Origin of the sequence: Noviherbaspirillum soli, from assembly GCF_015352955.1 — a bacterium.
In the GTDB taxonomy this organism is placed as follows: domain Bacteria; phylum Pseudomonadota; class Gammaproteobacteria; order Burkholderiales; family Burkholderiaceae_D; genus Noviherbaspirillum_A; species Noviherbaspirillum_A soli.
In genome coordinates, this window is record NZ_JACYOX010000033.1 from 1 (window position 1) to 55,860 (window position 55,860).

Here is a 55,860-nt window from a genome sequence, read left to right on the forward strand (position 1 = left end):
CAATGAGCATGCCTTCGAGGAAGCGGTGCGGATCGGTTTCGAGGTAGACCCGGTCCTTGAAGGTGCCGGGCTCGCCCTCGTCGATGTTGACCGCCATCAGGCGCGGGCCGGCCTCGGCCCGCACGATACGCCACTTGCGCCCGGCCGGAAAGCCGGCGCCGCCCAGGCCGCGCAGGCCGGACGATTCCATCGCGGCCAGCACGCTGTCGAGATCGCGCTCGCCGGAGAGGCACTGGCGCAGCAGCTGGTAGCCGCCCTGCTGCAGATAGCCGGCATGGTCGAGATAGCCGGGCGCGGGCGTGTCGGCGACTTCGCCTGCCTGCACGGCGGCCTGCACGGTCTCGCATCGGGCCTGGGGAATCGGCTTCTGGCCGACCACGGCCACCGGCGCCTGTTCGCAGCGGCCGACGCAGGGCGCGGCCAGCACGCGCACGTCGGCGCCGAGGATGGCGGGCAGGCGCTCGATGAGTTCGCCGGCGCCGGCCAGTTCGCAGGCGATGCCGTCGCACACGCGCACGGTCAGCGCGGCCGGGCTGTCCTCGCCTTCGCGCACGATGTCGAAATGATGGTAGAAGCTGGCGACCTCGTAGACCTCGGTCTGGGCCATGCGCAGTTCCTGGGCCAGCGCGGCCAGATGCTGGGTCGACAGGCAGCGGTAGCGGTCCTGGATCAGGTGCAGGCACTCGATCAGCAGGTCGCGCCGGCGCGGCATGTCGCCCAATAGCGCCTGCACTTCGGACAGGGCCTGCGGATCGACCCGCCGGCCCTTGGGCGCCTGGCGCTTGCGTTCACGGGTGGCGCCGACGGCCAGGATGGGAATGACGATCTGGTTCAAGATGCTCCTCGCATGGAATGGGTGGCGACAGCTTCTGGGGCTGCCTTGGCATCGCCTTTATGTTTTCATGAACATAAAGACTTATGTATTTTTCATCCTATGTGTGCAAAATAGCACTGGCTCGCCGACATCGCAATAAGCTATATTAAGCCGAATGTACAAGGTCACCATCAGTCCCCAGTGGGAAATCAGCAGCGGCGCGGAAACGCCTTTGGACACCGGCGCCCTGCTGCGGCTGCTGCGCGCCATCGATGAAACCGGCTCGATTGCCGAAGCCACCCGCTCGGTCGGGCTGTCCTACCGTTATGCCTGGGGCCTGTTGCGCGATGCTGAACGCATCTTCGGGCACGGCCTGATGCAGAGCGGCCGCGGCCGCGGCACCCGCCTGACGCCATTGGCGGAGAAACTGATCTGGGCCGACCGCCGCATTGCCGCCCGGCTTTCTCCCACGCTGGAAAGCCTGGCTTCGGAACTGGAAGCCGAACTGGCCAGGCTGGTCGGCGCGGACACGCAGGCGATCCGGCTCGATGCCAGCCACGGCTTTGCGGTGGCGGCTTTCCTGAACCACATCAACGCCGCCGGCCTGCCGATCGAACTGCGCTACCGCAACAGCAGCGACGCAGTGGCCGCGCTGGCGCGGCGCGAATGCGACCTGGCCGGCTTCCATGTGCCGCTGGGGGAGCATGAGCCGCAGGCCGCCGGGCGCTACCGGCAATGGCTGTCGCCGCGTTCCCATTGCCTGGTGCACCTGGCCACCCGGACCCAGGGCCTGATCGTGGCCGCCGGCAATCCGCTGGGCATTGCCGGCCTGGCCGACCTGGCCCGGTCCGGCGTGCGCTTCGTCAATCGCCAGGCCGGCTCCGGCACCCGCATGCTGCTGGAACTGATGCTGGCCAGCGCCGGCCTGAAGCCGGAAGCCATCAACGGCTATGAGAACGCCGAGTTCACCCATTCGGCGGTGGCCGCCTACATTGCCAGCGGCATGGCCGATGTCGGCTTTGGCGTGCAGACCGCGGCCCAGCGCTTCGGCCTGGGCTTCGTGCCCCTGCTGGCCGAACGCTATTTCCTGGCGGCGCGCAGCGCCTCGCTGGAAGAGCCATTGATGAAGCAGGCGCTGGATATCCTGCGCTCGGCGCCGTTTCGCGCCGCAGTGGATGCGCTGGCCGGCTATGAAGCCAGCGACAGCGGCGCCATCCTGTCGCTGGGCGAGGCCTTCGGACCGGCATTACAATAGCGCCCGCCCGGCACGGGCCAGCGGCTTGAACACCATGCAGCAAAAGGACGAAAGAAGAATGGACACTGAACAGATAACCGGGCTGATCCTGGCCGGCGGACGCGGCAGCAGGATGGGCCATGTCGACAAGGGACTGCAGACCTTCCGCGGCGCGCCGATGGCGCTGCATGTGATGATGCGGCTGCAGCCGCAGGTCGGCGAGCTGATGATCAATGCCAACCAGAACCTGGGGCCGTACGAGTCATTCGGCCTGCCGGTCTGGCCGGATGAAATCCAGGGTTTCGAAGGGCCGCTGGCAGGCATGCACACCGGTCTGGTTCACTGCATGACCGAATACATGGTGACCGCGCCCTGCGACTCGCCCTTCCTGCCTACCGACCTGGTGGCGCGCCTGGCCGAAGGCCTGGCCGATGCCGATGCGGATCTTGCGGTCGCCGTGACCGAAGGCAATGGCAAACGCCAGGCGCACCCGGTGTTCTGCCTGATGAAAGCGTCGCTGCTGCAGCATCTGACCGAGTATCTGCGCGGCGGCGGCCGCAAGATCGACGCCTGGTATGCATCGCTCAAGACCGCCGAAGTGCTGTTCGAGGACGAGGCTGCCTTCCGCAACATCAACACGCTGGCGGAACTGAAGCAGTACGAATGAGGCGAGCCGGGAAAAGGCTTTAACAGACGCCCTTGGCTGCCAGCACCGGCGGGCAGAATTCGCCGACGATGCCTCTTGGTTCGGCAACCACCGGCAGGTTCTGCAGGGCGCCAACCTGCGGCGTCTCCGACAGCGGCTGCGAGGCGTGCAGCCCGCTCTGGGTGCAGGCGCAGAGCAAGCTCGTCAATAGCAATGGATAAGCCAGGCGATGCATGCCGGCGCTCAGGAAACCTGCTGCAGGCCGCAGTCGCTGGCCGTGAAGCGTGCGGTACCCAGGGGGCGTCCGTCCTTGCTGCGGTATTGATAGGAAATGGTGACGCCATGCTTGAGGAAGCCGCGCATTTCATTGCTTTCGCACAGGCGCGCCTGCAGCGGCGGACGAACCAGTTTCAGGAACTCGGTGCGCTTGATGTCCTTAGACTCGACCGAAGTCAGCGTGTAGTGATAGGTCAGCTTGTGCCCCGGCTCGGAAGTGACCTGGTCGAGTCGGGTATCCGCGTCGAGCGTGATGGGCACATCGCGGTTCAGATGGGCGCTGACGTTGGCCAGCGTCTGGTCGAGATTACGGCTCTGCCCGCCGTTATTCCATCCGCCGCCCAGGCCATCCATGAAGTTGTTGAATGGCCCGGCGTGGGCCATGCTGCTTGCTGCGCATGCCAGGAAAATGGCCAGAACGCGGAATTTCATCTCCATCCCCCTTGTTAAAAGATGGCGAAATCTTACCCCGGCCTTCCAAAAAAAGTTTCAAGATTGTCCAGATTACTGAAGGAAACTTGATTTAACTTAAAAGTTGGCCCGACCCTGCCGCCAGCGCGTGCAACCGTCTTCCCTCATTGCCAGCAAGTTCAGGCGGGATGGCTGCGCGCCGGCAAACGGGCGCGCAGCCGCTCGATTTCCTGCTCCAGGGTATCGATGCGCTGCATCAGCCGCAGCGCCAGCGCCAGGCCCGCGCGGTCGAGTTCGAAGTCATCGCGCAGTCGCCGCGCCAGCATCGCCACCGGCAACGCAGCGGCAGGAAAACTGAGGCTCTCCTGCGGCTGCGGCTGCGATTCTGCCTGCGCCGCCGGCAGCGGCATCAGGGCGCCGCTTTCCATCAGCCATTGCACTTCCTCGCCAGTCAGACCCGATGCTTCGATCAGGGCGAGGAAGCTGCAGGTCTGGCCTTCATTGAGCCATACGGCTTCCATCGTCATGCCATCCATGCTCAGCCTTTCCGGGAAAAGTGACCGCGCGGATTGAATGCCGACGCCTTGGCCAGCGCCTCATACAGTTCACGCTCGCGCGCAGTCGGCGATGCTGGCACCTCGATGCGCACCACCGCATACAGGTCGCCATGGCCGCCGTCGGCGGTTGGCAGGCCGCGCCGCGACAGCCGCAACTGGCGGCCGCTGGCGGTGCCGGGCGCCACCTTCAGTTCCACCCGGCCACGCAGGGTCGGCACCTCGACGCTGGCGCCCAGCACGGCTTCGGCTGGCGTCAGCGGCAGGTCGATATACAGGTCGCGGCCACTGACCCGGTACAGCGGGTGCGGCTGCAGCCGGATCGCGATGTAGAGGTCGCCGGGCGGACCGCCGTTGCGGCCCGGCCCGCCCTTGCCGGCCAGGCGCAGCCGCTGGCCGTCGCCCGCGCCCTTGGGAATGCGCACGCGGAAAGTGCGGGGAACATGGTGCAGCAGGCCGCGCGCATCGTATTCCGGCAAATTAAAGCGCAGGTCGACCTCGGCGCCCTCGCTGACCTGCTCAAGCGTCACCGGCGCGGTCGCCTCGGCATCCTGCCCGCGCTGCGCCCGCCGCCCGCCGCGGCCGCCACGCGCGGAAGCGAAGGCAGCCAGCAGGTCGGCCAGGTCGACATCGGAAAAATTTTCGCCGGAGCCGAAACCCTGGCCCCAGTCGGGCGGCGGCTCGAAGCTTTCACCGGCGGGACGGCGGCCCAGATCATCATAGGCGGCGCGCTTCTCCGGATCCTTCAGGGTGGCATACGCTTCCTGCACTTCCTTGAACTTGGCCTCGCCTTCCGGGTCCTTGGAAATGTCCGGATGGTACTGATGCGCCAGTTTCCGGTAAGCCTTCTTGATCTGCTCGGGTGCGGCATCACGCTCTACGCCCAGGGTGTCGTAATAGTCCTTGTATTTCATCCGCAGTACTTTCCTCTGCCCGGTGGAATCCATCGCCGGGCTGCGGATCGCCCGCTTTCCGGCCGGTTAGCACAGGTTCGGCGATACGTCGCGAACAAGCCTTGATCAAGCACAAATTTTAATTGGCGAGGAGAAAGCGGCGTGGAGGAAGGTGTGGAAATGGGCTCGGAATGCCTGGCAGACGACTCCGGCCATTACATGCCCGGTTGCCGTTCGAGATCAGGCAAGCGATGCTCAGGGCCGGGGTGCAGGGCTGTCCGGCAAGTGATAGGCGTCGGCCACATAGGCATGGCCTTTCATCACCATCACGATGGCGCACAGGATGGCTGCCTGCATCACGACCATCCAGTTGAACAGAATGGCGCCGGTGGCGAGGTAGCGCGACATTTCCACCTTGCGCGCCATGCCCTCGCCGCTGTCGAGCGTCAGCAGATGCAGCATGAGGATGTAGATAGCCGGCAGCATCGTGCCCAGGGCCAGCACGCCGGGCAGCGCGCGCCAGATGCGACGCTCTAGGCCCGGCGGCGCGGTCCTGGAATTTGGTAGACGGTTGAACAGATTCATGGCCTGGCCCCGACGACACGATTAGATCGTCGCAGCATAGCCCTATTGCCATCGGCCATGCAGTCGGACAGCCGGCCAAGCTGGTGTAGGACACCACGAACCGGCGTTGCCTGCCCGGCTGGCCGGACAAGCCGCCTTTGCCGCTTACTGCATGCGGATCACGCCACAGGCAACGCGTTTGCCGGAATTGCCGGCCGGCTGGCTGGCCAGGTCGTCCGGATCGGCATGAATCACCACCGCCTTGCCGGCGATGGTATTGCTCGCAAGCTTGCTCATGCCGAAGCGGGCGGTATCCAGTGTCACGTTGAGGGTGGCGTCACCATTGGCGTCGGCGGTGATGTTGCCGAGGTCGCCGCCATGATGTGTTCCACTGCCAGGCGCGCCATGCTGCTCTCCGGTCGGGTTGTAATGGCCGCCGGCGCTCATTGCATCGGGCGCGCTGCAGTCGCCTTTCTCATGGATATGGATGCCGTGCTGGCCGGGCGTCAGGCCCTTGAAACGACCATCCACCAGGATCTTGCCGCTGCGCTCGACAAAGGTTGCGGTGCCGTTGGCGGTATTGCCCTGGGTCGGGCTCAAGTCGGCCACGGCAATCGGCACGGGCGGCAGGAAGGCGCACCCGGACAGCGCCGCAAGCGAAAGGGAAGCGGCAAGCATGGCGGTTCGTTTCATCGGGATTCCTTTGGGTTATTGTCAGATGCAGCACATTAACCGATCTGGAAAGCATCTGTCGATTCCGCGACCCGCGGCGCATGAATTGACTGCGCCTGCGCAGCCCGCTCGCGGTCTGCGCAGCGCAGGCAGGCCGGCAGCTGGTTATGCACATCGGTGGCGGCAACCGCTGCCTGTCCGGTCGACACGCTGATCTGGTTGATGCCCACCACCACATCGCCGATCGCATACAGGCCATCGACCGTGGTGCGCTGGTGGATGTCGACGACCAGGTCACCGCAGTCGCCCAGTTCCGCCCCCAATTCAGCCGCCAGCCGCGACCGCGCGTTTTCACCGAGCATTGGGTACAGCACATCGAAGGCATGCTGCTGGCCATCGGCGGTATGCACCAGCGGCGTGCGGCTGTCCCGGGTCGACACATCCAGCGCCGGCGCCTCCAGCCAGGCTACCCCGGCCTCGTGCAGCTGCGTCTTTTCCTCCTCGTCCAGCGGCGGCGCGTCCTGCGGCAGCAGCAGCGTGATATCGGCGCTGAAGGTGCGCATGAAGCGGGCATGCGCCACCCGGTTGTCCTGGCCGCAGACGATGGCGATGCGGCGGTCGGTGACATCGTAGCCATCGCAGATCGGGCAAAGCCGGATCGCGCCATGCCTGACCGCCGCGCGCCAGTTCTCGGTGGGCAGGCCGATGTCGACGATGCCGGTGGCCATGATCACCTTGTGCGCCCGCACCCGGCCGCCATTCCAGTCGGCGTGGAAGCTCTTCTCATCGCGCCCGATGCTGGTGACCTCGCCCTGCGTGACCTCGCCTCCCGCAGCACCGAGCTGGTCGCGCAGGCTCTGCAGCAGGGCCGTGCCCTGCACGCCTTCCGGGAAGCCGGGGTAGTTGTGGCTTACAGGAATCAGAGACAGCCGGCTCTCGCCCTTGTCGATCAGCATGATGTTGCGGTGAAAGCGCCGCAGATAAATGGCCGCAGTCAGGCCGCCGGGACCGCCGCCGATGATCAAACAGTCCAGCACCGGTATCTCGTCCGGCGGATTCAGTGCGCTGCCCGTATCGTTTCCGACATTCATTCATTCTCCCTAGTCCTGCGTGGCGCACCTGCGCGATCCGGCATGATGCAGGCTCGCCGAAGGACGTCCCGGACCAGCACAGGCGCATGTCAAAACGTTTTAGGCAAAGTGGTGCAGACGCAAGTTCCATCAAAAGCGCGCGGTCATGGGCATTATCAATGACGCATGAAACAGGCCCGTGCCCCACGCCTTGCGCTTGCACAAGCCGGAGGTATAGTAGCGGCTTGATACGGTGCGCCTCCCGCACCGCGCTCCTTCATGTCAACGCGCCTGGCTGCGCCATTACCCGGAACTCATCATGGACCAATCAATAAGCAAGGAAGACCAACTGCGCGACGCAGCCCTCGAATATCACCGCAGCCCGACCCGCGGCAAGATCTCGGTCACGCCAACCAAGGCCCTTTCCAACCAGCGCGACCTGTCGCTCGCCTACTCGCCCGGCGTCGCCTATGCCTGCGAAGCCATTGCCGCCACGCCAGCCATGGCCGCCGAATACACCTCGCGCGCCAATCTGGTGGCAGTGATCACCAACGGCACCGCGGTGCTCGGGCTGGGCAATATCGGCCCGCTGGCCTCCAAGCCGGTCATGGAAGGCAAGGGTTGCCTGTTCAAGAAATTCGCCGGCGTCGACGTGTTCGATATCGAACTGGCCGAGCATGACCCGGACAAGCTGGTGGACGCCATCGCGATGCTGGAGCCGACCGTCGGCGGCATCAACCTGGAAGACATCAAGGCGCCGGAATGCTTCTACATCGAGAAGAAGCTGCGCGAGCGCCTGAATATCCCGGTCTTCCATGACGACCAGCACGGCACCGCCATCATCTCCGCCGCCGCCCTGCTGAACTGGCTGAAGGTGGTGGGCAGGCAGATCGGCGATGTGAAGATGGCCGTGTCGGGCGCCGGCGCCGCCGCGATCGCCTGCCTGGACATCATGGTCAGCCTGGGCGTCGAGCGCAAGAACATCTTCGTGGCCGATTCCAAGGGCGTGATCTACGAAGGCCGCGAAGCCAACATGGAAGCCAACAAGGCCCGCTATGCGCAGGACACCAGCGCCCGGGTGCTGGCAGACATCGTCAAGGGCGCCGATGTCTTCCTCGGCTGCTCCACCGCCGGCGTGCTGACCGGCGAGATGGTCAAGACCATGGGCGAGCGTCCCCTGATCCTGGCGCTGGCCAACCCGGAGCCGGAAATCCGCCCGGAAGTCGCCAAGGCCGCCCGGCCCGACTGCATCATCGCCACCGGCCGCTCGGACTATCCGAACCAGGTCAACAACGTGCTGTGCTTCCCCTACATCTTCCGCGGCGCGCTCGACTGCGGCGCCACCAAGATCACCGAGGAGATGAAGCTGGCCTGCGTGCGCGCCATCGCTGACCTCGCCGAAGCCGAGACCAACGACGCGGTGGCGGCCGCCTATGCAGGCCAGGACCTGACCTTCGGCCCCGACTACCTGATCCCCACGCCTTTCGACCAGCGCCTGATCGAGCGGATCGCGCCGGCGGTGGCCAAGGCCGCCGCCGAGTCCGGCGTGGCGACCCGCCCGATCGCCGACATGGAGGCCTACCGCCAGCAGCTGAGCCAGCTGGTCTATCACACCGGCCTGATCATGAAGCCGGTATTCTCGGCCGCCAGGAGTGCGCCGCGGCGCGTGGTCTACACCGAAGGCGAGCAGGAGAATGTGCTGCGCGCGGTGCAGACCGTGGTCGACGAGGGACTGGCGCGGCCCATCCTGATCGGCCGTCCGCATGTGATCCAGATGCGCATCGAGAAGGCCGGCCTGCGCCTGAAGCCGGATGCCGACTTCGAGCTGATCAACCCGGAAGACGACCCGCGCTACCGCGCCTACCACGAGGCCTACCACGGCCTGCGCGGCCGCGACGGCGTCACGCCCGACATGGCCAAGTCCGCGCTGCGCCGTTCCAATACCCTGATCGGCGCGATGCTGATGCACATGGGCGATGCCGACGCCATGCTGTGCGGCACGGTGGGCCGCTTCGAGCATCACCTGGAGCATGTGCAGGAGGTGATCGGCCTGGCGCCGGGCGCCAGCACCTTCGCCGCGATGAACGCGCTGATGCTGGACAAGTTCACGCTCTTCATTACCGATACCTATGTCAACGACGACCCGAGCGCCGAGCAGCTGGCCGAGATCACCCAGCTGGCCGCGGAGGAAGTGCGCCGCTTCGGCCTGCAGCCCAAGGTGGCGATGCTGTCTCACTCGATGTTCGGCTCATCGAACCGCCCCTCGGCAAGGAAGATGCGGGCCGCGCATGACCTGGTTGCGAAGGCCGCGCCCGACCTGGAACTGGAAGGCGAAATGCAGGGCGACGCGGCGCTGTCGGAAGACGTGCGGCGTCACTACCTGCCCGGCACCGGCCTGTCGGGCGGCGCCAACCTGCTGGTGATGCCCAGCCTGGACGCGGCCAACATCGCCTTCAACCTGCTGAAGATCACCGGCGGCCAGGGCGTGACGGTCGGCCCCATCCTGCTGGGCGCGGCCAAGCCGGTGCATATCCTGACGCCCAACGCCACGTCGCGGCGGATCGTGAACATGACCGCGGTTGCAGTGGCGGGGGCGAATGCCGGGGCGGAGCAGCCCAGGCAAGGTTGAGTCAAGCGAAGAAGCGAGCGCATAAAGACGTAGCCTGGGTTGAGCAAAGCGAAACCCGGGCAACCCAAGCCAACAATCAGGAATGCGATTGGCAAAGCCGCGGCGGCTATGCCTGACATCGCCCTCCCGCCGCCGCTGTCTTCTTCACACCGCCTTGCCGAACCTGGCAGTGTCCTCGCTGGCTGATCCAATCAGTTGGATCAAATCAGGATCGTACCCAATGCGTTCCGCGCCTTGCATGCCGACAGGCATGCCCCGGGTTTCGCTGCACTCAACCCAGGCTACGCTGGCTGCCTATCGATCCGCACAAGCCCCCCATTCGTCAGCTGGCCTCCAGGGCTTGCCGCCCTTTACGCGCAGCACCACTCGCTCTCGCCGGCCTGCTCGCCCGGCATGATGTCGATGTCGACGTCCTGGCTGGGAAGGCGTTTCATCTGCTCCAGGCCCTGCTCGACGTCGCGCAGGTTCAGCAGGTCGCCCGGTGCGGCGGGAAAGGCGCTGCGCCATTGGAACTGCCGGACAGTGTCGGCAAACCGGATGGCGCGGATGATGCCGGGCAGCAGGGTCAGCGTGCCGGCCGACAAGTCCTGCTCGGGTACCGTGATGCGGGTCGTGGTGTGGCCTTGTGCCAGCAGTCGCCGACCGGATCGGCGTCACCCGGCTTCGGAAGCACCCTGACTGCCGGCGTTTGCGCCGATGCATGCCGCGCCGGCATCAGCAAGGCTGCCAGCACGAAATATGGCGGCGTGACCAGGCTGACAAGGCGAACGAGGTAATGACATAACAGGGATGTAGGCGTCATGGAGACCATGCCTGGAGCCGGGAACGGCGTGCGCCATGCGCTGCGTATGAGGCTGCGCGCTTCAGTCGTGCTTGATGCGGCACAGATAGCAGGACGCCATATGGCGCGCCTTGGCAGGCGACATGGCTGTGCGCTCACGGCAAATACTGCGAGAGACCCGCCTGGCGATCCGCCGGCGGGAAGGGATCATGGCTGGTGGCTGGTGGCAGGCAGGCAGGCAGGCAGGCAGGCAGGCAGACGGTATCTCAACAGGGGTTCAGCCATCAATACCGATGACGCCATCCCCGCCCTGCGCCAGCGCGCTCACCATCTGCGCGCGCCGCGCCAGCACGGCGGACTGGTTGATATAACCCTTGTCGGTGATCTCGCCGGCATCCACCGAAGCGGGCTCGCTCATCAGCAGCGCTCGGGTGGCATAGGTGGAACTGCCGCCGCCCAGGCCACGCATCGCACGCAGTCCCTGCCGCACCCTGTCGCGCACCGCCGGATGCGCCAGCGCCTCCGCCGCCGGCGCACCGGCCGGCAGGCCTGCCAGCGCGCGGCAGGCCGGCAGACTGGCGAACACCAGGAAGCCGATCTGCTCGCCATCATGGCCGGTCACCACGATGTCCTGCGCCACCGGCGCCAGCAGCTCGATGCCCTTGATGCGCACCGCGCCGACATTGACCCAGGTGCCGCTGGAGAGCTTGAAGTCTTCCGCCACGCGGCCGTCGAACACCAGTCCCGCTTCCGGTTTGCTCTCGTCGGCAAAGCGCACCGCGTCGCCGATGCGGTAATAGCCTTCCTCGTCGAAGGCCCTTGCAGTCAGCTCCGGCTGGTCGAGGTAGCCGGGCGTGACGTTCGGGCCGCGCACCCTAATTTCCAGCTTGCCGCCGGCAGGCAGCAGCTTCAGTTCCACGCCGGGCGCCGGCAAGCCGATCACGCCGGAGCGCGGCGCCTGGAAATGGCAATCGGTGGCCAGCGGCGCGGTCTCGGTCGAACCCCAGGCAGTGACCATGGGCACCGGCTGGCCGGTTTCCTGGACCGACAGCGCGATCAGATCTTCCCACAGGTTCTGCGGCAGGGCCGAGCCGGCGTAGAACATCAGCTGCAGCCTTGAGAAGAAATTGCGGCGCAGCGCGGCGTCGGTACGCAAGGCCGACACCAGCATGTCGAAGCCGCGCGGCACATTGAAGTACAGCGTCGGCGCGATCTCGCGCAGATTGGCGATGCTGGCGTCGAACAGGCCGGGCGCCGGCTTGCCGCCATCGATATGCAGCGTGCCGCCATGGCGCAGCACGAGGTTGAAGTTATGGTTGCCGCCGAAAGTGTGGTTCCAGGGCAGCCAGTCGACGATCACCGGCGGCGTGTCGGCCAGGAAGGGCCAGAGCTGGGCCTTGGCCTGCTGCGAGGCGCAGAGCATGCGCTGGGTATTGATCACGCCCTTGGGCTCGGCGATGGAGCCGGAGGTGAACAGGATCTTGGCCATCGTATCCGGGCCAACCAGCGCATGCCGCGCATCGACCGCGGCCTCGTCCTCGTGCGCCAGCAGGCTGGAAAACGGCTGCGCGCCGGCGGGCACATCGCCATCGTCCGACACCACCAGCGCCGCCTGGTGCAGGCCCTCGATGGCGGCCAGCGCGGCGCCGTAGCGCTGCGCCGACGCCGCATACAGCAGGCCGGGCCGCAGGCGCGCCACCAGCGCGCGCAGCTTGGCATGGTCGCGCGACATCAGTGAATAGGCCGGCGACAGCGCGGCATACGGTATGCCCACATGCAGGCAGGCCAGCATCAGCAGCGCATGCTCGATGCTGTTGTCCGACAGCACCGCCACTGGTCGCCCTTCCGGCAGGCCCATCTGCAACAGGCTTGCGGCAATGCGCCTGACCTGTTGCCGCGCCTGGCCATAGCGCAGTTCGCGCCATGCGCCATCGGCGGCGCGCTCGGCCAGGAAAAGCCGCTGCGGCGCCTCGTCCGCCCAGTGTTCCAGGTCCGCGCCGACGCAGCGCGGATAGGCCTGCAGCGGCTGCGGCGAAGACAGCAGGATCGCGCCGTCGTCGCGCCGTGACAGCCGCACCCGCGGCGCGGCGAACAGCCGCGCCGGGTCGCGCTCGATATCCGCGGATCCCATGCGAGCCTCCTATTTGGCGTCGCCCAGCAGCTTCCATTCGCCCTTGTCGATGCGCACCAGCACCCGGGCCCGGTCGTCATGGCCGTAATGGTTGGTCGGGCTCATGTTGAACACGCCATGCGCGCCCACCACTTCCCGGCCCGACTCGATCGCGTCGCGCAGCGCCTGGCGGAAGGCCGGCGTGCCCGGCTGGCCGCCCTTGAGCGCGGTCGGCACTGCGGCCTCGAACAGCTTGTAGGCATCGAGCATGTGCGCGCCAAAGGACGACACCGAGCCGGCGCCGTATTTCTCCTCGTACTGGCGGGTGTACTCGACGCCGACCTTCTTCGAAGGATGGCTGTCGGGCAGCTGCGCCGCCACCACCACCGGACCCACCGGCAGCACCGCGCCTTCCACGGCCTTGCCGCCCACGCGCATGAATTCCTTGTTGGCCGCGCCATGGCTCTGGTAGATCTTGCCCTTGTAGTTGCGCTCGGCCAGCGCGGTCTGCGGCAGCGCCGCCGGGGTGCCCGAACCGGCGATCATGATGGCGTCCGGGTTGGCCGCGACCAGCTTGACGACCTGGCCGGTGACGCTGGTGTCGGTCCGGTTGTAGCGCTCGCTGGCCACCACCTTGATGCCGGCCGCTTCCGCCGCCTTGGTCATCTCGCGCGCCCAGCCTTCGCCGTAGCCGTCGGCAAAGCCGATGAAGCCCAGCGTCTTGACGCCGGCCGCCTTCATGTGGCTGGCCAGCGCCTGCGCCATCAGCGCATTGTGCTGCGGCACGACGAAAACCCAGTTCTTTTTCGCATCGGCCAGCTCCACCGGCGCCAGCGCAATCTGCGGCGTCTTGGTTTCGCTGGCGACCTCGGCGATGGCCAGCGCGGTGGGCACGGCCGACGAGCCGAAGATGATGTCGGCATTGTTCTCGGTGACGAACTTGCGCGCGTTCTTGTTGGCTTCGGTCGGATTGGTGGCGTCGTCGAGAATCACGTAGTTGATCTTCTGCCCCGCCACGCTGGTGGGCAGCAGCGCCGCCGTGTTCTTCTCGGGTATGCCCAGCGAGGCCGCCGGACCGGTGGTCGATACGGAAATGCCCACCGTGATGTCGGCCCAGGCCGGCAGCGCGGCGAAGGCAAGGGCGATGGCGGCGGCGATGCGGTTTGCTGATGTCATGCTGGTCTCCTCTGTCGTTGTTTTATTGGTTGATGACTGCGCGGATGATGATTCGGACGAAGCTAGCCCGGCGCTTCTGGTGCCGGCCGGCGCAGCACCGACATCGTCAGGCGCGATACGCATACCAGCGCACCGGCCTCGTTGGTGATATGGATCTGCCACACGTGGGTGGACTTGCCGATGTGCAGCGGACGGGCGGTGCCGGTGACCCAGCCGCTGCTGGCGCCGCGCACATGGTTGGCATTGATGTCCAGGCCCACGCAATAGAATTTCTCCTGGTCCACGCACAGGTTGGCGGCGCAGCTGCCCACCGACTCGGCCAGCAATGCCGAAGCGCCGCCGTGCAGGATGCGAAACGGCTGCACGGTGCGGGCGTCGACCGGCATGCGCGCGGCCAGCCAGTCCTCGCCGATGGCGCAGAATTCGATGCCGAGATGGCCTTCGGCGGTATCCACATGCCGCTCTTTCAGGTCTTCCAGCGTGAATGATTTCTTCCAGATCGCCATGCGGCTCCCTTGATTGGGTTGAGAGGTTCAGCGCTTGGGCGCGGCGGCCAGCGACTGCTTGTCGAAGCCGGCAAGGCGCTTGTAGCGCTGGGATATGGCTTCCCGCTCGGCATAGGGAATCACTTCGTCGATACTGTAAAAACCGTTGGGCGCCCTTTCCTCGGCCATCTGCATCACCTGCTCCGGTCCGTTCATGCGGTTGCGCAGCACGATGCCGGCGGTGCGCGGCAGCCGCTCGGCCTCGTACTCCTTCAACGCATACAGCAGGCTGCTGCGGCCTTCGCCGCACTCGGCAAGGCAGTCGGCCAGGTAGCGGGCATCGAGGATCGCCTGCGCGCTGCCATTGGAGCCGATCGGGTACATCGGATGGGCGGCGTCGCCCAGCAGCGTGACCCGGCCCACGGTCCAGCGCGGCAGCGGGTCGCGGTCCACCAGCGGGAATTCGTAGATGGTGGCTGCGCCCTCGATGATGGCCGGGATGTCGATCCAGTCCCATTTCCAGTCGGCGAATGCGGGCGCGAACACCGAGCGGTCGACCCGCTTGTTCCAGTCGGTCGTCGGCGGCGCGCCGTCCGGCACGCGCAGTTCCGCGATCCAGTTGATCAGCGAGCGGCCCTGTCGCCGCAGCGGCTCGGAAATCGGGTAGGCGACGAACTTCTGGTCCTGGTGCCCTGCCATGAACATCGAGCGGCCATCCATGAACGGCTGGGTCTCGGTGATGGCGCGCCACAGCATGCGCCCGGAAAAGCGCGGCTCGTCGCCGACCGGATGCAGGAGGCGCCGCAGCGCCGAGTGGATGCCGTCGGCGCCCACCAGCACGTCGGCCCGGGTTTCCACCAGCGCATTGTCGGTGCGGCGCCGCAAGCGCGCCACCACGCCGGCATCGTCCTGTTCGAAGGATTCAAGCGCATGGCCCTGGTGCACCTTGTCCGCGCCGATGCGCTGCGTGGCGGCCCGCAGCAATGCCATCTGCAGCGCGCCGCGATGGATGGAAAACTGCGGCCAGTCATAGCCGGCGGCGCGGCCGCGCGGCTCGGCCCAGATCTGCTGTCCATGCCGGTTGTAATAGGCCAGCTGGGAGGTCTTGATGCCGATCTCCGCCAGCGTGTCTTCCAGCCCGAGTTCGGATAGCTCCTTCACCGCATGGGGCAGCAGGTTGATCCCCACGCCCAGCGGCTTCAATTCCTCAACGGCTTCCCATACTTCAGCCTCGATGCCGCGCTTGTGCAGCATGAGCGCCAATGCCAGCCCGCCGATGCCGGCGCCGGCTATTGCGATCTTCATAATCATCCCCTGATCTGGCGCGCCAGGTGTCCCGGTCGCGTTGCCGCCATGGCGGCAGTGTGGAAGATTCTATAACACAAGCGTGCGCCATTCGCCCTAAACAGACTAAAGCGGAGGGTCATCAGGCTTTTCTCAAGACTGTTAAAATGTTGCAGTACATCACTATTAACATCAACGACCGCGAATGGACTCCTCCCTGACTTATCTGACCGGCAGCTATCATCTAGGTCTCGTGTCCCTTTCGGTTGCGGTTGCCATGATGGCTTCCTATACCGCCCTCAACCTGACCGGCCGCGTGACCGAGACGGAGGGACGCACCAGCCTGCTGTGGCTGGCCGGCGGCGCGCTGGCGATGGGCAGCGGCATCTGGGCCATGCACTTCATCGGCATGCTGGCCTTTTCCCTGCCGATCCGCGTGAGCTATGAAATCAGGACCACCCTGCTGTCGCTGCTGGTGGCGATCGGCGTATCCGCCTTCGCGCTGCGCATCGTCACCCGGCCCACCGTGCGCACGCCGCATTTCCTGATCGGCGGACTGCTGATGGGACTGGGCATCTGCGGCATGCATTACATGGGCATGCATGCAATGCGGATGGACCCGGCAATTCACTACGACCCCGCCGGCTTCCTGGCATCGGTGGCGATTGCCGTGGTCGCCTCGATCGCGGCGCTGTGGCTGGCCTTCACGCTGCGCGCCGGCCATAACCTGGCCGCCCATGCGAAGAAGGCCGGCGCCGCGGTGATCATGGGCCTGGCCGTGATCGCGATGCACTATACCGGCATGGAAGCGGCGCGCTTCGACATGGCAAGCATCTGCATGGTCGAAGGCGGCGTCGACGGCAACTGGCTGGCCGCGCTGGTCGGCCTGGCGTCGCTGTCGCTGTTGAGCATTACGCTGCTGCTGTCGGTGGTGGATTCGCGGCTGGCTTCGCGCACCGCGGGCCTGGTGAATTCCCTGAGCCATGCCAACCGGCAGCTGCACCATATGGCGCTGCATGACAGCCTGACCCGGCTGCCCAACCGCAGCCTGCTGGAAGACCGGATCTGCCAGGCCATCGCCTCCGGCCAACGCTCGGGCAAGGGCTTTGCGCTGATGTTCCTCGATCTCGACCGCTTCAAGACCATCAATGACTCGCTGGGCCATCACTACGGCGACAAGCTGCTGCAGGGCGTGGCCGAGCGCCTGGGCCAGGCGCTGCGGGCGCAGGACACCGTGGCGCGTCTGGGCGGCGATGAATTCGTGGTGCTGCTGGCCGAAGTGGCCGCGCCCGAGGTTGCGGCCAATGTCGCCCAGAAGCTGCTGGAGCGCCTGGCCCTGCCGATCGAGGTGGAAGGCCAGGAGCAGAATGTGTCGGTCAGCATTGGCATCAGCCTCTATCCGGAAGACGGCAGCCAGCTGCGCGACCTGATGAGCAATGCCGACAGCGCGATGTACCACGCCAAGAAGATGGGCCGCGCCAACTTCCAGTTCTTCACGCCGCAGATGAATGCCGCCGCCGGCGCCCGCCTGGCATTGGAACGCGACCTGCGCCGCGCACTCGACCTGGGCGAGTTCGAACTGCATTACCAGCCCAAGGTCGATGTCGCCAGCGGCGCGGTGCATGCGATGGAAGCGCTGGTGCGCTGGCGCAGCCCGGAACGCGGCCTGGTGCCGCCCAACGACTTCATCCCGGTGGCCGAGGACATTGGCCTCATCATCCCGCTGGGCGCCTGGGTGCTGCGCGAGGCCTGCCGCCAGAACCGCGCATGGCAGCTGGCCGGCCTGGCGCCGCTGCGGGTGGCGGTGAACCTGTCGGCCTACCAGTTTGCCCAGAACAATCTGCCCGACTTCGTCGCTGGCGTGCTGACGGAAACCGGCATGGCGGCGAGCTGCCTGGAACTGGAAGTGACGGAGAGCGTGGTGATGCACAACCCGGCCGAAGCGGCGCAGATCCTGGAGCGGCTGCATGCGCAGGGCATCCATATTTCCGTGGACGACTTCGGCACCGGCTATTCCAGCCTCAGCTATCTCAAGCAGTTCCGCCTCGACACACTGAAGATCGACCGCTCCTTCGTGCGCGACATCAGCTCGGATGCCGACGACGCCGCCATCGTGCGCTCGGTGATCGCGCTGGCCCATAGCCTGCGGCTGCGGGTGATCGCGGAAGGCGTGGAAACCGACGAGCAGCTGGCCTACCTGCGCCAACTGGGCTGCGACCACTACCAGGGCTACCTGAGCAGCAAGCCGCTGCCCGCTGCGGAATTCGAGGTGCTGCTGCGCGCGGCGCAGGCGGCGGAAGCGAACGCGGCCTGACGCGGCACACCGGATGAAGCGGGCGCCGGGCCGGCCGGGCGCCGCCGCCCGCGTTTTTCCAGTCGCCCTTAGAATGACGCCCAGACCAGCATCCCGTCATCAAAAGGAGAACCATGGAGACCAGTCAGCCAGCAGCGCATGTACTCGACGCCGCCATCGCCCTTGCCCCGGATAACGCAGGCGGCCCCGGCCACTATCTCGGCCATACCAGCCCGGCCTATGCCAACATGGTCGGTCCGTTCGGCGGCACCATTGCCGCCACGCTGCAGAATGCAATCATGCTGCATCCGGAAAAGCTGGGCGACCCGCTGTCGCTGACCGTGCATTACGCTGCGCCCATTGCCGATGGCCAGTTCGAGGTGCAGGCCCGCGCGTTGCGGACCAACCGCACCACCCAGCATTGGGTGGTGGAACTGCGCCAGCAGGGCCAGGTGGCCGCTTTCGCCACCGCCGTCACCGCGATCCGGCGCGACACCTGGGGCGCCACCGATGCCAGCTTCCCGCTGGCGCCGCCGCCCTCCAGCGTGGCGCAGGCGCCGGCCCATCCGCGCGCCGCCTGGACCGGCCGTTACGATATGCGCTTCATCGCCGGCGGCATGGGCCCGGACCAGAGCGATGCCAGCGGCCATCCGTCCGAAACCCGGCTCTGGATACGCGACCAGCCGCCACGGCCGCTCGACTTCCCGGCGCTGGCGTCGATCTGCGACGCGTTTTTCCCGCGCATCTTCCTGCGCCGCGCCAGCTGGACCCCGGCCAGCACGGTGGCCCTGACCACCTACTTCCATGCCGACGCGGCGCAACTGGCGGCGCAGGGCGACGCGCCGCTGCTGGCGGTGGCCCGCGGCCAGCACTACGGCAAGGGATTCTTCGATCAGAACGCGGAGATATGGAGCGCCGGCGGCGTGATGCTGGCGGCCAGCCACCAGGTGGTGTACTTCAAGGAATAAAGGCAAAGAGTTCGCGGCCGCATGACTTCGCGGCCGCCGCAACAGCGCATCAGAGCTGCGCGACCAATGTTTTGGAACGGCGTGACGACTTGGCATGACGGGCGGCCTTGCGCTTGGGCGCGGGCGTCGCCGCGGCTTCCATCATGGGTTCGCCGCGCACCAGGCGATGCAGATTCATCGCGTCGGCGGTGCGTATCACCGACTCGCGGGCATTGAGCAGCACCATCACGGTGGAGCGGCCGGCTGCCTTGACACGCATCACCAGGCAGCGGCCCGCCTCGCGGGTGAAGCCGGTCTTGGACAGGCGGATATCCCAGGCGCTGTTGCCGACCAGCCGGTTGGTATTGCGGTAATGGGTGGCGGCGCCCTCGACGTCGATCAGGTCGGCCGACGAAGTGGTCAGGCGCTCGATCTCGGGATACCGCCCGGCCGCCGTCACCATCTTCGCCAGGTCGGTGGCGGTGGAGGTGTTATGCGGCGACAGCCCGGTGGGCTCCTCGATATTGGTGCGGCGCAGGCCGAGTTCCATGGACTTGTTGCGTACCGCCTGGCGGAAGCCGTCCAGGCCGCCGGGATAGGTGCGCGCCAGCGCAAAGGCGGCACGGTTGTCCGAGGACATCAGCGCCAGTTCCAGCAGCGTGCCCCTGGGGAAGGTGGCGCCCACCGGCACCCGGGACGAGCTGTGTTTCAGGGTGTCGACATCCTGCTCGCTGATCGTGACCGGCTCCTGCAGGTCGAGCCCGGCATCGAGCACCACCATCGCGGTCATCAGCTTGGTGAGTGACGCAATCGGAACGATGTCATTCGCATTCTTTTCGAGAAGCACAGCGCCGCTGTCCTCGTCGATCAGAAGCGCATGCCGCGAACCCAGCGATACTGCGCCGGCCGATACCGTGAAGCTCAACAAGGCCGTCACCAATGCTGTCTTGATCATTGCCGCACCATAATTGTCCAAAAGAAAGAATGATATCGAGAAATTAGGTGCGATTATGAAATAAATAGTTTGATAGCAATAAAAATTTTCAACCAGGTGTCGGGCATCAATCGGATTCGGCGCAGTCGAACGGGGCCGCCCAGAACATGGCGGTACGTACCGGATCAAACATTGCCCTGCTGCGCGCTGACACTGGCAGCTTGCTTTGCCTAGAATCGCGCTATCGGCATTTTTCTTTTTGCAACGATCATCTTCATGCCGTCCAACGACATCGCTCCCCCACTGCTCCTGCATTCCAAGGCCCCGGCGGTTACCCAGCGCATTGCCAATCCCGTCAACTTCATCCTGCTCGGCGTGGTGTACGCCAGCTGGGCCGCCCGGGTGCCGGCGGTGCGGGACGCCCTGGAACTGAATGCGGCCGAACTGAGCTTTGCCCTGCTCGGCGGCGGCGCCGGCGCGGTGCTGTCCTTTCCGGTGGCAGCCGGCCTGGTGCGCTGGCTGGGCGCGCGGCTGGCTTCCTGCGCTGCCGGCCTGACGATGATGCTGTCACTGCTGTGCATTGCGCTGTCGCCGTCGCTGCCCTGGCTGGCCGCCTCGGTGTTCCTGTTCGGCGCGTCGACCAGCTGCTTCGACGTCTCCATCAATGCGCTCGGCGCCGTCAGTGAAAAGGCGGCCGGCCGCTCCATCATGTCCATGCTGCATGCCTGGTTCTGCGCCGGCGCGCTGGCCGGCGCCCTGCTCGGCAGCGCGGCGGCCAGCGCCGGCTTGCCGGTGCTGCAGCATTTCACACTGATCGCCCTGCCGATGGCGGCACTGCAGCTGGTCAACAGCCGCTGGCTGCCGCGCGACGAGGCCGGGCCGTCATCGCACGCGCCGCTGTATGCGCTGCCGCATGGCCCGCTGGCGGTGCTGGGCGCCATCGGCTTTTTCGGCGCCATGGCCGAAGGATCGGTGGGAGACTGGAGCGGGGTTTATCTGAAGGACATCCTGCATGCCGCCGATGGCACGGCGCCGCTTGCCTTTGCCGGATTCACCGGCATGATGCTGTTCGCCAGGCTCTTCTGCGACCGCCTGAAAGACCGGTTTGGCGCGCGCCGCGTGGTCGCCTGCAGCGCGCTGTGCGCGTCCGGCGGCCTGGGCCTGGCGACGGCGGCGCTGAACCTGCCGCTGACGCTGGCCGGCTTTGCGCTGACCGGCGCCGGCCTGGCCGCGGTTTTCCCCTTTGTATTCAGCGCCGGCGGCCGCCATGGGCCAACCGCGCTGGCAGGCGTTGCGACGCTGAGCTACAGCGGCAGCCTGCTCGGTCCGCCCGTGATCGGGATGATCGCCCACAGCCAGGGCATGCAGGCCGCGATCGGCTTCCTGGCCCTGGTCTGCGTCGCCATTTCGCTGGCATCGCTGAAGGCGTCGGCGCTGGACTAGCCAGACGACACGAATCCCATTGATAAATGCACCGGAGTCATTTTCATGCTTACCCAAGACCTGCCCGACAGGGCCCTCTCCGACATCCCCTCCACCACCTACGGCGCCACGCTGCTGGCGCCCGGCCTGACCAGCTTCCGGTTCTGGGCGCCCAACGCCGGCCGGGTCGACATCGTGCTCGACCATGGCGAACGCAGCATTGCGATGCAGGCGCTGGCCGACGGCTGGTTCGAGGCCATCGTCGATTGCGGCGCCGGCACCCGCTACATGTTCTGCCTGGACGGCGAGCTGCAGGTGCCGGACCCGGCCTCGCGCGCCCAGGAAAACGATGCGCATGGCCCCAGCGTCGTGATGGACCCCGGCAGCTACCAGTGGCGCGACCGCGACTGGCGCGGCCGGCGCTGGGAGCAGACCGTTCTGTACGAACTGCATGTGGGCGCCTGCGGCGGCTTTGCCGGCGTGACGGAGATGCTGCCGGCGCTGGCGCGGCTGGGCATCACGGCGGTCGAGCTGATGCCGATCGCCGCCTTTCCCGGCAACCGGAACTGGGGCTACGACGGCGTGCTGCAATACGCGCCCGAAACAAGCTATGGCACGCCCGACCAGTTGAAGGCGCTGGTCGACACCGCCCATGCGCTCGGCGTGCAGGTGTTCCTGGACGTGGTCTATAACCACTTCGGACCGGACGGCAACTACCTCAATGCCTATGCCCGCTCCTTCTTCCGCCATGACGTCGATACGCCCTGGGGCGCGGCGATCGATTTCAGGCGCGCCGAGGTCAAGGAGTTCTTTGTCCAGAATGCGCTGTACTGGCTCAATGAATTCCATATCGATGGCCTGCGCATGGATGCGCTGCATGCGATCAACGAGCAGGAATGGCTGCCCGAACTGGCCAGCGACATCCGCGCGCGGGTAGCATCCGACCGCTGCGTCCACCTCGTGATGGAGCACGAGGACAATGCGGCCCACCTGATGCCATCGGCATTCAATGCGCAGTGGAACGACGACGGCCATCATGCGCTGCATGTGCTGCTGACCGGCGAGACCGAAGGCTATTACGCCGACTATGCGGAAGATGCCGCGGCCAAGCTGTGCCGCTGCCTGGAACAGGGCTTCATCTACCAGGGCGAGCCTTCGCCGCACCGCAACGGCGTGCCGCGCGGCCAGCCCAGCGGCCACTTGCCGCCGTCAGCCTTCGTACTGTTCCTCCAGAATCACGACCAGATCGGCAACCGCGCCTTCGGCGAGCGCCTGACCACGTTGACCCGTCCGGCCGCGCTGCGCGCCGCGATGGCCCTGCTGCTGCTGTCGCCGCAGATACCGCTGCTGTTCATGGGCGAGCCGGTGGGCGCCACCGAGCCGTTCCGCTATTTCACCGACTACAGCGATGAACAGCTGGCTGAGGCCGTGCGGGAAGGCCGGCGCAGCGAGTTCGCCGCATTCGACGCCTTCGAGGACCCGGAAACCCGGGCCGCGATTCCCGACCCGAACGACGCTAGCACCTTCGAAGCGTCGATACCCGCCACCATCACCGACACCGACCTCAGCGCCAACCGCCGTCGCTGGCTGAAATGGACGCGCTCGCTGCTGGCCGCCCGGCATGCCCACATCATCCCGCGCCTGGCCGGCTGCAGCGCCGACCGCGCCCGGGTGCTCGGCAGCCATGCGGTGGAAGCGCGCTGGAAGCTGGGCGACGGCACGCTGCTGCAGATCGCGGTGAACCTGTGCGACAGCCCCATCCCTTATCAGATGGATGCGCTGCCCCACGAACTGGAGAACATGCTGCTGTTCGAAACCCCGGGCGCGCTGCTGGGCATGCGGAATGGGGTGCTGCCCGGCGACGGCCTGGTTGCCCTGCTGATACCCTCTGCGTCTGCGCAAGCCGTCGCGGGGCAAATCGATGTAGCCTGACTTCAACAGGAACTTGCCTAAGACACAAGGGTCACAAGGCCAATCACGGACTTACTTCAACCAGACTGCTCGATGCCGAACTTAAAATACAACGACACCGTCAGGCAGGTAGGCGGCGCCCTCCTCGCCACCGGCGCGGTGCTGGCGGCTTCTGCCCTCTACGCGCAGCTGCGCACCCGCCAGGCCGAACGCAACAATCCGCCGCAGGGCGAATTCATCGATATCGACCGCGTGCGGCTGCATTACATCGACCGCGGCACCGGCCCGGCCGTCGTGCTGGTGCATGGCAATGGCAGCATGATCCGGGATTTCGAGCTCAGCGGCATCGTCGACCGGCTCGCCCAGACCAACCGGGTGATCGTCTTCGACCGCCCCGGCTATGGCCACAGCGACCGTCCCGACTTCCGCAACTTCGACCCGCGCTCGCAGGCCGCCCTGCTGCGCCGTGCGCTGCTGCGGCTACACGTCGAAGACCCGGTGATCGTGGGCCATTCCTGGGGCACCCTTGTAGCCTTGTGGATGGGCATCATGCATCCGAATGCGATCCGCGGCCTGGTGCTGATGTCAGGCTATTACTATCCATCGCTGCGGCTGGATGTGCCCATCCTGTCGCTGCCGGCGGTGCCTTACCTGGGCACCTTCCTGCGCTACTCGATCTCGCCGGTGATGAGCCGCCTGATGTGGCCGCTGATCAAGCGTCGCATCTTCGGCCCGCCCGCCACGCCGGAGCCGTTCGCCTCCCAATATCCGGTATGGATGGCCTTGCGGCCCGGGCAGCTGTATGCAAGCGCCAGCGAAACCGCGATGATGCAGGGCGCCGCCAGCGAACTGGCGCCGCAGTTCGAGCGCCTGAAGGTGCCCGTGACCCTGGTGGCCGGCGGCGCCGACCGCCTGGTATCGACCAAGGCGCAGACGCAGCGGCTGCACAAGGCGATCCGCACCAGCAAGCTGCACCTGGTCAAGGGCGCCGGCCACATGGTGCATCATGAAGCGCCCGATGAAGTCGTCATGGCCATCCGCGAGGCGCTGAAGGAACCCGCGCCCAGCCAGCCACGCTTGTCCGGCGCGGCCAACACAACCGCCCATGACCTGTACGGCACCCACAAGGGCGTCTCACATGGCTGATCCGATTCTCAAGGTCGCGCTGCGCGCGCTGGCTTCCGGGACCGTGGCCGGCATCACCACCGCGGCCACTGCGGCCGCCGCCGGCAAGCGCGAGGACAATTCCTATGCCGCGCCGATCAATGCCACCAGCCATATCGTCTGGGGCGACAAGGCCGCGGCGCAGGATGCCCCATCATTGAAATACACGCTGACCGGCTTCCTGCTCAATCATGCGTCGGCCGTGTTCTGGGCGATGTTCTATGAAAAGCTGTTCGGCCGCCGCCGCCGCGTGCCGGGGGCAAGCGACAGCCTCGTCAGGCCCTTGCTGGGCGCGGCTGCCGTCAGCGCCGGCGCCTACCTGACCGACTACTATCTGGTGCCCAAGCGATTCACGCCGGGCTATGAGAAGAGGCTCTCCGGCCAGTCCATGACCGCAATCTATGGAATGCTGGCGCTGGGCCTGGTGGCCTATGACCTGTTCGACGCCGCCCACCCGCGGCGCAAGGCGACCTAACCGCGCCGCAGCTAGGGACGCGTGCGGGCCAACTGGCCCGGGGGCGCTGTAGAGACTGTCATGGCGGCTTCCAGCCCTGTCCTGAGGCTCATCACAGGCTCTATGACTGCCGGGCCTCGCCTTCGGCAAGCGACTGCGCCAGCGTTGCCCGCAGCTTCCGATAAGGGTTTTCGGGCTGTTCGTCGGTCTGCATCTGGGACAGGTTGAACAGGCCGTTTGCGCCCAGTGTTTTCATCGCTGTGCGGATACCGCGGGTGATCGCGCTCGACAGCATCCCTTCGTCCCTCAGCACGCCCCAGAACGGGATGGCGCGCAGCGCCTCCTCTGCCTTGACGTACTTGAGAAGGTCGAACATGCGGCCATCGTCGAAATGTACGCCACAGGCGATCATATCGACATCGCGCGTCAGCGCCGCCTGCGCTTCCTGAAGCGATGTGCACATGACCAGGTCGAATTCGTCGCCCATCACCTCGCGCATCAGCCCGGCGTCCTCCGGGCGAATGGCAACAACGATCCTGTATTTCATGCCAGCTCCTCATCGGTGTTCGTGACGTCGACCGCGCCTCTTTCGACAGCCATGCAGGCGCGAGTGTAAAGTCCTGGCGGACCGATGTAAATCCGGATGGTTGTTCAGGCTGGCCGCAACGGCCGGCTGCAGGCATGACCGCCGCTTTTCGCGATGCAGGCCCGCGGCGCATGCATATCATTCGCCAAAGGAAAAAGGCCGGCTGACAATGTCAGCCGGCCTTTCAAATTGTGGTGCCCACGGAGGGACTCGAACCCCCACACCTCGCGGCACATGGACCTGAACCATGCGCGTCTACCAATTCCGCCACGTGGGCTTCGCTTCGCGCTGCTGCCTGTTTCTGCTTCAGCGCTTGCGGAGAGCCAGAACTATATAGAACATACGGTAACCGGTCAATGCTTTGGCAACATAATTTTTCCAGTTGCCCTGCCCTGTCCAGCATGCGTTGCGCCACAGGCCATCAATAAAAAAACGCCGGACTTGATCCGGCGTTTCGAGGCTACGGGCGCAGGGCTTATTTGCTCTCGCCCTTCTTCATCCAGGCCGACAGCTGGTGCGGACGCAGGCCGTCATATTCTTCAAACGGCTGGTGAATCCAGGGATTGGTGTCCAGGTACTGCAGGTAGAAGTCCGGACGCACCGAGGAGCAGGCCTTGCACCAGATCACCGCCGACTTCACTTCCGTTACCGCCGGGAAGTTGCTCTTCAGATGCGACTGCACCTGCTCCAGCGTGACGCCGGAATCGACCAGGTCATCCACCAGCAGCACACGGCCCGACAGGGCGCCGCGGGTCATCGTGATGTGCTTGGCGATATCCAGGTTGCCGCGCACCGTGCCCTCTTCCTCGCGGTAGGAGCTGGTCGACAGGATCGCCAGCGGCACGTCGAAGATGCGCGAAAAGATATCGCCGGGACGCATGCCGCCGCGCGCCAGGCACAGCACGTGGTCGAAGCGCCAGCCCGACTCATGCACCATCAGCGCGAGCGCCTCGATGGCGCGGTGATAATCATCCCAGGAAACCCAGAGGTCCTTGTCCGTAGAAACCGGCATTATTCTCTTCCTTCTTTGCAGACTTATTGAAACGGGTGGCGCAGCACGATGGTCTCTTCCCGGTCAGGACCGGTGGATACCATGTCGATCGGCACGCCGACCAGCTCCTGGATGCGCATGATGTAGGCGCGGGCATTGGCCGGCAGCGCGTCCATGGACTTGGCGCCAACGGTCGACTCGCTCCAGCCAGGCATCTCTTCATAGATCGGCTCGCAGCGGGCGGCATCCTCGGCGCCCGACGGGAAGATGTCGACCGTCTTGCCGTCGATGCGGTAGCCGGTGCACAGCTTCAGCGACTCCAGGCCATCCAGCACGTCCAGCTTGGTCAGGCACATGCCCGACACGCCATTGATCTGCACCGAACGCTTGAGCAGCGCGGCGTCGAACCATCCGCAGCGGCGGGCGCGGCCGGTCACGGTGCCGAACTCATGGCCGACGCTGGCCAGATGCTTGCCCACGCCCTGGTCGGTCGGCAGCTCGGACGGGAACGGTCCGGAACCGACACGGGTGGTGTAGGCCTTGGTGATGCCCAGGATGTAATGCAGCATGTTCGGACCAACGCCCGAGCCGGCGGCGGCATTGCCGGCCACGCAGTTGCTGGACGTAACGAAGGGATAGGTACCGTGGTCCACGTCCAGCAGGCTGCCCTGCGCGCCTTCGAACAGCAGGCTGGCGCCACCCTTGTAGGAGGCATGCAGCGCGCTCGACACGTCGGTCACCATGGGCGCCAGGCGCGGCACGTCGGCCAGCGCGCGATCCAGCGTTTCCTGGTAATCGACAGGCTGGGCCTTGAGATAATTGACCAGCACGTGGTTGTGGTAGTCGAGGTTCTCGCGCAGCTTCTCGGCGAAGCGCTCGGCGTTGAGCAGGTCGGCCACGCGGATCGCGCGACGCGCCACCTTGTCTTCATAGGCCGGGCCGATGCCCTTGCCGGTGGTGCCGATCTTGGCCGCGCCGCGGGCCGCCTCGCGTGCCGCATCGAGCGCGGTGTGGTAAGGCAGGATCACCGGGCAGGCTTCCGACACCTTCAGGCGCGACGCCACTTCCACGCCGGCCGCCTCGAGCTTGTCGATCTCGCGCAGCAGGTCGGGCACGGACAGCACCACGCCGTTGCCGATGTAGCAGGCCACGCCGTCGCGCATGATGCCCGACGGGATCAGTTGCAGCGCGGTCTTCTTGCCGCCGATGACCAGCGTATGGCCGGCATTATGGCCGCCCTGGAAACGCACCACGCCCTGGGCATGATCGGTGAGCCAGTCGACGATCTTGCCCTTACCTTCATCGCCCCACTGGGTGCCGATGACAACCACGTTTTTTGCCATGCTATTTTGTGACATCACTAACCTAACGTTTTGAGATTCCAGTTTCCATCCTCGAGCACGATCGCGCGATCGTAATCGAACTCCTGCTGATCGGCCTCGTGGCCTGGCATGTGCTGGATGACGATTTCACCATCCGAGCGCAGTGCGGCGATCTTGCTGCGCAGCGCCGGGTCCCGGCTCCACGGCGCATGGATCGCCGCCCTGGGTTGCGCGCCCGGCAGCAGACGCGCCAGCTCACGCAAATCCATTGAAAAGCCGGTCGCCGGCCGGGCGCGGCCGAAGGCCTCGCCGACATGGTCGTAACGGCCGCCGCGCGCCACCGCGTTCGGCAGCCCCGGCACATACAGCGCGAACATGGCGCCGCTTTCATATTGATACCCAGACAAGTCGGCCAGGTCGATCGTGACGGCTGCATTCCCTGCCAGGTCGATCAGGGCTTCCAGTTCCTCCAGCGCACGCAGAACGCCGGGCAAGGCCGGCAGCTTCTGTCGCGCCAGCGCCAGCACCGAACGGTCGCCATACAGGCTGGGCAAGGCCAGCAGCGCGTCGCGGGTGACGGCCTCGTAATCTTCCACCAGCACGGACAGGCCCGGCACGTCCTTGGCGCGCAGCAGCATCAGCAGCGCAGCCTCGTCCTCGCGGGCATTCTCGTCGTGCTCGATCAGGCTGCGCAGCAGCCCGGCATGCGTCAGGTCCAGCCGCACCTCGTCGAAACCGGCAAGCGCCAGGGAGGCCAGCGCCAGCTCCTGGATCTCGGCGTCGGCTTCGAGCCCGGCATGGCCATAGATCTCGGCGCCGATCTGCAGCGGTTCGCGGGTGGCATGCAGCCCCGACGGACGCGTATGCAGCACGCTGCCGGCATAGCACAGGCGGGTGACGGAGCGGCGGTTGAGCAGATGGGCGTCGATCCGGGCAACCTGGGTCGTCATGTCGGCGCGCAGGCCGAGGGTCCGGCCGGACAACTGATCGACCAGCTTGAACATGCGCAGATTCATGTCGTGGCCGCCGACAGGCAGCAGCGAATCCAGGTATTCCAGCATTGGCGGCATCACCAGCTCGTAACCGTAGAGCCGGAAGTTGTCGAGGATGGCGCGACGCAGTTCCTCGATCTTGCGTGCCTCGGAAGGCAGCACGTCGGCAATGTTTTCAGGAAGAAGCCAGTTAGGCATGAACGAAGAAGTGATACGTAAAAGAGGAAAAACGGGTTCGACCTGCATGACAATGCCGACGGACCGATAACTCGGCGTCGGCATGGTGAACCGGGATTTCGTTAAAGCGGGCCCTGCATTTCGGCAAGGTCGAATGCCGGGCCGGCGGGTGCCGGCTCAGCCAAAGGCAGTATTGTTACCGAGACTAACGATTCGCGCCAGTATTACTTTTTGACGGAACCGCCATCGGCGCCGCGGAAATACCGGAAAAACTCGGTATTCGGGTCCAGCACCAGCAGGTCGCTGCGGCTGCGGAAGCTGCTGCGGTAGGCTTCCAGGCTGCGGTAGAACTTGAAGAATTCCGGATTCTGGCCAAACGCCTCGGCATAGATCTGCGACGCCTTGGCATCGCCGTCGCCACGGATCGACTCGGCATCGCGGTAGGCTTCGGCCAGGATCACCGTGCGTTGACGGTCGGCATCGGCACGAATCTTCTCCGATTCGGCAGCGCCCGTGGAACGCAGCTCGTTGGCGACGCGGGCACGCTCGGATTTCATGCGCTCGTAGACCGAGTTATTGATCTGCTCGACGTAATCGACCCGTTTCAGGCGTACATCCAGGATCTCGCCGCCGATCTGCTTGGCCTCGTCCGACACCTTGGTGCGGATCGCGTCCATCACCTTGCCGCGCTCGCCGGAAATCACTTCGCGCACCGTGCGCTTGGTGATTTCCTCATTCAACGCCGCCTTGATGATCTGCGCCATCCGATCCTGCGCCCGGCGCTCGTCGCCGCCGAAGCTGACGAAATAGAGGCGCGGGTCGGTGATACGGTATTTCACGAAGGCATCGACCAAGATGTTTTTCTTTTCAGCGGTAATGAAACGGTCCGCTTCCGGCGTGTCGAGGGTCAAAATGCGCTTGTCCAGGAACACCACATTCTGGAATGGCGGCGGCAGCTTGAAGTGCAGCCCCGGCTCGCTGATGACCTTCTTGACCTCGCCCAGCGCAAAAACGATTGCGTACTGACGCTGGTCGACGACGAACAGGGTAGAAAAGAGCAGGAACAGGGCAACCAGGCCCAGAACCAGCATGGTAAAGGCGCGGCTCATCAGCGGGTCTCCCGGTCACGGCTCATGCGGCTTTCACGGCTGCGCGCGTCGTTGGCGCGTGGCAGTTCGATTGTTGGCGCCGGCTCCACGGTCGGCGCCGGCGCCGCGCCTTGGGCTGGCGCAGGCGAACGTGCGGCACTGTCGGCGGCCGACTGGCTGATTAGCTTATCCAAAGGCAAATACATCAGGTTATTGCTGGAACGGGAGTCAACCATGAGCTTTGTCGTGTTGGAAAAAATCTGTTGCATGACGTCGAGATACATCCTGTCGCGGGTAACGGCCGGCGCCTTCTGGTACTCGACCAGCACCTGCTTGAAGCGCGCCGCCTCGCCCTCGGCGTTGGCAATGATGCGGGCGCGATAGCCCTCGGACTCCTGCGCCAGTCGCGAAGCCGCGCCGCGCGCCTTGGGCACCACGTCGTTGGCATAGGCCTGGCCTTCATTCTTCAGGCGCTCGCGGTCCTGTCCGGCCTTGACCGCATCGTCGAAAGCTGCCTGCACCTGTTCCGGCGGCTGCACGCCCTGCATGGTGACGTTGGTGATTTGCACGCCGGCCTTGTAACGGTCAAGGATCTGCTGCATCAGCTGGCTGACCTCGAACGCCACTTTTTCCCGGCCTTCATACAGCACGAAATCCATCTTGCTCTTGCCCACGATTTCCCGGATGGCGGTTTCGGCCACCTGCTTGACCGTCTCTTCCTGGTCGCGCAGGTTGAATACCCATTCGGAGGCATTCTTGAGCTTGTATTGCACCGCAAACTGGATGTCGATGATGTTCTCGTCATCCGTCAGCATCAGCGACTCGCGCGCGACCTTGTTGCGCACGCTGGAGCGGTAACCCACTTCAACCGTGCGCACTGTCGAGATATTGACGATTTCATGGCTCTGGATCGGCGACGGCCAACGCCAGTTGAAACCGGCCGGGGTCATGTGGCTGTAGCGCCCGAAGGTCATCACGACGCCGGTCTGGCCTTCCTGGACGATGAAGAAGCCGCTGATCAGCCAGAGGAAGAGAATGATGGCGGCAACGATGCCTGCGCCGATGCCGGCGCCGCGCATATCGGGCCGGAAACCATCGCCGCCCCCGTTGCCACTGCCACCGCCTCCGCGCCTGCCAAACAGGCGGTTGATGCGCTGATTGAAGTCGCGCCAGAGCTGATCGAGGTCAGGCGGACCGTCGCTGGGGCGCTTGTTGTCCTGATTCTGGGGTGGCTCGTTATTATCCGAGCCACGCCCCCAGCGCGGATCATTCAGCGAAAATTTAAGACCGATCTTCTTCAATAAGGGTACAGGCATGCTGTCGCAATCCGGCTTAAAAGTTATAAATTTGTGTGCTGATCGGGCGCGCTGAACCGCACGTCTTCCTCATCGGACGACTGCTGCGCCCCGGCTTGCATGGCATGCTCACCGACTGCGAATTCCCCTATCGCCTCCCGCAACAAGTCGAGGCCGGCGCCGGTCTGGGCGCTGATGAAAACCCGGCGGATTTTATCATATTCATCACGTTCGACCGCCGGCTCCAGGCCGGCCGCGTCGATCTTGTTCCAGACCAGAATCTGGGGAATCCGGTCGGCGCCGATCTCGCGCAACACCGCATTGACCTCTTCCACCTGCTCCAGCCGCGTCGGGCTGGCTGCGTCCACCACATGCAGCAGCAGGTCGGCGCGTATGGTTTCCTCCAGGGTCGCGCGGAAAGCCGCCACCAGCTGGTGCGGCAGTTCACGGATGAAGCCGACCGTGTCCGAGATCACGACGCTGCCTGCCTCGCCCAGATAAATCCGGCGCGAGGTCGTGTCCAGCGTTGCGAACAGTTGGTCGGCCGCATACACCTGCGCCTTGGTCATCGCATTGAACAGCGTCGACTTGCCGGCATTGGTGTAACCCACCAGCGACACCGACAGCGTATTGCTGCGGCCGCGTGCCCGGCGCTGGGTTTCATGCTGACGCTGCAGTTTCTTCAGCTTGGCGCGCAGCGCCTTGACCCGCTCGCCGATCAGCCGGCGGTCGGTCTCGAGCTGGGTTTCGCCCGGACCACGCAAGCCGATGCCGCCCTTTTGCCGCTCCAGGTGGGTCCAGCCGCGGATCAGGCGGGTAGCCAGATGCTGCAACTGGGCCAGTTCGACCTGCACCTTGCCCTCGTGGCTCTGCGCGCGCTGCGCAAAGATATCGAGGATGAGGCTGGTGCGATCGACCACGCGGACCTTCAGCACCCGCTCGAGATTACGCTGCTGGGCAGGTGAAAGCGCGTGGTTGAAGATGACGAGATCGAGGTTGCCGTCGTGGACGGCCTGGGCGATTTCCTGGGCCTTGCCCGAACCCACATACAGCGCGGGATCGGGGCTGGCGCGCTTGCCCATGATGGTGAGCACCGGCTCGGCGCCCGCGGAACTGGATAACAGGCCGAGTTCTTCCAGGCTGGCGGCAAACTCCCCTTTGCCAAAATCCACGCCAACAAGTGCGGCACGCATGTCAGCAGCCATCCGCAGGACTGGCAGTATGCAAGGCGTTATTCAGCGTCGGACTCCAGGTTGAGATTGACGGCACGTGCCGGCACGACGGTGGAAATTGCGTGTTTGTAGACCATCTGGGTCACGGTATTGCGAAGCAGAACGACATACTGGTCGAATGATTCGATGTGTCCCTGAAGTTTGATCCCGTTGACCAGATAGATCGAGACGGGGACATGCTCTTTGCGCAAGGCGTTGAGGAAGGGGTCTTGTAACAGTTGCCCTTTGTTGCTCATGAAAGCTCCATTGTGTTGTTGTGATGAGGAGTTGGAGGCAACTCGACCATATTCAAGTAGCACGTTGCCGCGATGAATCTCGAATGTAATCGATTTCCCTGAGTATTACCAAATCAATGGCGTTTTTAATCGGATTTCGCAAACGGATTTTTACCAGAACGCAGTTCTATACGCAGTGGAGTGCCGACCAGTGAAAAAGTTTCGCGGAAGTGCTTTTCCAGGTAGCGCTTGTAGTTTGCGTCAATTGCGTCGAGCGCATTGCCGTGGATGACGATGACGGGCGGATTCTGGCCGCCCTGGTGGGCGTAACGCAGCTTGGGCCGGATCGAGCCCTTGCGGCGCGGCTGCTGATGTTCCACCGCTTCCAGCAATGCCCGGGTCAGCTTGGGCGTGGGCAGGTTGGCGGTGGCGGCAGCATAGGCGGCGTCCACCGACTTCATCATTTGCGCGATACCGGTCGACTTGAGCGCCGACACAAAATGAAACTTGGCGAAGGACAGGAAGGACAGCTTGCGATCCAGATCCATCTTGATCTCGTCGCGGCGGTCGCTGGTCAGGCCATCCCACTTGTTCACGCCCACCACCAGCGCCCTGCCGCTTTCGAGGATGAAGCCGGCGATATGCGCGTCCTGTTCGGAAATGTCCTGCTGCGCATCGAGCAGCAGGATCACCACATTGGCTTCGGATATGGATTGCAGCGTCTTGACCACCGAGAATTTCTCGATCGCCTCGAACACCTTGCCGCGCTTCCTGATGCCGGCGGTGTCAATCAGCGAATAGCGGCGGCCATCGCGCTCGAACGGGATTTCGATCGAATCGCGGGTGGTGCCCGGCATGTCGAAAGCGATGACCCGCTCCTCGCCAAGCAGGGTATTGACCAGCGTCGACTTGCCGACATTGGGGCGGCCGACGATGGCGATGCGGATGCCGCGATCCTGCTCGTCCAGCATTTCCTGGGGCGTCGTCTGCTGTGCAAAGGCCAGGTCCAGCGCCTCGTCCACCAGGTCCATCACGCCGTCGCCATGCGCGGCGGAAATCACATACGGATCGCCCAGGCCGAGTTCGTAGAATTCAGCAGTGACCGAGGTGTATTTCATGCCCTCGGACTTGTTCACCACCAGCATTACCGGCCGTCCGGAACGGCGCAGGAAGTCGGTAATGGTCTTGTCGTGCGGCGTCAGTCCCTGCCGGCCGTCGACGATGAACACCACGATGTCGGCCTCGGCGACCGCCTGCTTGGTCTGCTTGGCCATTTCGTGCATGATGCCTTCCTTGGCCACCGGCTCGAAGCCGCCGGTGTCGATGACAAGAAAGGGACGTTCGCCGATGCGGCCTTCGCCGTAATGCCGGTCCCGGGTCAGGCCCGGCAGGTCGGCAACCAGGGCATCACGCGAACGCGTCAGGCGATTGAAGAGCGTGGATTTGCCGACATTGGGTCGACCTACTAATGCGATAACCGGCTTCATGACTTTCTTACTCGGCCCTTAATGCGGCCACAGTTCCTGCTTGTGTTTGGAAAATGAGACTGCTGCCTGCCACGACCGGGGTGCCGATCACGCGGCTGCCATCGCTGGCAACGCGCGCCATCAGCGCACCATCTTCAGGCGACAGGAAATGCATGTAGCCCTGGTAATCGCCGACGGCGACCGTGCGGCCCAGGGCGACCGGCGTTGCCAGGCGGCGATTGGCGAGACTGGTGTTGCGCCAGACGCTGACGCCGGCGTCGCGCGTTAGCGCACTGACGTTGCCGCGGTCATCGGCGCCATAGACATGACGCTCGTCGGCGCCGAGGCCGACTTCACTGGAAAATTCCTTGGCCCAGCGGGTCGCGCCACTGGCCGCATCAACGCAGCCAAGCCGTCCCTGATAGGCCACCGCGCATATCTCGCGGCCGAGCAGCAGCGGTATGCCCGACACGTCGGCGATACGCTCCAGTTCGGTTGCGCCACGCGGATCGCCGACAGCCACTTCCCAGCGCGGCCCGCCATTCGACAGTGCCAGCGATACCAGACGGCCGCCAGGCAGTCCGACATAAGCGGACTGGCTGTCCACGGCGATGCCAGGGGCGCTGCGCAGCGCCAGGGCTGGCGCATTGCGCTGCAACTGCCACTTGCGGGTGCCGCTGTCGGCGTCGAAAGCGACGATGCGGTTGTCGATGCTGCGCACGATCACCAGGCCCTGGGCGACTGCAGGCGCGCCCAGGATTTCGCTGGAGGCCTGCGCTTTCCAGCGCTGCTTGCCATCGGCGCTGAATGCCAGCACCACGCCACCGGCGGCGCCGACCGCGATCGTGTCGGCACTGGCGCCGACGCCGGCGGTCAATGGCATGCCTGCCTTGATGCGCCAGATCTGGCGGCCAGTGTCGGCCTCCAGCCGCGCCAGGGTACCGTCGGCGGCAGCGACATAGATGCTGTCGCCGCCCAGCGCCGGATTGAACAATGCGTTGCCGGCGCTGCCCACGTTGACGCTCCAGGCGGTCTTGACGGTCATGGACGGCTTGAAATCGACCAGCGCAGCCGGCGGATTGCGCGGCGTCGGCTTGCTGGCAAACGGATTGAGGGATTGCAAGGTTGAACAGCCGCCCAGCACGGCGAGAGCGATCGAGATGGAAACGGCCTTTGTTGCAATGTGCATTGTTTTCCCTTCTTTTTCTGGTTTTTCCTGGCGTGGCCGGGGTCAGGCCGCGGCCTTGGCGCCACCGATCGCATCCAGCTTCAGCTGGATCAGCTGGCGGCCCGGGCTCTTGGCGTCCGACTTCTGCAGGGCTTCCTGATAAGCGGCCCGCGCTTCGGCAACCTTGTTCTGCGCCATCAGCAGGTCGCCCCGGCGATCGGCCAGCGCGCCGGCGAAGGCGACAGGCACGTCGGCGGACAATACCTTCATGCCTTCGTCATAGGCTTTTTCATCCAGCAGCACGCCGGCCAGGCGGATGCGCGCCAGGGCGCGGTATTCCTCGTCCCGCCCGCTGTCGACCACCCACTGCAACTGCGCCTTGGCGCCGTTGAGGTCGTTGGCGTCGAAGGCCGCCTTGGCGGCGGTGAGCGCGGCCATCTCGGCATACGCGGTGCGGCTGAACTTCTCGCGCATGTCGGCGGCGCCGCGCAGCACGCGGGCAGTGTCCTTGGCGGCGACGGCACGGGTGATTTCATCGTAGAGCTGGCCGGCCTGCGCTGCCTGGCTGCGCTGGTAGTAGTTCCAGCCGGACCAGGCGGCATAGGCGCCCAGTGCCGCAATCAGCAGCCAGGTGATCAGGTTGCCATACTGCTTCCACCAGCTTTTGAGAGTCTCAATCTGTTCCTGTTCTTCAAGATCGTATGCCATGGCAAGCCCGCTTAATGTTGCTTAATGTTTGTAGTGGACATGACCGTCGTGGTCATGATCGTGATCGTGATCGTGGCCGGCGCTGATGATTTCAGTCACCAGGTAATCGGCCACCTTGTCGAATTCGACGCTGCGCTGCTGGCTGCTCTCGCCTTCCGCGCCGCGCAATGTCTTGACGCTGGCGGTATGGCTGGCGACTTCGTCCTCGCCGATGATGACCGCAAACGCCGCGCCGCTGGCATCGGCCCGCTTCATCTGCGACTTGAAGCTGCCCACGCCGGTGGCGGCGGCGCAGTGCAGCACCACATCCAGGCCGGCATCGCGCAGCCGCTCGCCCAGCACGAATGCCTGCAGCTGCGCCTCGCTGCCCTGATGCACCAGGTAGACGTCGCACTGGTTGGGCGCAAATTGCTCGCCGGCTTCCTTCATCAGTTCGAGCAGGCGTTCCACGCCGATCGCGAAGCCGCAGGCCGGCGTCGGCTTGCCGCCAAACATTTCGACCAGCGGATCATAGCGGCCACCGCCACAGACCGTGCCCTGCGAACCCAGCTGGTCAGTCACCCACTCGAACACGGTACGGTTGTAGTAATCCATGCCGCGCACCAGCCGCGGATTGATGGTGAAGGGAATATTGCTGTGACGCAGGATGGTCTGCACGCCTTCGAAATGCGCCTTCGATTCCTCGCCGAGATAGTCCAGCAGCTTCGGGGCGGCATTCACCAGTTCCTGCATCGCCGGGTTCTTGGTGTCGAGGATGCGCAGCGGATTGCTGTGCAGGCGGCGCTGGGCATCGGCGTCGAGCTGGTCTCGATGCGCCTCGAAGTAGGCGATCAGGTCGGCACGGTGGCGGCTGCGCTCCTCGGCGTCGCCGATCGAATTGAGTTCCAGGCGGATGCTGTCCAGGCCGAGGTCATCCCACAGGCGCTGGCACAGCATGATCAGTTCGGCGTCGATGTCCGGCCCCGCAAAGCCGATCGCTTCCGCGCCGACCTGGTGAAACTGGCGATAGCGGCCGCGCTGCGGACGCTCGTGGCGAAACATCGGGCCGGCATACCAGAGCCGTTTCGGGCCGTCGTAGGTCAGGTTGTGTTCCAGCGCCGCGCGCACCACGCCTGCGGTGCTTTCCGGCCGCAGCGTCAGCTGGTCGCCATTCATCGAGTCGGTGAAGGAATACATTTCCTTCTCGACGATGTCGGTGACTGCGCCAAGACCGCGGGCAAACAGCGGCGTCGGCTCGACGATGGGCGTGCGGATCTGCTGGAAGCCATAGCTCTTGAGCACGGTCTGCACCGTGTTCTCGAACAGTTCCCACAGCGGCGCATCCGCCGGCAGGATGTCGTTCATCCCTTTGACGCCGACGATTTTTTCGGTTTTTTTATTTTCTGACATGATCTCTACGACTCGTTTTCAACTTGGCTGGCCGCGTCGGCGGCCTGCGATGTGCTGCCATTTCCATAGCGGCTGCGCACGTAATCCAGCACGATGGCCTGGAATTCCTCGGCGATGCGCTCGCCGCGCAGCGTGACGGTTTTCTTGCCGTCGACAAAGACCGGCGCCGCCGGCGACTCGCCGGTGCCCGGCAGGCTGATGCCGATGTTGGCATGCTTGGATTCGCCCGGGCCGTTGACGATGCAGCCCATCACGGCCACATTCATTTCCTCGACGCCGGGGTATTGCGTCTTCCAGGCCGGCATCTGCTCGCGCAGGAAGGTCTGGATATCGTCCGCCAGTTCCTGGAACACGGTGGATGTGGTGCGGCCGCAGCCGGGACAGGCAATGACCATGGGCGTAAACTTGCGCAGGCCCATGGTCTGCAGGATTTCCTGTCCGACGATCACTTCCTTGGTCCGGTCGCCGCCGGGTTCGGGGGTAAGCGAAATACGGATGGTGTCGCCTATGCCCTGCTGCAACAGCACCGACAGCGCCGCGGTGGAAGCAACGATGCCCTTGCTGCCCATGCCGGCTTCGGTCAGGCCCAGGTGCAGCGGGTAGTCGCAGCGGCTGGCAAGTTCGCGATACACCGCGATCAGGTCCTGCACGCCCGATACCTTGCACGACAGGATGATGCGGTCGCCCGCCAAGCCCAGTTCCTCGGCGCGACGGGCGTTTTCGATTGCCGACGTCACCAGCGCCTCGTACATCACCGCCTGCGCCGACCATGGCTGGGCGCGCCGCGCATTTTCGTCCATGATGCGCGCCAGCAGCGACTGGTCCAGGCTGCCCCAGTTCACGCCGATTCGCACCGGCTTGTCATAGCGGCAGGCCACCTCGATCATCTGGGCGAATTGGCTGTCGCGCTTTGCGCCCTGCCCCACATTGCCCGGATTGATCCGGTATTTGGACAGCGCCTGGGCGCACTCAGGGAAGTCATTGAGCAGGGTATGGCCGTTGTAATGGAAGTCGCCGACCAGCGGCACGTCGATGCCCATGCGGTCCAGCTGCTCGCGTATCGCCGGCACGGCGGCGGCGGCCTCGGGATTGTTGACGGTGATGCGCACCATCTCGGAGCCTGCACGCGCCAGTTCCTTGACCTGGATCGCGGTGCCAATGGCGTCGGCCGTGTCGGTATTGGTCATCGACTGCACCACCACCGGCGCATTGCCGCCGATGATGATTTCCCGGCTGCCATGGCGCACCACCGCGCGCCGCGTGGCGTGGCGCGGGGACGGGCCCGATGCCGCGGCCTGGCTTGCTTGATTCATGTCGAATTTCCTTCCTTGTATGACGTGGCCTTGGCTTGGCGGGGAAGCAATCAACGATGCTCTGCTACCCGTCTGCCTGCCGCGCTCGATGTTTATTTCACGGTGACGCGGGCAACGTTGTTGCGTGTGGTGCCAGCCAGGTTCAGCGGCTCGCCGCGCACGCTTGCGTCGACGCCGCGGGCATTGCCCACGGTCAGGGACAGCGGACCAGCCAGGTCGAAGGATTCGGTCGTGCCGGCACGCATCACCCGCGCCACCACGGTGCTGTTGTCCGCCCGCTTCACTTCAACCCACGAATCCTGCTTGAAATTGAGCACCAGCGCGCTGCTGGCCGGCGTTGCAGCGGCCAGCGGCGCTTGGGCGGCCGGCGCCGGTGCCGGCGTTGCCGGCTCGGGCGTCGGGGCTGCCGGCACCGGAGTCGGCGCAGCTTGCTGTGCCGAGGCTGAATCGACATGCGACAGCGGCGGCGTCACGTCGGTTTCAACCACGCGGCCCGGCTTGTCGGCCGCAGCCGTCGGCGCAGGCGCAGCCTCCTTGTTCAGGCGCTCGGCAACCGACGGCGGCACCAGTTCGGCCAGACGGTCGCGCTGGCTGATCAGGGCAGCCGCGGCAAAGGCGACCACGACCACGCCACCAATCATCAACAACTTGCCTGGGCCGCGCTGCCGACGGCGTGAAGCGGCACGGTGCGGCGTGAAGGTGGCGGTCGGGATCGCCCGCCGCAGGGGAATCGCCTGTTCTGCCACGCCGGGGATCTGGGCGATCTGCGCCAGCATGGGCGTCGCGTCGAGCTGGAGCAGCTTGGCGTAGGCGCGAATGAATCCGCGTGCCACCGCCATACCCGGCAGCGCGCCGTAATCGTCGGTTTCCATCGCGAGTATCTGGCGCGGCGCCAGGTTGAGCTGCCTGGCCACCTGATCGACGGTCCAGTTGAATTGCTGACGCCGCATGGCCAGTTGCATGCCTGGCGTTGGCTGTCCGTGTTCCGCCGGCGTCTGCTGGCTGGCGTGTTCAGTCGGTTCAGTCATGGAAAAATCACTCATCGTATGCCCCGCGCGTCAGGGCGGCATATTCACGCGAATCCGGAAAGCGGCGGCGCAGCTGGTTCGACAGCGAGGATTCGGCGTCCCGGTCGCCGAGCTTGCGCTCCACCCTGATTGCCATCCAGAGCGCGGCGGCGTTAGTCTGGTCAGCCCGCATCAAGCGGCTGACGTAGAAACGCGCGCGTTGATAGTCGCCGCGGCTATAGTAAAGCTGCGCCAGGTTCAGGTTCGCATCCGAATTGCCGGGATCGGCCTGGAAAGCCTGGTTGAAATAGCGCTCCGCTGCCGCCGCGTCCTTGAGCCGCAGGCTGCAGACGCCGGCATTGTTCAACGCCTTGGCGGGCGAAGTGTAGCTGCGGTTCTTCAGCGCGCTTTCGAAATAAGCCAGCGATTCCGTTGCGCGACCGTTTTCGCACAGGAACCAGCCATAGTTGTTGGCAAAGTCAGGGTTGCCGGGCGCCAGCTTCATCGCCCGCTGGAAGCTGTCTTCCGCCAGCTGGGTTTCATGCATGTCCATGTAGATCAGCGCGCGCACGCTGTAGGCATCCGCCAGCGCCGGATTGATCTGGATTGCCTGCTTGATCTCGTCCAGCGCAGTGGCGAGCTGGCCCTGTCCGTAGTAGCCGACCGCGAGCTGCAGCCGGATCTGGGCGCGACGCTCGATATCGGTCTGATCGACGCTGGTACGCAGGTCCTGCGGCGCCGGCGCCTGGCCGACGCCTGCGCATGCGCAAAGCAACAGAAGGGAAAACGCTACGCCTGACCAGCCGCCCAGGCCAGCCTTCACGAAGATATCTCCACGATGCGGCCGAAATCCTTGCCGAACTTCTGCTGGTACTCCGCCATCTTCTGCATCCGCTCCTGCACCCGGGTACGGTCCTGGACTTCGCCCGCCAACTGGCCGCAGGCGGCATCGATATCGTCACCGCGGGTCTTGCGGATGGTGGTGACGATGCCGGCATCCATCAGCACCTTGGCAAAGGCCTTGATGCGCACATTGTTGGAACGTTTCAGACCCGATTCGGGGAAGGGATTGAAGGGAATCAGGTTGAACTTGCACGGCACCGGGTTATCGCCCTGCTGCACCAGCGCAATCAGTTCACGGGCATGCTGATCGGTGTCGTTGACGCCATCCAGCATGCAGTATTCGAAGGTAATGAAGTCGCGCGGCGCGAACTCCAGATAGCGACGGCAGGCCGCCATCAGTTCACGCAGCGGGTATTTCTTGTTCAGCGGCACCAGTCCGTCGCGCAGCGCATCGTTGGATGCATGCAGCGACACGGCCAGCGCCACCGGGCATTCCTGGGAAAGCTTGTCCATCATCGGCACCACGCCGCTGGTCGACACGGTGACACGCCGGCGCGACAGGCCATAGGCATTGTCGTCCAGCATCAGCTTGAGTGCCGTGACGGTGGGCTCGAAATTCAGCAGCGGCTCGCCCATGCCCATCATCACGACATTGGTGATCTGGCGCTCGCCCTTCGGCCCGGGCTCGATGCCCTTGGCGCGACGCAGCGCAAATTCAGCCATCCAGAGCTGGCCGATGATCTCGCCCACCGTCAGGTTGCGCGAAAAGCCCTGCTTGCCGGTCGAACAGAAACGGCAGTTGACCGCACAGCCGGCCTGAGTGGAGATGCACAGGGTGCCGCGATTTTCCTCTGGAATGAAAACGGTTTCGACCGCATTGCCCTGCCCGACGTCGAGCAGCCACTTGCGGGTGCCGTCGCTGGAGGTGTGATCGCTGATCACCGATGGCGCCGCGATGAAGGCGCGCGTGGCCAGCTTGTCACGAAGGGACTTGGCGAGATCCGTCATCGCATCGAAGTCGCTCGCGCCGAACTGGTGTATCCAGCGCAGCAATTGCTTAGCGCGAAAAGGCTTCTCACCCAGCTCGGCGCAATAAGCGACGAGTTGCGCGGGATCCTTGTCCAGCAGATTGGTGAGTTGCGTCATCACTAGCATTCCAGAGGAATGGCACCGCCTGAATGGCGGCGCCGGTTGAACGAATTAACGGGAGTAGACGTTCAAGGTGGGGAAGAAGTAGGCGATTTCAACGGCGGCGGTTTCGGCCGCGTCGGAGCCGTGAACGGCATTGGCGTCGATGGAATCGGCGAAATCGGCGCGGATCGTGCCCTTGTCAGCCTTCTTCGGATCGGTGGCGCCCATCAGGTCGCGGTTCTTGGCAATTGCGCCTTCGCCTTCCAGCGCCTGCACCATCACCGGGCCGGAGATCATGAAATCGACCAGGTCCTTGAAGAAGGGACGCTCGCGGTGCACCGCGTAGAAGCCTTCAGCTTCGGCACGCGACAGATGCATCATGCGGGCGGCGACCACTTTCAGGCCAGCGTTCTCGAAGCGGGTATAAATCTGGCCAATAACGTTCTTAGCGACTGCGTCCGGTTTGATGATCGACAGGGTGCGCTCGATTGCCATAGTTGAAAACTCCAATGAAAATAATGGGTTAAAGATCAGGGGAAGGAATAGGATTAGCCGGTGATTTTACCACGAATGCTCTACTGCACAGAAGAAGCGAGCTTGCCGGCGTCAGGAATGGACCAGCACGGAACTTCAAATGAAGCGTGTTATGCTTTCCGGGTACTTACCTGCATTGCTCACACACGGAGAAAACAGCATGGATACCAGATTGCAATCGACTTTCGGCGGCGTCGGCGAAGCCCTGGCAAGCCGCCACCGCGTCCTGCGCAACACCTACTGGCTGCTTGCGCTGTCAATGATTCCCACGGTGCTGGGCGCCTGGCTGGGCGTGCAGATGAAGTTCACTTTCTTTGCCGGCAGCCCGATGATCGGCTTCATGGTGTTTCTCGCCATTGCCTTCGGATTTTTCTACGCCATCGAAAAAACCAAGCACAGCGCCGCCGGCGTGGCGGTCCTGCTGGGCTTCACCTTCTTCATGGGCCTGATGCTGTCGCGGCTGATCGGCCACACGCTCGGCTACAGCAATGGCGGCACGCTGGTCATGACGGCATTTGGCGGTACGGCGGCAATCTTCGGCGTGATGGCAACCGTTGCCACCGTGTCCAAACGCGACTTTTCCGGCATGGGCAAATGGCTGTTCGCCGGCGTGCTGGTGATCCTCGCCGCGGCCGTGCTGAACATCTTCCTGCAGTTGCCGGCGCTGTACCTGGCGGTGTCGGTACTGGCCATCGCCATTTTCTCTGCCTACATCCTGTACGACGTGCAGCAGGTGATCAACGGCGGCGAGACCAACTATATTTCCGCCACGCTGGCCATTTATCTCGACCTCTACAATGTGTTCGCCAACCTGCTGTCGCTGCTGGGCTTTCTGGGTGGCAATCGCGATTGACGGGCTTCCTGTCAAATAAAAAGCCGGCCCTCGTGGCCGGCTTTTTATTTGCCTCCAGGCACTTCGATCAGGCCGGCAACTCGAATACCGCAATCGATTCCACATGGGCCGTGTGCGGGAACATATTCATCACGCCTGCCATGTGCAAGCGGTAGCCAGCCTGATTCACCAGTGTGCCGGCATCGCGCGCCAGTGTGGACGGACTGCAGGAGACATACACGATGCGCTTGGGCAAGACTTCCGGCGCGCGTTCCTTCAGGCTGGCCAGCGCCTCGCACACCGCGGCTGCGCCGTCGCGCGGCGGATCGATCAGCATACGGTCGAACTTGCCCAAGGCCAGCATGTCGTCCCCGGTCACTTCGAACAGGTTGCGGGTGCTGAAACTGACCTTGTCCGCCAGGCCGTTGTGACGCGCATTGTCAAGCGCCCGCGCAGTCAGCGTGGCGCTGCCCTCGATGCCCATCACCTCCCTGGCCCGGCTGGCAATCGGCAGGGTGAAATTGCCGAGACCGCAGAACAGGTCGGCCACCCGCTCATCCGGCTGCACATCGAGCAGGGCCATCGCGCGCGCCACCAGGGTGCGGTTGACCTGGTGATTGACCTGCGTGAAGTCGGTCGGCTTGAACGGCATTTCAATGCCGAACTCAGGCAGACGGTAAAGCAAGCGGGTATCGGTCGGGTAGAACTGGTAGACGCTGTCCGGGCCGGCCGGCTGCAGCCACCACTGCACCTGGTGCAGGTCGGCGAATTCGCGCAGCAGGACCTCGTCCTGCTGCGACAGGGGCGCCATGTTGCGCATCACCAGTGCCGTGACAGGACCATTGAGGCCATCGCCGACCGCCAGTTCAAGTTGCGGCACCTGCTCCATGATGGACAGCGAGGCAATCAGGCGCCGCAGAGGCACCAGCATGGCCGACACATGCGCCGGCACCACCTCGCAGGACTGCATGTCGGTGATAAAACCGGATTTGCGTTCGTGGAAACCGACCAGCACCCCACCTTTCTTCACCACGTTGCGTACCGAAAAACGTGCGCGGTAGCGGTAACCCCACGTTGGTCCATGGATGGGCCGCAACATCATTTCCGGCTGCAGCCGGCCGATATGCTTGAGATTGTCTTCCAGCACCCGCTGCTTGGCCGCAACCTGCGCCGATGGCTCGATGTGCTGCATTGCGCAGCCGCCGCATGTGCCGAAATACTTGCAGCGCGGCCTGACCCGGAGGGCGCTTTCGCGATGCACCGCCAGCAAATGCGCCGCTTCCCACTTGGACTTGCGCCGGTAAGACTGGAAACTCACCAGTTCTCCGGGAAGGGCGCCTTCGACAAAGACCACCTTGCCGGGCGTGCCGTCCTCATTCTTCAGATGGCCGACACCGCGGGCCTCCATGTCGAGGGATTCGATTTCTATCAGTGATTGGGACATGAGCTAGGAAAATTCAACAGGGGCGCGGCGAACGGGGCGCCGGCGCGAAGGGTGAGATTATGGCCGCAATTGTTGCCGGGGCCAAGCATCGAGGAATGCCCGCCAGTGGTGGCCTTCCAGCTCGGCGAGCGAAGACCTGACCAGCGCCATTTCAGCTTCATAGGCAGCAGCCGACATCTGGCCGCGCAGGAACTGGAAGCGGCAATAGACGAGGTAGGTATTGACCACGTCGGTCTCGCAGTAATCACGGATCTCCCGCAGCCGCCCCTCCTGGTACAGCGGCCAGACCTGCGCGCCATCCACGCCCTGCTTGCCGGGAAAGCCGCACAGCCTGGCAATGTCGTCCAGCGGCGCATAGGCGCGGCTGTTGTACAGCGCCAGGAAGTCCATCATGTCGAGATGCCGGCTATGGTAGCGGCCCAGGTAATGGTTCCAGCGGAACTCCCTGTCCTCCTCGCCCTGATCCCAGTAACGCGGCGCCGGCACGCCAAGCGCAAGGGCGCGATAGTGCAACACCGGCAAGTCGAAACCGCTGCCGTTCCAGGAAACGAGTTGCGGCGTGTAGCGCTGGATAACGCGAAAAAAGTCGGCAACCAGGCGCCCTTCGTCGTCCTCCAGGCTGCCCAGCGAGCGCACGCGGAATCCCTGATCATCCCGGAACACGCAGGAAATCGCAGCGACCTGGTGCAGATGATGCGGCAGGAAGGTCGAGCCGTTCTGCGCCTGACGCGCATCGAATGCCACTTGCGCCACTTCGGCATCGGTCATTGCATCGGGATGCCGGTGCAGCAGGCGCAATCCGGTCACGTCCGGGATGGTTTCGATGTCGAACACCAGCACTGGCGTCAAAACAAGGCGTCCTTGCCGACACCGCGTGCGGCGAGCGCCCGCTTCAGTTTGACCAGCGCCTCCTGCTGGATCTGCCTGACCCGCTCGCGGGTGACGCCCATTTCCAGCGCCAGTTCCTCCAGCGTGGCCGGGTCGTCATGATCAAGGCCGAAGCGGCGCATGATGACGACGCGCTGCTTCTCCGGCATGCGGCCCAGCCACTCCCGGACCAGCACCATGATTTCATGATGCTCGGCCTGGGAGTCGGGTGCGTCCTCGAGATTGCCGGGCAGCATATCCATCAGGCTGGCCTGCGGATCATTGTCCAGCGGCGCGTCCAGGGAAGTGGCATGCTCCGACAGGCTCAGGATGTCCTGCACGTCTTCCACCGGGCGGTCGAGCAGATGCCCAATATCCTCGCAGCTGGCATCCTTGCCGTCACGATGCTGGGCTTCCAGGTGGTACTTCGCGCGCAGCACCTGGTTCAGTTCGCGTACCACATGGACCGGCAGCCGCACGGTACGGCCCTGGTTCATGATGGCGCGCTCGATGCTCTGGCGTATCCACCAGGTGGCATAGGTCGAAAAGCGGAATCCACGTTCGGGCTCGAACTTGTCGATTGCCCGCATCAGGCCGAGGTTGCCTTCCTCGATCAGGTCAAGCAGCACCACGCCACGGTTGATGTAATGCTTGGCGATCGACACCACCAGCCGCAGGTTGTGCTCGATCATTTTCTGGCGCGCACTGAATTCGCCCGCCTTCGCCAGCGTCGCAAAATGCTGTTCCTGCTCCACCGACAGCAGGGGATGCAGGCCGATGCGGTTCAGATAATGCTGGGTGGCGTCAGTGGACAGCTCCGCCGCGAGCACCGTCCTGAGCTCATCCACCGGGGCGGCCACCTCGATACGCAGTTCGCCTGCGCCTTCCTCCACCGCGCCCTCCCCTTCGAGCACTATTTCCGGGGGAGCCTCCGGAAGATCGTCATCTTCAAGCGGATCGCGGTGGTCGGCATTCATCGCATTTATCTGGCCGGTAGAAACTTCGAAGGATCGACCGGCTTGCCCTGCTGCCGGATTTCAAAATGCAGCTTGACGCTGTCGGTGTCGGAGTTGCCCATTTCCGCAATCCGCTGTCCCTTGGTGACCGCCTGCCCTTCCTTGACCAGTATGGTCTTGTTATGGGCGTAGGCCGACAGCAGGTTGCTGCTGTGCTTGACGATGACCAGGTTGCCGTAACCGCGCACGCTGCTGGCGTACAGCACGGTGCCGGCGCCAGCCGCCATCACCGGCTGTCCCATCTTGCCGGCAATGTCTATGCCCTTGCGGCCGCCTTCGAAGGTGCCGACCACGCGGCCTTCGGCCGGCCAGATCCAGCCGATGCCGTCATCCGGCGCCCGCGCCGCGTCGGCCGGCTTGTCGGCAGGTTTTTCCAGTGCCTTCTCGGCGCTGCGCGCGACTTCGGTCCGTGCCGGCGGTGCGCTGTCCGGCTTTTGCAGCTCGGCCAGGGCGCCTTCGGAATACGGACGCTTGTCGCCGCGCGGCCAGGTCTTGTTGCCGCCGTTGGCTGCCGGCGCGGCGATCGGATTGCCGTTCGCCGCAGGCGCCGCGGCCGGCGCCCCCAGCGGACGCACTTCCACGCCCGACGAGGTGGCAATGCTGCCGGTCTGCGCAGCGCCGGGCGCGGGAGCGCCGGCGCCGTCCGGCGGCGCCACCCGCAACACCTGGTCGACCTTGATGTCGTTCGGGCTGGTCAGCCCGTTCCAGATCACGATGTCGCGAAAGCTCTGATTGTGTTCCTGGGCGATGCGGTTGAGCGTGTCGCCTTTCTTGACCGTGTAATAACCCGGTCCGTTTTCCACCGGGCGCGGCTTGGCTGCCGGCGCCGGCCGCGGCACTGACGCGCGCTCGACCACGGGCGCAACAGTGTGGGTCGTGCCGCATGCGGCCAGACCCGCCACCATAACGATCGTCAATGCCAAGCGTGTATTCTTCATTCTTACCATATTGAGTGTTTCATTTCGGGTATGCCGGTCAGGCTGCCGTACCAGGGCGCAGCGGCACAAAGTGACAGTCCTCCAGCGTTGCTGTCGTCCATTCTTCATTGCTCACGCGCTCGATCACTTTCAGGACCTGGTGGCGCGCGCCGACAGGTGCAACCAGGCGGCCGCCGATTGTCAGCTGTTCGAGCAGGGTTTGCGGGACTTCCATGCCCGCGGCGGCCAGTATGATGCCATCGAATGGCGCCACCTGCGGGAAGCCAAGCATACCATCTCCATAATGCAAGCGGATATTGGGGATGCGCATTGGCCGCAAGTTTGCTTTTGCCAACTCGTGCAAGGCGCGTATGCGCTCGATGGAATACACCTCGGTAGCCACCCTCGACAGCACGGCCGCCTGGTAGCCGCAGCCGGTGCCGACTTCCAGCACCCGCTCCAGCGCCCCGCCGTTGCGGTTGCCGCGCATGACCTCGATCATGCGTGCCACGATGTAGGGCTGGGAGATGGTCTGATGATGGCCTATCGGCAGCGAGGCATCTATATAGGCCTGGCTGGCAAGGCCGGGCTCGAGAAACAGGTGGCGCGGCACGACCGACATGGCCGCCAGCACTTTCTCGTCGCGCACCCCCTGACGCGCAATCCGCGTCACCATGGCCGAACGCACCGCATCGGACACCATGGACATCGGGCGCGCCGGCTCGGCGCCGGGCATTGGCTGCCGGGCGCTCGTCTGCGCCCGGTTGCGGGTGGCGGTTTGCGGCGTGGCCACGCCGCCGGTCTTTGCGCGCTCGCCGAGCGAAGCCAGCGACAGCGGGAAGCGTTTGCCCTGTGTCATGGAAGCGCCTGACGCAATGCATCGAGTTGCGCGGTGTGCGTCAGGTCGATACGCAGTGGCGTTACCGAGACACGGCCCTGCGCCGTCGCATGGAAGTCTGTGCCCTCGCCGCTGTCGAGCGCCGCGCCGGGCGGCCCGATCCAGAAGATCTCGTTGCCTTGCGGGTCCGTGGTGCGGATTACCGGCTCGGATTGATGCCTTTTCCCCAGCCGGGTTGCTACCGCGGGACCGATGTCCTCGTACGGCAGATTCGGGATGTTCACGTTCAGCAGCCACGGCTTTTGCAACTGCTCGAAGCGGCGCAGCACGATCTCTCTCGCCACGCGGGCCGCGGCTTCCAGGTGCGCCCAGCCATGCTGCACTTGGGAAAATGCAATTGCCGGAATACCAAACAGGAATCCTTCCGTGGCAGCAGCGACCGTGCCGGAGTAGAGCGTGTCGTCGCCCATGTTCTGGCCCTGGTTGATGCCTGACACCACCAGGTCCGGGCGCTGTGCCATGATGCCGGTCAGGGCAATGTGGACGCAGTCGGAAGGCGTACCGTTGATCGAATAAAAGCCATTGGCGGCACGATATACTCGCAGCGGGCGGTCCAGCGTCAATGAATTCGAGGAGCCGGAACGGTTGCTGTCCGGCGCCACGACCGTAATCTCGGCAATGCCAGCCAGCGCATCCGCCAGCGCGGCGATGCCAGGGGCCAGATAACCGTCGTCGTTACTCACAAGAATTTTCATAGCGCGATTCTAACCGATGCCTTCGCAGTGATTTCGCCAACCAGACTGCATTTTTACGGCATAATCCCAAAACCAAACGACCGTTCTATTTTAAGGAGACATGATGAAGGCTATCGTCTGTGAAGCATGGGGTCTGCCCGATACATTGGTAGTAAGAGAACTGCCCGACGTTGTTCCTGATGCCGGCAAGGTGGCGATCAAGGTCGAGGCCGCGGGCGTGAATTTCCCGGACGTGCTCATCATCCAGAACAAGTACCAGTTCAAGCCGGAACTGCCGTTCACGCCGGGTGGCGAACTGGCAGGCACCGTGACCGCTGTCGGCGAAGGCGTGACCCAGTACAAGCCGGGCGACCGTGTGATCGCCTTCGTCGGCCAGGGCGCATTCGCCCAGCAGATCGCGGTACCGGAAAAGTCGGTCATGCCGATGCCGCCAGGGATGGACTTCGACACCGCCGCTGCAATCACCCTGACTTACGGCACGTCGCACCATGCCGTGGTGGACCGGGCGCAGCTGAAGGCCGGGGAGACCATGCTGGTGCTGGGCGCAGCGGGCGGCGTTGGCCTGGCGGCAATCGAGATCGGCAAGGCGCTGGGCGCACGCGTGATCGCAGCCGCCTCTTCCGACGAGAAGCTGGAAATCTGCAAGCAGCACGGCGCGGACGCGACCATCAACTACAGCACGCAGGACCTGCGCGAAGCGATCAAGGCCACCACCGACGGAAAGGGTCCGGACGTGATCTACGATCCGGTCGGCGGCATCTATGCCGAACCGGCATTCCGCTCGATCGGCTGGCGCGGACGCTACCTGGTCGTGGGCTTTGCCAACGGCGAGATTCCCAAGCTGCCGCTGAACCTGACGCTGTTGAAAGGCGCTTCGCTGGTCGGCGTGTTCTGGGGCGAATACGTGCGGCGAGAGCCCAAGGCCAACATGGCAGGCATGCGGGAACTGATGGGCTGGCTGGCCGAAGGCAAGATCCGCCCGCACATTTCCGGACGCTATGCGCTGGCCGACACGCCCAAGGCACTGAACGACATGGCCGCCCGCAAGGTGACCGGAAAGGTCGTCATCCAGCCTCAGAAGTAAGCGCTTCGGCGCTCGGCGCGAAGAAGGCCCGCACCTGCTCCAGGTCGCGGGTCCGCTTGAATGCCGGCAGGCTTTGCCAGATGCGCCGGCCATAAGGCTTGGTGATGAGCCGGGTGTCGCAGATCATCAGCACGCCGCGGTCGGTCTCGTCGCGTATCAACCGCCCGGCGCCCTGTTTCAGGTTGATGATGGCCGATGGCAGCTGGTGGTGCACGAAGCCATTCAGTCCTTTCTTTTCCAGCGCCGCAATGCGTGCCGCCAGCACCGGATCATCCGGCGGCGCGAACGGCAGCTTGTCGATGATCACCACGGACAAGGCCTCGCCCCGCACGTCCACGCCCTCCCAGAAGCTCTGGCTGCCGATCAGGACCGCATTGCCGGCGGCGCGGAAGCGGTCCAGCAGTTCGGTGCGCCCGGACTCGCCCTGCACCATCAGCGGAAACGGCAGCCCGCGCTGCTCGAACTCCTCGCGCAGCCGCTCTGCGGCGCGGTTGACGGCCCGTATCGTGGTGCACAGCAGGAAGGCGCGGCCGCCGGCGGCTTCGATCACCGGCAGCGCGGCATCGATCACCGCGTCAGTGTAGTTCGGCGCATTTGCCTGTGGCATGTCATTGGGCACGTACAGCAGGCCCTGGTTGCCGTAGTCGAACGGACTGGGCCAGGTGCGGGCCTGCTCGTTCATCATGCCCATCTGGGCAGTGTAATGATTGAAGTCGTTCTTCACTGCCAGCGTGGCGGAGGCGAAGATCCAGCTGCGTGGCGGGCCCTCGCGCTGCTTGCTGAAGATGGGCGCAATCGACAGCGGGGTCTGATGCAGCTGCAGCGAGGACGCATAGGCTTCCACCCACAGCACCTTGTCGGGATCGGACGCGGCCTGCTCGCCGCCGGCGGTCCAGGCGCCCAGCCGTGCGGCCAGTTCCACCGCGCGCACCCGGCACTGTTCCAGCGTTTCGGCGCGCTGCGCCTGGTCTTCCAGAACCTCGATCATGGCCGCCAGTTCATCCTGCACCGCTTCGAGCGCGGGGAAGAACGGGCTGGACGGCGCGATCTGGTGCGCGGCCAGCTTGACCGAATCCTGCGGAAAGGTCAGGCGCAGATCGCGTGCGGCACGTTCGACGGCGCCCGACAGCTGGCTCCAATCGGCGCCGTCGCGGGCATGCGACAGGCCTTCGGCCAGCACGTCGCGGCACAGTTCGATGATCTGAGAGGTCGAAACCGTCTCGCCGAAGAACAGGGTCGCGGTTTCGGGCAACTGGTGGGCTTCGTCGAAGATGATGGTGTTCGCAGATGGCAACAGCTCCGCCACGCCGGTGTCCTTCAGCGCGACATCGGCGAAGAACAGGTGGTGATTGACGACCACCACGTCCGCCTGCTGGGCTTCCTTGCGCGCCTTCATCACGAAGCAGTCGTTGTAATACTGGCATTCGCTACCCATGCAGGTGTCGCGCGTCGATGTCACCAGGTTCCACACCGAGGCATTCTCCGGCACCTTGGACAATTCCGCCTTGTCGCCGGTGGAGGTGGTCTTGATGAAGCGCGAGATCTCCCGCAGGAAGCCGACATCCTCGCGCGAGGTCAGGCGGCCGTTCTGCAGCGTGCGCTCCAGATGGAAATGGCACAGGTAATTGGCGCGCCCCTTGAGCAGGGCGACCGACACCGGCGCATTCAGGGCCTTGCGTACGGTCGGAATATCGCGCAGGTAGAGCTGGTCCTGCAGGTTCTTGGTCCCGGTGGAAATGACCGTCTTGCCGCCCCAGAGCAGGGCCGGAACCAGGTAGGCAAAGGTCTTGCCGGTGCCGGTGCCGGCTTCGGCGATCAGGGTTTTTTGCCCGGCAATCGCATCGGCAATCGCCTTGGCCATTTCCGTCTGGGGAAGGCGTGGCCGGAAACCACGTACGGCATCCACCAACGGACCTGTCGGGCCAAAGAGCTGCTCGACCTCGGCGTCGCGCTCGCCCGTGATATCTGCGCTGGAATGTTCTGCTGTCAAGTTCGATGCTGTATTGGATGCACGCGCTGCGCGCCGGTGGGCCGGACCATGATGGCCGGAAAAGAGCCGCTATTTTATCAGGAGCCGGCCCCGGCCCGCTCAGGCCGGGATGTCGGGAATCAACTGCATCTTGAGCAGGGTGATGTGATCCTTCAACTGCAGGCGCCGCTTCTTCAGGCGCCGGAGTTGCAATTCCTCATGCTGGCCATGGGTGCTGAGCATGTCGATGACAGAGTCGAGATCGCGATGTTCCACTTCCAGTTCGATGATGCGTTTTTTTATGTCTTCAGCAAGCTTGTTCATGGAAAAGTTTCCGTGCTAATCATCGCAATTCTTTCCTACAGGACATTTTGCGTGGGATAATTTGGCGAATTTCTCGACAGGCGGCAAGTTTAATCCAAGCGGAACACATGGGCCAGTACAAGATAGAGGCAGCAACCGGTCAGCACATCGGCGACCGCGACGAGCAACAGGACCGGGTGGCGCTGTTTGCCGCGCCGCGCGCGCCGGGCTACATGATGGCGGTGCTGGCCGACGGCCGCGGCGCCGGTTCAGGTGGCGCGATGGCGGCGGAACAGGTGATCCGCACCGCGCGCCAGGTCTTCGAGCAGTTTTCGCCGCTGACCGAACAGGTCGATGAGATGCTGTCCTCCATCGCGCTGGAAGCGCACACCGTGATCAACCTGGCGCGCATTACTTCCGGCGAGCGGCCGCAGAGCACCCTGGTTGCGCTGGTTCTGACGCCCGAGGGCACGGCGCACTGGGCGCATGTCGGTAATTCACGGCTTTACCGCTTCAGCGGCCCTAACCCGGCGTTTCGTACCGTCGATCATTCCTACCGCGAGAAGCTGATTGCCGAAGGCAAGCTGAAGCCGGACGATCCCGGCGGCGCCAAGCTGGCGCGGCTGTTGCTCAACACGCTGGGCGGCGGCAACCAGCACATGAGCGTCACCAGCGGCCGGCACGACGGTCTGCAGGCGGGCGACAGCTTTCTGCTCTGCTCCGACGGGCTGTCGAACTACTTCGCGGATGCTGAACTGGGCGCCGCCCTGGCCGCACGCTCGCCGCGGGAGGCGTCCGAAATGATGATCGCCAAGGCGCGTGAACGCGGCGCCGGCAAGCGCGCCGATAACTGCACGCTGGCGCTGGTCAGGCTGGTCACGCCGCCGCCGGAGAAGAAGACCTATCAGGCGCAGGGCATACGGCGCGCGGTTTGAGCCTCGCAGCCAGCTTCATGGCGCCCTGGCGGCGCCCTGTTTTTCCTTGTCCTGTTTTTCCTTGTCCTGTTTTTCCTTGTCCTGTTTTTCCTTGTCCTGTTTTTCCTTGTCCTGCTTTTCCTTGTCCTGCTGCGCCCGCTTGGCTTTCTTTTCTTCCACCTTGCGTTGACGCTCCAGCGCCTCTTCCTGCTTGCGCTGGTAGGCGGCGATGTTCCTTTCCCGTTCCGCCGACTTGGACTCCTCCTCGGCGCGCGCCTTTGCCATGCGCGCCTCATGCTCGGCGATGCGGTCCCGGCCATCCGTCCGGGGCGCGTCCGGCTCGGGACGCGGCGTAGCCGGCTTCCTGCCTTTCGGCGGATTTTCCGGCACTGCCTGCCGCGCTGCCACATCCGCAGCCTTTCTTGCGGCTTTCTCCGTATTGACGCGTTCCCGTTCGGCCCGCTCGGGCGCCTCGCGCGCCTCTCGCGCGCGCTGCTCTTCGAGCATGCGATCGCGTTTTTCGACGACATCGCGACGCTTGAAGGCATTGGCCTCGACCTCGATCGGCTTGAGCCGTTCCAGATCCGCCCGGCGCTGTTCCTTGACCTTGCTTACGCAAGGCGAGGAAAAGAACTTGCTGTAGCAGGCATATTCAGTATCCTGGGCACGCGCCTCGACTTCCTCGCGTTCCCGCTTGACGTCCGCCAGCGCCGCATCGGCCGACTCGACCGAGTCGATCGAACCCTTGGGATAGCGCGCGACGACCTCATCCGTGTCGCTGGCCGCGGCATGCAGCGCGGCGAGGCCCAGCACCATCGTCAGCGCCAGCCGGCGCACGGCAATCAATCGCATCATCGGGACAGGGACTCCATCACATTGCGCCGCTCGGACTGCATGTACTCGCGCGACTGCATTTCGACAATGCGCGACACCGTGCGGTGAAACTCATTGGACAGCACGCCTTCGGTATAGAGTTCCTCGGCCGGCACTTCGGCCGACATCAGCAGCTTGACCTTGTGGTCGTACAGCACATCGATCAGCCAGGTGAAGCGACGCGCCTCGGACGACATCGCGGCCGACATCTTCGGCACCGAAGACAGGATCACGGTATGGAACTGGCTGGCGATTTCCAGGTAATCGTTCTGCGAGCGCGGGCCGCCGCACAGCGTGGCAAAGTCGAACCAGATCACGCCGCCGGCGCGCCGCAGCGCCCGGATTTCGCGGGACTCGATGCGGATCAGCGGATCCTGGTCTTCGCTCTCGGCGATCTTGGCGTAGCCATGGCGCAGCTGGCGGTCGGCCTCCTGCCCCAGCGGCGTGTGATAGGCCTCGACCTGCTCCAGCGCCCGCTTGCGGTAGTCGATCCCGGCGTCGACGCACATCACGTCCAGCCGGTCCTTCAGCAGCTCGATCGTGGGCAGCATGCGGTCGCGATGCAGGCCGTTCGGATAGAGCGTGTCCGGCTCGTAGTTGGAAGTCATCATGAACGACACGCCATTGTCGAACAGGGCCTTGAGCAGGTTGTAGAGAATCATCGCATCGGCAATGTCCGACACATGGAACTCGTCGAAGCAGATCAGCCGGTACTTCCTGGCGATGCGCTGGGCCACGGTGTCGAGCGGATTGGCCACGCCTTTCAGGTCGTCGAGCTCGCGGTGCACGCCGCGCATGAATTCATGGAAGTGCAGCCGGGTCTTGCGCACCACAGGCACCACCAGATAGAAGCTGTCCATCAGGAAGGACTTGCCGCGCCCGACACCGCCCCACATGTAGACGCCGCGCGGCACCGCGGGGCGACTGATCAGGCGCTTGAACACGCTGGCGCGCTGCGCCTTGTATTCCACCCATTCCTCATAGCAGCGCTGAAGCCGCTCTACCGCCGCATGCTGGGCCTGGTCTGCCGAAAAGCCCCGCTCGGCCAGCGCATGCTGGTAATACTCGCGCACATCCATCAAATTCCGCCTCCCGTGCCGCGTCTGCCGCGCGGCCATGAACAAAGTCCCTCACGGATGAGCGTGACGCCGTAGGGCGCAATACCCAAAGGGCATTGCGCCATCGTCGCCAAACGGCGATGGGCCCCATGGGCCGTTTGCCGTGGTCAACCATCGGTGCAATGCCCCTGCGGGGTATTGCACCTTACGGAGTCACGGGCATCCGTGAAGAACCTGAAAAAATTGGGGCGAGAACATGCCTCGCCCTTCTGCTCGCTGTTATTTGGCTGTTATGCCACAACGTAGACGCCTTGAAGCCGTAGCACTCTCACAGCGGGTTCATTTCAACCAGCACACTGGCCGGCACCGACGATGGGCTGGCGCCTCCGCCTATGGGCACGCCAAGCCCGATGCCGTATCCGACACTGCCGCCCCCGCCGCCCAGGCCGAAGCCCAGGCTGGTGCGGCCGCCATAGCCGTCGTAACCGGCATAGCCGCCGCGATAGAGCACCTCGGACGTCCGGTAGCCCTGCTTGTTGCATACCACCCGCAGGTCGCCACGGGTATTGCGTGCCGGCACGACGGCAGGCGTGACGATGTTGAAACTGCCTTCGACCAGCTGCACCGTGCAACTGGCGCCAGCCACCGGCTGGCCGCGGCTGACGGTCTCGATGCCGAGGTCATTGCTGACCGGCGCCGTGGCGCAGGCCGCCAGGCCCAGCGCCGACAGGGTTGCAAGCAGTGCGCGCCATCTCATCATCGCCTCCGTCAAAGGACGTTCGACCTAGAAATTGAGCGAACGTTTCTCC

General features: G+C 64.6%; 54 protein-coding genes, 1 tRNA gene and 1 pseudogene (1 of these 56 only partly in view). 12 read left to right on the top strand and 44 right to left on the bottom strand.

All coding sequences use genetic code 11. The annotated features are described in order from the left end of the window. Positions 1–835: NAD(P)H-dependent oxidoreductase subunit E (locus IGW04_RS19600; protein ID WP_194714787.1), on the bottom strand; the 835-nt coding region annotated here is incomplete at its 3' end. 154 nt (positions 836–989) lie between these two features. Here IGW04_RS19600 and IGW04_RS19605 point away from each other — a divergent pair. Both IGW04_RS19605 and mobA read left to right on the top strand, forming a co-directional pair. After that, positions 990–2,069 (top strand): substrate-binding domain-containing protein, encoded by a 1,080-nt coding sequence (locus IGW04_RS19605; protein ID WP_194714788.1) that lies wholly within the window; start codon positions 990–992, stop codon positions 2,067–2,069. Positions 2,070–2,127: 58 nt separating this feature from the next. Then, complete coding sequence (mobA, locus tag IGW04_RS19610) at positions 2,128–2,715, top strand: molybdenum cofactor guanylyltransferase MobA (RefSeq protein WP_194714789.1); 588 nt, start codon at positions 2,128–2,130, stop codon at positions 2,713–2,715. Positions 2,716–2,734: 19 nt separating this feature from the next. On the opposite strand, the gene IGW04_RS19615 is transcribed toward mobA, so the two are convergent. From IGW04_RS19615 to IGW04_RS19645, 7 genes are all read right to left on the bottom strand, one after another. Continuing rightward, the gene (locus tag IGW04_RS19615; protein WP_194714790.1) at positions 2,735–2,929 is read right to left on the bottom strand and encodes a hypothetical protein; all 195 of its coding nucleotides are present in this window, start codon (positions 2,927–2,929) and stop codon (positions 2,735–2,737) included. An 8-nt stretch (positions 2,930–2,937) separates the two neighbouring features. After that, on the bottom strand, positions 2,938–3,402 hold the full coding sequence (locus IGW04_RS19620; RefSeq protein WP_194714791.1) for a PA3611 family quorum-sensing-regulated virulence factor: 465 nt from the start codon (positions 3,400–3,402) through the stop codon (positions 2,938–2,940). Between the two features lie 158 nt (positions 3,403–3,560). Further along, the gene (locus IGW04_RS19625; RefSeq protein WP_194714792.1) at positions 3,561–3,917 is read right to left on the bottom strand and encodes a chaperone modulator CbpM; all 357 of its coding nucleotides are present in this window, start codon (positions 3,915–3,917) and stop codon (positions 3,561–3,563) included. 2 nt (positions 3,918–3,919) lie between these two features. After that, positions 3,920–4,849 (bottom strand): DnaJ C-terminal domain-containing protein, encoded by a 930-nt coding sequence (locus IGW04_RS19630; protein WP_194714793.1) that lies wholly within the window; start codon positions 4,847–4,849, stop codon positions 3,920–3,922. A 234-nt stretch (positions 4,850–5,083) separates the two neighbouring features. Beyond that, positions 5,084–5,413, bottom strand: coding sequence for a hypothetical protein (locus IGW04_RS19635; RefSeq protein ID WP_194714794.1), 330 nt, complete (start codon positions 5,411–5,413; stop codon positions 5,084–5,086). A gap of 144 nt (positions 5,414–5,557) precedes the next feature. Then, complete coding sequence (locus IGW04_RS19640) at positions 5,558–6,085, bottom strand: superoxide dismutase family protein (RefSeq protein WP_194714795.1); 528 nt, start codon at positions 6,083–6,085, stop codon at positions 5,558–5,560. A gap of 35 nt (positions 6,086–6,120) precedes the next feature. Beyond that, positions 6,121–7,155 carry an NAD(P)/FAD-dependent oxidoreductase gene (locus IGW04_RS19645; RefSeq protein WP_194714796.1) on the bottom strand — a complete coding sequence of 345 codons (1,035 nt, stop codon included), beginning with the start codon at positions 7,153–7,155 and terminating at the stop codon, positions 6,121–6,123. A 298-nt stretch (positions 7,156–7,453) separates the two neighbouring features. Here IGW04_RS19645 and IGW04_RS19650 point away from each other — a divergent pair, with 298 nt between their 5' ends. After that, positions 7,454–9,763, top strand: coding sequence for an NADP-dependent malic enzyme (locus IGW04_RS19650; RefSeq protein ID WP_194714797.1), 2,310 nt, complete (start codon positions 7,454–7,456; stop codon positions 9,761–9,763). 333 nt (positions 9,764–10,096) lie between these two features. Here IGW04_RS19650 and IGW04_RS19655 read toward each other — a convergent pair. From IGW04_RS19655 to IGW04_RS19675, 5 genes and pseudogenes are all read right to left on the bottom strand, one after another. Continuing rightward, positions 10,097–10,398, bottom strand: a pseudogene (locus IGW04_RS19655) (POTRA domain-containing protein); the annotation flags it as partial. Positions 10,399–10,821: 423 nt separating this feature from the next. Beyond that, positions 10,822–12,675: a feruloyl-CoA synthase gene (locus IGW04_RS19660; protein ID WP_194714798.1), complete on the bottom strand. Its 1,854-nt coding sequence runs from the start codon at positions 12,673–12,675 to the stop codon at positions 10,822–10,824. 9 nt (positions 12,676–12,684) lie between these two features. After that, positions 12,685–13,830 carry an ABC transporter substrate-binding protein gene (locus IGW04_RS19665; RefSeq protein ID WP_194714799.1) on the bottom strand — a complete coding sequence of 382 codons (1,146 nt, stop codon included), beginning with the start codon at positions 13,828–13,830 and terminating at the stop codon, positions 12,685–12,687. Between the two features lie 62 nt (positions 13,831–13,892). Further along, positions 13,893–14,336: a hotdog fold thioesterase gene (locus IGW04_RS19670; protein WP_194714800.1), complete on the bottom strand. Its 444-nt coding sequence runs from the start codon at positions 14,334–14,336 to the stop codon at positions 13,893–13,895. 27 nt (positions 14,337–14,363) lie between these two features. After that, positions 14,364–15,620, bottom strand: a complete 1,257-nt coding sequence (locus IGW04_RS19675) for a flavin-dependent oxidoreductase (protein WP_194714801.1) — start codon at positions 15,618–15,620, stop codon at positions 14,364–14,366. A 256-nt stretch (positions 15,621–15,876) separates the two neighbouring features. On the opposite strand from IGW04_RS19675, the gene IGW04_RS19680 reads away from it, so the two are divergent. Together IGW04_RS19680 and IGW04_RS19685 are read left to right on the top strand one after the other, a co-directional pair. After that, positions 15,877–17,913: a putative bifunctional diguanylate cyclase/phosphodiesterase gene (locus IGW04_RS19680; RefSeq protein ID WP_228527236.1), complete on the top strand. Its 2,037-nt coding sequence runs from the start codon at positions 15,877–15,879 to the stop codon at positions 17,911–17,913. Between the two features lie 113 nt (positions 17,914–18,026). Beyond that, positions 18,027–18,860, top strand: coding sequence for a thioesterase family protein (locus IGW04_RS19685; RefSeq protein ID WP_194714803.1), 834 nt, complete (start codon positions 18,027–18,029; stop codon positions 18,858–18,860). A gap of 49 nt (positions 18,861–18,909) precedes the next feature. Here IGW04_RS19685 and IGW04_RS19690 read toward each other — a convergent pair whose 3' ends face one another. Next, positions 18,910–19,794 (bottom strand): D-alanyl-D-alanine carboxypeptidase family protein, encoded by an 885-nt coding sequence (locus tag IGW04_RS19690; protein WP_194714804.1) that lies wholly within the window; start codon positions 19,792–19,794, stop codon positions 18,910–18,912. 255 nt (positions 19,795–20,049) lie between these two features. Between IGW04_RS19690 and IGW04_RS19695 the strand changes: the two genes are divergently transcribed. The 4 genes from IGW04_RS19695 (at position 20,050) to IGW04_RS19710 (ending at position 24,745) form a co-directional block, all read left to right on the top strand. Continuing rightward, positions 20,050–21,216: an MFS transporter gene (locus IGW04_RS19695; RefSeq protein WP_194714805.1), complete on the top strand. Its 1,167-nt coding sequence runs from the start codon at positions 20,050–20,052 to the stop codon at positions 21,214–21,216. A gap of 45 nt (positions 21,217–21,261) precedes the next feature. After that, the gene (gene treZ / locus IGW04_RS19700) at positions 21,262–23,127 is read left to right on the top strand and encodes a malto-oligosyltrehalose trehalohydrolase (RefSeq protein ID WP_194714806.1); all 1,866 of its coding nucleotides are present in this window, start codon (positions 21,262–21,264) and stop codon (positions 23,125–23,127) included. A gap of 72 nt (positions 23,128–23,199) precedes the next feature. Further along, on the top strand, positions 23,200–24,252 hold the full coding sequence (locus IGW04_RS19705) for an alpha/beta fold hydrolase (protein ID WP_194714807.1): 1,053 nt from the start codon (positions 23,200–23,202) through the stop codon (positions 24,250–24,252). After that, entirely contained in the window at positions 24,245–24,745 is a 501-nt protein-coding gene (locus tag IGW04_RS19710) for a hypothetical protein (RefSeq protein WP_194714808.1), read from the top strand. Before IGW04_RS19705 ends, IGW04_RS19710 begins: the two co-directional genes overlap by 8 nt. A 100-nt stretch (positions 24,746–24,845) precedes the next feature. Here the strand turns inward: IGW04_RS19710 and IGW04_RS19715 are convergent, their stop codons facing one another. From IGW04_RS19715 to ndk, 18 genes are all read right to left on the bottom strand, one after another. Beyond that, complete coding sequence (locus IGW04_RS19715) at positions 24,846–25,271, bottom strand: hypothetical protein (protein ID WP_194714809.1); 426 nt, start codon at positions 25,269–25,271, stop codon at positions 24,846–24,848. A 231-nt stretch (positions 25,272–25,502) separates the two neighbouring features. After that, positions 25,503–25,587 (bottom strand) — tRNA-Leu (locus tag IGW04_RS19720). A 198-nt stretch (positions 25,588–25,785) separates the two neighbouring features. Next, the gene (locus tag IGW04_RS19725; protein ID WP_194714810.1) at positions 25,786–26,322 is read right to left on the bottom strand and encodes a phosphoribosyltransferase; all 537 of its coding nucleotides are present in this window, start codon (positions 26,320–26,322) and stop codon (positions 25,786–25,788) included. 23 nt (positions 26,323–26,345) lie between these two features. Beyond that, positions 26,346–27,659, bottom strand: coding sequence for an adenylosuccinate synthase (locus IGW04_RS19730; protein ID WP_194714811.1), 1,314 nt, complete (start codon positions 27,657–27,659; stop codon positions 26,346–26,348). 2 nt (positions 27,660–27,661) lie between these two features. Next, the gene (locus IGW04_RS19735) at positions 27,662–28,813 is read right to left on the bottom strand and encodes an ATP phosphoribosyltransferase regulatory subunit (RefSeq protein WP_194714812.1); all 1,152 of its coding nucleotides are present in this window, start codon (positions 28,811–28,813) and stop codon (positions 27,662–27,664) included. 203 nt (positions 28,814–29,016) lie between these two features. Beyond that, the gene (gene hflC / locus IGW04_RS19740; protein ID WP_194714813.1) at positions 29,017–29,901 is read right to left on the bottom strand and encodes a protease modulator HflC; all 885 of its coding nucleotides are present in this window, start codon (positions 29,899–29,901) and stop codon (positions 29,017–29,019) included. Further along, on the bottom strand, positions 29,901–31,196 hold the full coding sequence (gene hflK / locus IGW04_RS19745) for an FtsH protease activity modulator HflK (protein WP_194714814.1): 1,296 nt from the start codon (positions 31,194–31,196) through the stop codon (positions 29,901–29,903). The genes hflC and hflK overlap by 1 nt, the downstream gene beginning before the upstream one ends. Positions 31,197–31,219: 23 nt before the next feature. Next, positions 31,220–32,368 (bottom strand): GTPase HflX, encoded by a 1,149-nt coding sequence (hflX, locus tag IGW04_RS19750; RefSeq protein ID WP_194714815.1) that lies wholly within the window; start codon positions 32,366–32,368, stop codon positions 31,220–31,222. Between the two features lie 38 nt (positions 32,369–32,406). Beyond that, positions 32,407–32,643 (bottom strand): RNA chaperone Hfq, encoded by a 237-nt coding sequence (gene hfq, locus IGW04_RS19755; RefSeq protein ID WP_136418236.1) that lies wholly within the window; start codon positions 32,641–32,643, stop codon positions 32,407–32,409. Positions 32,644–32,768: 125 nt separating this feature from the next. Then, entirely contained in the window at positions 32,769–34,109 is a 1,341-nt protein-coding gene (gene der / locus IGW04_RS19760; RefSeq protein ID WP_194714816.1) for a ribosome biogenesis GTPase Der, read from the bottom strand. 7 nt (positions 34,110–34,116) lie between these two features. Further along, complete coding sequence (bamB, locus tag IGW04_RS19765; RefSeq protein ID WP_194714817.1) at positions 34,117–35,277, bottom strand: outer membrane protein assembly factor BamB; 1,161 nt, start codon at positions 35,275–35,277, stop codon at positions 34,117–34,119. A 42-nt stretch (positions 35,278–35,319) separates the two neighbouring features. After that, positions 35,320–35,964 (bottom strand): YfgM family protein, encoded by a 645-nt coding sequence (locus IGW04_RS19770; RefSeq protein ID WP_194714818.1) that lies wholly within the window; start codon positions 35,962–35,964, stop codon positions 35,320–35,322. A gap of 21 nt (positions 35,965–35,985) precedes the next feature. Then, the gene (gene hisS, locus IGW04_RS19775; protein ID WP_194714819.1) at positions 35,986–37,353 is read right to left on the bottom strand and encodes a histidine--tRNA ligase; all 1,368 of its coding nucleotides are present in this window, start codon (positions 37,351–37,353) and stop codon (positions 35,986–35,988) included. Positions 37,354–37,358: 5 nt separating this feature from the next. Then, entirely contained in the window at positions 37,359–38,666 is a 1,308-nt protein-coding gene (gene ispG / locus IGW04_RS19780; RefSeq protein ID WP_194714820.1) for a flavodoxin-dependent (E)-4-hydroxy-3-methylbut-2-enyl-diphosphate synthase, read from the bottom strand. A 92-nt stretch (positions 38,667–38,758) separates the two neighbouring features. After that, positions 38,759–39,694, bottom strand: coding sequence for a RodZ domain-containing protein (locus tag IGW04_RS19785; protein WP_194714821.1), 936 nt, complete (start codon positions 39,692–39,694; stop codon positions 38,759–38,761). Positions 39,695–39,701: 7 nt separating this feature from the next. Continuing rightward, entirely contained in the window at positions 39,702–40,496 is a 795-nt protein-coding gene (gene pilW, locus IGW04_RS19790; protein ID WP_194714822.1) for a type IV pilus biogenesis/stability protein PilW, read from the bottom strand. After that, positions 40,493–41,665: a 23S rRNA (adenine(2503)-C(2))-methyltransferase RlmN gene (gene rlmN / locus IGW04_RS19795; protein ID WP_194714823.1), complete on the bottom strand. Its 1,173-nt coding sequence runs from the start codon at positions 41,663–41,665 to the stop codon at positions 40,493–40,495. Before rlmN ends, pilW begins: the two co-directional genes overlap by 4 nt. 51 nt (positions 41,666–41,716) lie before the next feature. Further along, positions 41,717–42,142 (bottom strand): nucleoside-diphosphate kinase, encoded by a 426-nt coding sequence (gene ndk, locus IGW04_RS19800; RefSeq protein ID WP_194714824.1) that lies wholly within the window; start codon positions 42,140–42,142, stop codon positions 41,717–41,719. A gap of 199 nt (positions 42,143–42,341) precedes the next feature. Between ndk and IGW04_RS19805 the strand changes: the two genes are divergently transcribed. After that, a complete protein-coding gene (locus IGW04_RS19805; protein WP_194714825.1) occupies positions 42,342–43,034 on the top strand; it encodes a Bax inhibitor-1/YccA family protein in 693 nt (230 codons plus the stop codon). A 67-nt stretch (positions 43,035–43,101) separates the two neighbouring features. Here IGW04_RS19805 and rlmD read toward each other — a convergent pair whose 3' ends face one another. Genes rlmD through surE form a run of 6 tightly spaced genes read right to left on the bottom strand, consistent with a single transcriptional unit; the run spans position 43,102 to position 48,850 of the window. Beyond that, positions 43,102–44,457, bottom strand: a complete 1,356-nt coding sequence (gene rlmD / locus IGW04_RS19810) for a 23S rRNA (uracil(1939)-C(5))-methyltransferase RlmD (protein ID WP_194714826.1) — start codon at positions 44,455–44,457, stop codon at positions 43,102–43,104. Positions 44,458–44,514: 57 nt separating this feature from the next. Beyond that, positions 44,515–45,306, bottom strand: coding sequence for a 3'-5' exonuclease (locus tag IGW04_RS19815; protein ID WP_194714827.1), 792 nt, complete (start codon positions 45,304–45,306; stop codon positions 44,515–44,517). Next, positions 45,303–46,301: an RNA polymerase sigma factor RpoS gene (gene rpoS / locus IGW04_RS19820; protein ID WP_194714828.1), complete on the bottom strand. Its 999-nt coding sequence runs from the start codon at positions 46,299–46,301 to the stop codon at positions 45,303–45,305. The genes IGW04_RS19815 and rpoS overlap by 4 nt, the downstream gene beginning before the upstream one ends. 5 nt (positions 46,302–46,306) lie before the next feature. Beyond that, positions 46,307–47,278: a peptidoglycan DD-metalloendopeptidase family protein gene (locus IGW04_RS19825; protein ID WP_194714829.1), complete on the bottom strand. Its 972-nt coding sequence runs from the start codon at positions 47,276–47,278 to the stop codon at positions 46,307–46,309. 37 nt (positions 47,279–47,315) lie between these two features. Continuing rightward, positions 47,316–48,116 (bottom strand): protein-L-isoaspartate(D-aspartate) O-methyltransferase, encoded by an 801-nt coding sequence (locus IGW04_RS19830; protein WP_194714830.1) that lies wholly within the window; start codon positions 48,114–48,116, stop codon positions 47,316–47,318. After that, on the bottom strand, positions 48,113–48,850 hold the full coding sequence (gene surE / locus IGW04_RS19835; protein WP_194714831.1) for a 5'/3'-nucleotidase SurE: 738 nt from the start codon (positions 48,848–48,850) through the stop codon (positions 48,113–48,115). Before surE ends, IGW04_RS19830 begins: the two co-directional genes overlap by 4 nt. A 103-nt stretch (positions 48,851–48,953) precedes the next feature. Between surE and IGW04_RS19840 the strand changes: the two genes are divergently transcribed. Beyond that, the gene (locus IGW04_RS19840; protein WP_194714848.1) at positions 48,954–49,934 is read left to right on the top strand and encodes an NADPH:quinone oxidoreductase family protein; all 981 of its coding nucleotides are present in this window, start codon (positions 48,954–48,956) and stop codon (positions 49,932–49,934) included. Here IGW04_RS19840 and IGW04_RS19845 read toward each other — a convergent pair. Beyond that, positions 49,915–51,795 (bottom strand): ATP-dependent DNA helicase, encoded by a 1,881-nt coding sequence (locus IGW04_RS19845; protein ID WP_228527243.1) that lies wholly within the window; start codon positions 51,793–51,795, stop codon positions 49,915–49,917. The genes IGW04_RS19840 and IGW04_RS19845 overlap by 20 nt on opposite strands. Positions 51,796–52,023: 228 nt before the next feature. After that, positions 52,024–52,227 carry a YdcH family protein gene (locus IGW04_RS19850; RefSeq protein WP_194714833.1) on the bottom strand — a complete coding sequence of 68 codons (204 nt, stop codon included), beginning with the start codon at positions 52,225–52,227 and terminating at the stop codon, positions 52,024–52,026. Positions 52,228–52,334: 107 nt separating this feature from the next. Here IGW04_RS19850 and IGW04_RS19855 point away from each other — a divergent pair, with 107 nt between their 5' ends. After that, positions 52,335–53,141, top strand: a complete 807-nt coding sequence (locus IGW04_RS19855) for a PP2C family protein-serine/threonine phosphatase (protein ID WP_194714834.1) — start codon at positions 52,335–52,337, stop codon at positions 53,139–53,141. A 15-nt stretch (positions 53,142–53,156) separates the two neighbouring features. Here IGW04_RS19855 and IGW04_RS19860 read toward each other — a convergent pair whose 3' ends face one another. The 4 genes from IGW04_RS19860 to lpdA all read right to left on the bottom strand — a co-directional run. Continuing rightward, positions 53,157–53,975, bottom strand: a complete 819-nt coding sequence (locus IGW04_RS19860; protein WP_194714835.1) for a hypothetical protein — start codon at positions 53,973–53,975, stop codon at positions 53,157–53,159. Then, a complete protein-coding gene (zapE, locus tag IGW04_RS19865; protein WP_194714836.1) occupies positions 53,972–55,072 on the bottom strand; it encodes a cell division protein ZapE in 1,101 nt (366 codons plus the stop codon). Before zapE ends, IGW04_RS19860 begins: the two co-directional genes overlap by 4 nt. A gap of 307 nt (positions 55,073–55,379) precedes the next feature. After that, the gene (locus tag IGW04_RS19870; protein WP_194714837.1) at positions 55,380–55,808 is read right to left on the bottom strand and encodes a hypothetical protein; all 429 of its coding nucleotides are present in this window, start codon (positions 55,806–55,808) and stop codon (positions 55,380–55,382) included. Between the two features lie 27 nt (positions 55,809–55,835). Beyond that, positions 55,836–55,860 carry the 3' end of a dihydrolipoyl dehydrogenase gene (lpdA, locus tag IGW04_RS19875; protein ID WP_194714838.1) on the bottom strand. It continues 1,403 nt past the right edge of the window, so the window shows 25 of its 1,428 coding nt (coding positions 1,404–1,428); its start codon lies beyond the right edge, outside the window; its stop codon occupies positions 55,836–55,838.

Bases quoted from the DNA above. Each gene is read 5' to 3' on its own strand.
- hflX (WP_194714815.1), bottom strand. From the start codon at position 32,368: ATGCGTGCCGCACTTGTTGGCGTGGATTTTGGCAAAGGGGAGTTTGCC.
- IGW04_RS19855 (WP_194714834.1), top strand. From the start codon at position 52,335: ATGGGCCAGTACAAGATAGAGGCAGCAACCGGTCAGCACATCGGCGAC.
- IGW04_RS19845 (WP_228527243.1), bottom strand. From the start codon at position 51,795: ATGGCCAAGGCGATTGCCGATGCGATTGCCGGGCAAAAAACCCTGATC.
- zapE (WP_194714836.1), bottom strand. From the start codon at position 55,072: ATGGATGTGCGCGAGTATTACCAGCATGCGCTGGCCGAGCGGGGCTTT.
- IGW04_RS19860 (WP_194714835.1), bottom strand. From the start codon at position 53,975: ATGATGCGATTGATTGCCGTGCGCCGGCTGGCGCTGACGATGGTGCTG.
- IGW04_RS19870 (WP_194714837.1), bottom strand. From the start codon at position 55,808: ATGAGATGGCGCGCACTGCTTGCAACCCTGTCGGCGCTGGGCCTGGCG.
- IGW04_RS19715 (WP_194714809.1), bottom strand. From the start codon at position 25,271: ATGAAATACAGGATCGTTGTTGCCATTCGCCCGGAGGACGCCGGGCTG.
- ndk (WP_194714824.1), bottom strand. From the start codon at position 42,142: ATGGCAATCGAGCGCACCCTGTCGATCATCAAACCGGACGCAGTCGCT.
- rlmD (WP_194714826.1), bottom strand. From the start codon at position 44,457: ATGTCCCAATCACTGATAGAAATCGAATCCCTCGACATGGAGGCCCGC.
- IGW04_RS19645 (WP_194714796.1), bottom strand. From the start codon at position 7,155: ATGAATGTCGGAAACGATACGGGCAGCGCACTGAATCCGCCGGACGAG.
- mobA (WP_194714789.1), top strand. From the start codon at position 2,128: ATGGACACTGAACAGATAACCGGGCTGATCCTGGCCGGCGGACGCGGC.
- IGW04_RS19630 (WP_194714793.1), bottom strand. From the start codon at position 4,849: ATGAAATACAAGGACTATTACGACACCCTGGGCGTAGAGCGTGATGCC.
- ispG (WP_194714820.1), bottom strand. From the start codon at position 38,666: ATGAATCAAGCAAGCCAGGCCGCGGCATCGGGCCCGTCCCCGCGCCAC.
- IGW04_RS19705 (WP_194714807.1), top strand. From the start codon at position 23,200: ATGCCGAACTTAAAATACAACGACACCGTCAGGCAGGTAGGCGGCGCC.
- hfq (WP_136418236.1), bottom strand. From the start codon at position 32,643: ATGAGCAACAAAGGGCAACTGTTACAAGACCCCTTCCTCAACGCCTTG.
- IGW04_RS19725 (WP_194714810.1), bottom strand. From the start codon at position 26,322: ATGCCGGTTTCTACGGACAAGGACCTCTGGGTTTCCTGGGATGATTAT.
- IGW04_RS19730 (WP_194714811.1), bottom strand. From the start codon at position 27,659: ATGTCACAAAATAGCATGGCAAAAAACGTGGTTGTCATCGGCACCCAG.
- IGW04_RS19620 (WP_194714791.1), bottom strand. From the start codon at position 3,402: ATGAAATTCCGCGTTCTGGCCATTTTCCTGGCATGCGCAGCAAGCAGC.
- IGW04_RS19625 (WP_194714792.1), bottom strand. From the start codon at position 3,917: ATGGATGGCATGACGATGGAAGCCGTATGGCTCAATGAAGGCCAGACC.
- IGW04_RS19840 (WP_194714848.1), top strand. From the start codon at position 48,954: ATGAAGGCTATCGTCTGTGAAGCATGGGGTCTGCCCGATACATTGGTA.
- IGW04_RS19770 (WP_194714818.1), bottom strand. From the start codon at position 35,964: ATGGCATACGATCTTGAAGAACAGGAACAGATTGAGACTCTCAAAAGC.
- IGW04_RS19635 (WP_194714794.1), bottom strand. From the start codon at position 5,413: ATGAATCTGTTCAACCGTCTACCAAATTCCAGGACCGCGCCGCCGGGC.
- rpoS (WP_194714828.1), bottom strand. From the start codon at position 46,301: ATGAATGCCGACCACCGCGATCCGCTTGAAGATGACGATCTTCCGGAG.
- IGW04_RS19850 (WP_194714833.1), bottom strand. From the start codon at position 52,227: ATGAACAAGCTTGCTGAAGACATAAAAAAACGCATCATCGAACTGGAA.
- IGW04_RS19670 (WP_194714800.1), bottom strand. From the start codon at position 14,336: ATGGCGATCTGGAAGAAATCATTCACGCTGGAAGACCTGAAAGAGCGG.
- IGW04_RS19640 (WP_194714795.1), bottom strand. From the start codon at position 6,085: ATGAAACGAACCGCCATGCTTGCCGCTTCCCTTTCGCTTGCGGCGCTG.
- IGW04_RS19660 (WP_194714798.1), bottom strand. From the start codon at position 12,675: ATGGGATCCGCGGATATCGAGCGCGACCCGGCGCGGCTGTTCGCCGCG.
- IGW04_RS19675 (WP_194714801.1), bottom strand. From the start codon at position 15,620: ATGAAGATCGCAATAGCCGGCGCCGGCATCGGCGGGCTGGCATTGGCG.
- IGW04_RS19650 (WP_194714797.1), top strand. From the start codon at position 7,454: ATGGACCAATCAATAAGCAAGGAAGACCAACTGCGCGACGCAGCCCTC.
- IGW04_RS19830 (WP_194714830.1), bottom strand. From the start codon at position 48,116: ATGACACAGGGCAAACGCTTCCCGCTGTCGCTGGCTTCGCTCGGCGAG.
- IGW04_RS19605 (WP_194714788.1), top strand. From the start codon at position 990: ATGTACAAGGTCACCATCAGTCCCCAGTGGGAAATCAGCAGCGGCGCG.
- IGW04_RS19710 (WP_194714808.1), top strand. From the start codon at position 24,245: ATGGCTGATCCGATTCTCAAGGTCGCGCTGCGCGCGCTGGCTTCCGGG.
- IGW04_RS19785 (WP_194714821.1), bottom strand. From the start codon at position 39,694: ATGACTGAACCGACTGAACACGCCAGCCAGCAGACGCCGGCGGAACAC.
- IGW04_RS19615 (WP_194714790.1), bottom strand. From the start codon at position 2,929: ATGCATCGCCTGGCTTATCCATTGCTATTGACGAGCTTGCTCTGCGCC.
- hflK (WP_194714814.1), bottom strand. From the start codon at position 31,196: ATGCCTGTACCCTTATTGAAGAAGATCGGTCTTAAATTTTCGCTGAAT.
- surE (WP_194714831.1), bottom strand. From the start codon at position 48,850: ATGAAAATTCTTGTGAGTAACGACGACGGTTATCTGGCCCCTGGCATC.
- IGW04_RS19665 (WP_194714799.1), bottom strand. From the start codon at position 13,830: ATGACATCAGCAAACCGCATCGCCGCCGCCATCGCCCTTGCCTTCGCC.
- treZ (WP_194714806.1), top strand. From the start codon at position 21,262: ATGCTTACCCAAGACCTGCCCGACAGGGCCCTCTCCGACATCCCCTCC.
- bamB (WP_194714817.1), bottom strand. From the start codon at position 35,277: ATGCACATTGCAACAAAGGCCGTTTCCATCTCGATCGCTCTCGCCGTG.
- IGW04_RS19685 (WP_194714803.1), top strand. From the start codon at position 18,027: ATGGAGACCAGTCAGCCAGCAGCGCATGTACTCGACGCCGCCATCGCC.
- hisS (WP_194714819.1), bottom strand. From the start codon at position 37,353: ATGTCAGAAAATAAAAAAACCGAAAAAATCGTCGGCGTCAAAGGGATG.
- IGW04_RS19690 (WP_194714804.1), bottom strand. From the start codon at position 19,794: ATGATCAAGACAGCATTGGTGACGGCCTTGTTGAGCTTCACGGTATCG.
- IGW04_RS19825 (WP_194714829.1), bottom strand. From the start codon at position 47,278: ATGAAGAATACACGCTTGGCATTGACGATCGTTATGGTGGCGGGTCTG.
- IGW04_RS19695 (WP_194714805.1), top strand. From the start codon at position 20,050: ATGCCGTCCAACGACATCGCTCCCCCACTGCTCCTGCATTCCAAGGCC.
- IGW04_RS19735 (WP_194714812.1), bottom strand. From the start codon at position 28,813: ATGCCTAACTGGCTTCTTCCTGAAAACATTGCCGACGTGCTGCCTTCC.
- der (WP_194714816.1), bottom strand. From the start codon at position 34,109: ATGAAGCCGGTTATCGCATTAGTAGGTCGACCCAATGTCGGCAAATCC.
- IGW04_RS19680 (WP_228527236.1), top strand. From the start codon at position 15,877: ATGATGGCTTCCTATACCGCCCTCAACCTGACCGGCCGCGTGACCGAG.
- hflC (WP_194714813.1), bottom strand. From the start codon at position 29,901: ATGAGCCGCGCCTTTACCATGCTGGTTCTGGGCCTGGTTGCCCTGTTC.
- IGW04_RS19805 (WP_194714825.1), top strand. From the start codon at position 42,342: ATGGATACCAGATTGCAATCGACTTTCGGCGGCGTCGGCGAAGCCCTG.